A 56,304-nucleotide genomic window follows, 5' to 3' on the forward strand; every position below is an offset into this window, starting at 1 on the left:
CGCTTCGCGCTGATCTACTGTTCCTCCGGCTTTGGCTTACCCGTCAGATCGAGCGGCTGCTCGCCGTGCAGCCGTGCACATGTGCCATCACCTGGCTGAGGTCGCGCATGTCGACCAGCGGCCGCAAACCGGGCATTCCCGAAATGCTCGATTTCCGGCCGGTCGGGATTATCGGTGTCACGGCCGGTGTTGCGCGGGATTTTCATCGTTCCGCTTCCTCGGCCCGTCGCACGGCCTCATTGACCTTGGCGCGGTCGCTCCAGTCTTCATGCGGCAAAGACGTCACAGCGTGGTGGACATCGGCGGGAATGGTCAGGTCGCTATCTAGCGGCTTGTTCGCCCACCGCCAAAAGCGGTCAAAGGCATCCATCAGGAAAACGCCTCCTTCACGCGGTCGATTGAGTGATGCGTTCGGTTCTTGACCTTCACCCAATCGGGCGAACGTCCGCCCCGATAACGGCTATCGGCGCGCTTGGACACAAGCCCCTCAAGCCCCATTAGGCATGCATGCCTGAACAAGTCGGGGCCGACCTCGCCCTGCTCAAAGTCGCTCAGGAAGATACCATCCACTCGCCGGAGGAGGAGCCTGGCCAAGTTGGCTTTCCGCATGCTTAGAGGCAGATCCCGAATATCGTCGCCGTCGCTCACCAGCATGTCGAACGCATAGAACTGAACCTCCTCATCGTGCTGTCGTGAGTGCAAGCCGTTGAAGTCGGATCTACCATCGACCCCGAGCAGCACGGCTTCACCGTCGATCACAAAGGAGCTCTGGCGATTTCTCAGCGCGGCTTCGACGATGAGAGGAAAGCGGTGGCTCCAGTCGTACCCGTTGCGGGTGAACAGCCGAACGCGCTTGCCTTGACGTTGAACAATTAGCCGATATCCGTCGTGCTTGATCTCGTGGAGCCATTCCGGCCGGTTGGGAACCTTCGTCCCGCGTGTCGGAATGCAAGGATCGAACGCAGACGTACGCATGCGGGATAAATAGGCAACCGCAGCCGAAATGCGAGTCTGAGGACGCTCAACACCTGACCGTCGGCAAGTCCTGCCCGCCCTGGCGCAGATCGAAATCGAACAAGTGGGGACCGATCTGCACCCTCAGCCGCTTCCCATTCTTTAGCTTTTTCCAGGCATCGGCATGGTCCGCAACCCACGGATAGATCGATGCGCCGTCGCCGCCGAACGTCGCAAAGCGCGGCACCACCGGGCCGTCATCGAACCGGTAACTAATCCCGACCGATTGCTGTCCGAAGCCAACGCGCCCTGGCCATGTAAGACGGGGCTGCGGCTCCCCGTTCAGACAGCCCATTAGCAAAGTAGCGCCCTGATCCGTGACGCGAGCCCATGTCAGCGTCTTGTCGGTCAACCGGTCCTTTTCGGTCGTGACCGTCCACGCGGTTGCGGGCGTGACAATTAGCACCAGGCAAAGGGCGAGCAGGCGGGGCAAGGTAAGTTTCTCGTGCAATACGTGCTTCGGTGAAGTGCAATTATAAATTGACAACGTATGAAAGTCACGCAGGGGCTCGGTTAGACCAGCCGAAGGGTCAACTGACGTCGATCGCGATCCTCGTGCCGTTCGACAAAATCAGAAATCGTAGAAGGAAGCTCGCACATCTGCAGATCGCAGCGCCGGCGCAGCTCGCGGGCAACGTCTTCGGAAACATCTTCCGACCAGCGCTCGGCGGTGTTGAAAGCGACGACGCGGATTGGATTGCTGTACTGGCCGGACATCTCGAATGACCGTTTCGAGATCGGTGGCCTCGTAATCGGCTTCGGGCCAGGCGCGGCCTAATCGACCGAAATCATCTGCCACCAAGTAGACCGTCTCGTCGTTTTCATTCGGGATGATCGACGGCGTCCAACTAGATCTACGCATAATGAACTCCACGCAATGCGGAATTGATTTATCTGGCCTGAGTCGTTCCGGCGGGAAGATCAGGAACCGGCCCCACATCATGACTCTTTGCTGCGCCAATGGAAGGTATTGCAGGATGGCAACGGCAAAGAAGCAATCAAGATCGGGCGGGCGGGGCTACGAGGGTACATCGAGGCGACTGTCCCATACAGCGAGCTCCTCCGGCATCGCGCCCTATAGTATGGTCGCCTTGCGAGTTCATCTTCCACGAGAAACGATCAAGAGAGGGAGGTAACTATGCGATTTATGAAAACAATCGTGATGGTCGCTATTCTAAGCGGAACGACGCTCGTCACAACAGACGCCTTTTCCCAGGCGACAGCGCCTTCTCAGGCGACAGCGCCTTCTGAGTCGACAGCGACTCCTGTGGCCCGTTTGAAGGTTGGAACAGTAGTAACAGGCGACATTCAGTCGGCCACGATTATCGACAAGAGTGACAACAGCTTTTCCTTCAAGATTGCGAGCCAGAATGGTCGTCCGCCGATAATTGTCGTGGTTAATGGAGTAAAGCCCGATCAGGAATTTAGTGTTCGAGACGGATGGAACGCGATCAATGGCGCCCTCAAAGCAATCGGTTTCAAGGGGGACCCCGTCGGCCCGAAAGCGTGCACCCAAACCAATATTACTATAGTCCAGACAACCCAAGGACCCGGCACCGTGCTCGTGCAATGCACCGTTGAGTAGGGCTGATATAGCAGGGTGTTGAAAAACTGGGCGTGTCGCAAAGTTTTCGGCGTTTACCCTGCGTTGAGCCAAGATCGCGGCGGCGCGGGAAGGTGCGCCAAGACGATCGTGGTCATCGTGCTCAACTGGAGCAAAGCTTGGCGGACTTACGTGATCTAGCGTGAGGCCACCAGCGGTCACGTCATCTGGGTGCCACCAGGGACGTGACCGCAAGCCTAGCCCACTGAATTCCTGTCGTCCAAATTAACATCGCGCAACCTTTTCCGGGGCCGGTGCTCGCGGACTCTTGGCCCCAACCGCCCGATCAGGCGATCAGTTCGGCACCCGCCGGAGTAAGGTCACGAAGGTCCCGGATTCGTGCATCGTCAGCCAGCCGCGCTCGATAGCGAGATTAAGGCCAGCACGGTATTCCGCCGGCGAGCCCTTGTCGTTGAACAGGAAGGGGCCGTTGATCTTCTCGATGTAGATCCGGCCGTCCTGGATGGGCTCGAATGCCTGCGCATGTTCTAACAGGCGCCGCGCGGCTTTGTCAGGGTCGGCATAGGGGCTGGCGGTGGCGTATTTCATGCGGCGGCCTTGTCTTCCTTGTCAGCGCCTCGAGCGACGATCCTAATAGCGTCGTTGGGCAACGGACGTTGCAGCGCCTTGGCCTCATCCCACGGAGCGCGCAGCCAGACGTCGCGCTCCTCTTCTGTCTGTAGAATGACCGGCATGGCCTTCGGGTGGATCGGTTCGACGACGGCATTCGGCGTGGTGGTGAGAAAGCCGTAGACGTTATGTGGGCCGGGGATCGGCTTCGATTTCGTTCCGCGGTCGCCCCTGAACTCGGTCCAGATGCCGGCGAAGGACGTGAGCGGCCGGTCATCGCTGTGAGCGAACCAGACGACATCCTTCTTTCCCGTCTCGGGGTTCGGCTCTGGCGCGTATTCGGCGAAGCTATTGAATGGCACAAGGCAACGGCTCTCCGGCTTCAGCCAACCGCGCCAGTGCGGCGAAGAGGTGTTGCGGATGTTGGTCACCGCCGGTCCGCCGGTCCGCGGCGGAGGCGGCATGCCCCAGCGCATCAGGACGAGCTCGCGCTCGGCGCCGACGTTACGAACGACGGGAGCGGGATAATCCGGAAACACGCCAGGCATCGGCGGCAAATTGCCGACGTAGCGATTGATGACGCGAAACAGCGCCCGGATGGCTTCTTGGTTGGTGGTGATCGAATAGAGGTTGCACATGCTCGGGGCTCGCTTGGTCACCATGTCGATGGTGGAAGGCTTGCGCAACCCGGCGAATTGGGACCCAAGTCGGTTAACCCCCAATATCTAGCGGCTTGCCATTTTGTTCATGTTTTGTACTATTCTCGCCCTCATGAAAAGCGATCGTGAATTAGAAATCCTGTTCAGGCGGCTTCGTCTTTACGGCGAGCTCGGGCGCCGGGCTGAGGGGCTCATTCGCATGATCCAGAGGGAATTGAAGGAGCGCTATGGGCCTAGATCACGTCCGTTCCGAAATCGAGCATATGCGCGTCCAGGTCGGAAGGCAGCGTAAGGAGATTCTGCAGCTTCAACGAGCCGGGATATCGACTGCATCGGCTGAGCTTTTGCTGCAGCGGATGTTGGCGAAGATCGAGGGTCTTTGTGACGAGCGGGATCGGCTCAAGAAGGAATTGGGCGGCCCGACGAAAGGGCGCGTGCTTGGCGGCCGGAGTTGGTGATGCGCGAACAATTGAAATGGTATGACGAGAAGGCTGACAACTCCGCCTGGATCAACGCCCTTGCCGAGGTGCGTCAGCGGGCAACGCGAGAGGGCTACTGCTACCAACACGTCCAGGCGATCACTGTTGCGATCGATCAGTACGCAGAGAAGGCGCTTGGCAACCGCGATTTCTTCCTGAACAAGCCCTACGGCGTGGGTTGATTGCGTCGCAACGGATGCAAGGCTATGGCGCGCCGGCTCAGCCCTCCCCGACCACGGCACGTGTTGCGTCGATTGTATCCGACTTCCAACCAACCGAGACCACGCGCTGATCAGGTAGCGCGCGGACCGTAAATCGCAGGGTAAGGATATGCGGGCGTGAACAAAAATCGATCACGAATGACGTCGCCGTTGTCGTCGATCAGCTTGCGCGCGATGTCCGGCAACTCAGCGCTCGCCCGCGCATAGTCGTCCAGATCGATCGGCTTTTTGCCAGCTGGTGGCGGAGCGTTTAAGCGAATGAGTTGATCTCGTCCGATCAACAAACCGGCTTGGCCGTCTGCATTCTGGCTTTGTAAATGCATGGCCGACGACATGATGTCGTACCAGTCGAAGATGCCGCCATGAAGCAATTGCCCTGCGGTGAACTGAATTTCGGCGTCTCCTGTTCCCAATGACAAGATATGGACCTGTCGCCGTTGAAGCTGATAGCAAACGAGCGCGTCCACCAACCCGATCATCACGGGGTTGTTTGCCCAGACGCCGCCATCGGCGAACACGCGCTGGCCGTTTTGATAGACGGGAAAAAACGTGGGCGCGGCGGCCGTTGCCATCGCCACGGCCACCATGTCTTCTTTCCAGTCTCTCTTGTAGTCCTTGTGATGGGGCGTCTTGAAGACATTCACCTCGGTGTAGCCGTCAAAAGACGGAATGCATAAGCGCCGCTCAGCATTCCCCAATTTCAACGTGCCAAAGACTTGCTTGAGCGGTGCTTCGAGCCTTGCGGCATCGTATCTGTGATGCTGGACAGCCTGCACAGCGCGCCAAACTGATCGCAGTTTGAACAGGTTAAAGCGCGCAGGCGGGAAGATTGCGGGCCCGTGTTCAACGTAGAGATCAAGGATGGTCTTGGCCGTCTTTCCAATCGATAATCCCAACGCGATAATGCCGCCGGTCGATGTACCGGCGATCAAGTCGAAATAGTCGCCGATGCAGCGTCCGCCCAAATAGCGGCTTTCCAGTTCGCTCAGCATCGTCGCGGGCAAGATCCCGCGAATGCCGCCACCGTCGATCGACAGAATGCGGAATGGCCTGTCCTGGGGCCATGGCAGAGGATCGCGAAGCCCCTGCAAAATTCCGCTAGATCGGCGTGGGGGCTGGCTCAAGGCGCTTTTCTTCGCTTTGCGAGTTGACGTGGCGACCGCCGCCCAGCCACCTCTTCGTCACCAACCATCCTTCGTAGAAATAGAGCCACTGCGCGGCCCAGTGTACCGTCGTGTGGGCGATGAGGTCATTTACATCCCACTCGCGAAGGGTCGGGCTGAACAGGCACAGATACGGCAAGGTCGGCTCGGCCTTGTTCACGTATGCATGAGGGATTGGCCCCTCCTCATAATCAGGATGGCGCTCGAGCAGCGGCTTCAGCACCTGCACGCGGGGCTGTGCGTCGTGAAGCGATATGTTCTCGAGAACCATGGGAGTCCGGTGCTTCACGCGAACAAGATGTTCGCGCTTATCAGGCGCCAAGATGCCGTGCCACTCGACGAACGATGCGCCCCTCTCGATGACCTTGAAGCCAGGCCAGCGCTCGGCCATGGCTTCGATCTGTTGATCGATAGTCGTCACTCCGACAACTCGCCTCCGCCTTCGCGCGTTGCCGCTCGGGCTGCGGTGCTTGCGCTCCCCGCCACGGCGGCGGCTGCCGCGCCGAGCACCTTGCCGGTGCTGCCAAGATGCAGTCGGTTAGCATTCATCTCGCGCAGCCGGGCATCAAGGGTACTCTCGATCGCGTAGGCAGCCGCGGTCTCGCCGAACAGGCGCTTCAGGAGCTCTTGCTGCTCTGCAAGGCTGAGATTTTCATTGCGCAGCTTGTAGAGTTCAACGATCAGGCGGCGGAGATCGCCATCGTACAGATCCTGCGCGGACTTATTCTCGGGCCAGCGGTCGGTGAACTCGTCAGGCGGGTAGGCAGGGTTGAAGACCTGCACTGTGCCGCGCGGCCCGTAAGTCTCTTTCAAACGACCGCGGATATGGGTCGCGATAGCGACGACTTCGTCGAGGAGGCTGGCATGGACGGGGCCGGCGTCAAGCGCCATCGCGTTGAGCGCGATCGCTGGCGGCTTTCGCCCTGTCCGGCTTGGCGCGCGCCACGCGATGTCCCTGTTGCGCTTAAGCAGTTGCAATGCGACGACGCGCGGCGATTTCTCCTCGAGAGGTTCATGGTCCGGCATCGGCTGGGTCTCGGCCTTCTCGACGATCTTGCCCTCGACCAAGAGACGACGGCCTTTGAACAGGTCATGGAACGCCGGATCGAAATCGACGTGGTCGTTGAAGTATTTCGCGAAGCCCCATGGGTTCACGGGCTTATGGCGAGACTCGCCGGTCTCCCGCTTATAGTGAAACAGGTTACCGGCACGCTCCGGCCCCTGGATGCGTGCGATCGGCATCAAATCGACGGTCGTCCCGTCGCCGTATTCCACAGTCACGCAGCGGCTGTTTTGCGTAACCTTGCCGTGGTAGCGGCTGCCTTCTTCGCCGTTGATTGCCAAGAACAGCAGGTTGAGAATGTCTTTCGGCGGCGAGTTGGCCGGAATGTCCAGCTCCATTACGACATCGACATCGTGCTGGTCCTTGGCCACGCGCGAAGCGATGGCGGTGCCGGTCGCGAAGCTGCCACTGGGGTAGCACTCGATCACCTTGTTTTCGAGGGGGCTTCCCTCGCGGTCAACATGTTGGCAGAGGGAGCGGAAATTCGTCTCGGCGATCTCGTGCTTGGTCTTGGTCAACTGAATGCGGCGGGCGACGTCCATTAGCAGAGCGTCGTAGTCGGCAAGCTTGGGCCACGGCCCCGTATAGGCAACGTTCACTTGAAAACTCCCTGGTTGATGGGGACCGTGTTCAAACTTTGTTCCAACTAGGGATCGCCAGGAGTTCCAGCAAGATTGGTGAAAAGAGATTCTTTTTCACGCAAGATATTGACAATGCGAAAGGCTGCCTGACCAGTAATAGGTGATTCTCGCGATAGTCGTAAGGGGACACTATGCACGTCATCGCGGCAGCGAAGAACTCCAGGGCCGCTGTAGCAGGTCTGTCGGCGCTCCAGAACGCCCGATGAACGGGAGGGATCAGTTCGGGAGTTTTTCCGGGACTCTTCGCCGCCAACCTCCGGTTTTTGCGAGTTTTTGATCGGTTTCCGTTCCCGGCGGCATTTGGATGACTGCCCGGCAACCGACTGAAACTACGAGTCATTTACGACATAATGCGGCATTGGCCGAGGGGCGCGCTAAAGTTCTGAAAACTCGGATGTACCAGCGCTTCCGGCGCGACCGTCAGCACGATCAGGGCGGCGACCGCGAGCGTGCGAAACGTAATCGCGCGGCGATCGACCATGACCGCGATCAGCACCACGGCCGTCATGAAGAACGATCTCTGCGTCGCGACCTCGGCGCCCGACAGCAGCAAATAGAACGCAGCGGCAACCAGGGCTGCCGCCGCCGACCACTTCTTGATAGGCTGGCCGACCGTGAGCACCGGAAACAGCGCCAATAGCGCCCGGACCGCGAAAAACACGACGCCGGCGACGACGGCCATGTGATAGCCGGAGATCGACAGCACATGGCCGAGGCCGGAGACGAACATCGCATCGTTCACCGGCGGCGAAATCGCGTCGCGCCGTCCGGTCAACAGCGCGGTCGCAATCGCGCGCTTGTCGCCTTCCAGCGTGGTCCTGATCCGCGCATCGATCGTATCGCGCAGGCCTTGCATCACGGCCGAATAGCGCAGGCGGAGCCCGCCGCCCGCGGCTGGCGGCTCGGCAGTCTTGATCGCGCCCATCACGAAGCCGGAGGCGCCGATGCCGGCGAAAAACATGTCGCGGCTGAAATCGTAGCTGCCCGGTCGCACTGGCGCGAGCGGCGGCAACAGCCGCGCCTTCAACTCGACGAAGCTGCCGACCGGCGGGGCCGTGCCCTTCCTTACCGAGAGCCGCACGCGCTCCAGCTTCGTCGTTCCGCGCGCGCTTTCCATGGTGACGACGCGAAGGACAAAACGGTCGGTGCGCTCACGAATGTCGCGCGTCTCGACAAAACCCGTCAGCGACACCGAAAACATCGGCCGCGCCAGCACGCCATGCGCACTCCGCGCGGTCTTCCAGGTCGCGACCGCAAAGCCCGCGGCGACGGCTGCGATCATCACCGCGGCGGGAAAGAATTTCTGCCGCCGCAACAGCACCGCCACTGCGCACAGCGCGATCGCCACAATGGCAGCCAATGCCAGCACCGGCTCATGATCGGCGGCGAAGTAGAACGCAATGCCGGTACCGAATGCGACGGGTACCCACGGCAGCAGACGCCCGGCGCCGGCTTCGGCGCGCGCCCATATACGCAAGGTCTCGATCAGTGGAGGCCAGAACGCGGGACGCGATGGCAAGAGGCCGCCGACCGGTGCCGCAATGCGCGGCGGCCAGGTGCCCGCATAGCCCCGTTTTCGGCCCGACGTGTCGCCCTGCTCCGCCACCCGAGCCTACATCTTACGATCTCGTGGAGACCGCAAGACTACCGGACGCTGTATTCAGCGCGCTAGCGGAACGGAAGCAGAAACCTGAAGAAATGCACGCCGGCTGGGGTTACAGTCGAGCGCTATGAATTGAACCGGAATCAGGACAAAGAAGCGACATGAAGCTTGCGGCCAGCCTATTATTTGCGGTGATCTTGATCACCTCTCACGCCAATGCCGCCACTCCGGAGCAATGCCGCTTCATCGAGGCGAGGGCCGCGCGCGAAGCCTGTTATCAGCGTCAAGAGATCGAGCGTGTGGCCCGGCAGAAGGCGAACCAGGCCGGGCAGGCCGAGCAGCAAAAGCCCTACGAGCCCATGACGGCGGAGGACGCCCAGCTCGCAAAGTCCCTGCGCAGTATTTGCCGGGGTTGCTAGGCGGCCGGCGTCACGTTCCAATCCCGCCAGCCCACCGCCCGGAAAGCGCTCTTGCAAGTGCGCCGCAGCAGGATGCACACTGTGTGCGCGGGATCAGGTGTCAACGTCTACGGTTCTCAGCTCGACTGGAATTCACGGTCGCGCTCAGAATGAGAGGAGCATGACGCCATGCGAGAAACCGAAATCCACGACTATGCGCGGCAGTTGCTGGAAGCGCATGGCCCCAAGGCCATTGCGGAAGCGGCCCAGAACGCCATCGAACTCGAGGCAAAAGGCGAGGCCGAACTGGCCAGAACCTGGCGGCATATCGAAGACGCGATGAAGATGATGCGTGGTCCCCACCAAAGCTGAGGCTGCTGGCGCGGCAACGCAGAACATGGGCCAGGAGCCGTCGCAAGTCGCTTCGCCACGGCTGAATGGCATCGCAACGTCCAAGATGCGGCTCTCCAGGAGTTGAAGCCATGTTTCCGAAGTGTGCGACAGCCGAAGATCTGGTGAAGGCGATCAAAGACGAGAAGGTGCAGATGATCGATCTGCGCTTTACCGACTTGCCCGGAGTGTGGCAGCATTTTTCCGTCCCGCCGAGTGCAGCCACTATCGATGCTCTCAGCGAAGGCATTGGATTCGATGGCTCATCCATCCGCGGATTTCAGGAAATTCAGGAAAGCGACATGCTGGTCGTGCCGGACCCGGCCACGGCCTTTCTCGACCCGTATTCCCCTGCGTCGACCCTGGTCCTGATCTGCAACATCAGGGACCCCGTGACCGGTCAACCCTATAGCCGTGACGCCCGTTACATCGCCCAGAAGGCCGAAACCAACCTGAAGGGCACCGGCCTCGCCGATACGAGTTATTTCGGCCCGGAGGCGGAGTTCTTTGTGTTCGACGAGGTGCGCTACGGACAGGGCATCAATCATGCCTTCCACGAAATCGATTCCAGTGAAGGGAGCTGGAATACCGGCGCAGAGGAAGAGCCGAATCTGGGCCACAAGCCGCGCCCCAAGGAAGGATATTTTCCCGTTCCCCCGACCGACAGCATGCAGGCTCTCCGCACCGAAATGGTGCTGACGATGGAACAGCTAGGCATCCAGATCGAAGCCCATCACCATGAAGTTGCGACCGGCGGCCAGAACGAGATCGACATGCGCTTCACTACGCTCACGCGCATGGCGGACAATCTGATGATCTACAAATACGTGGTGAAGAACACCGCCCGCGAGCACGGCAAGACCGCGACGTTCATGCCGAAGCCGCTGTTCGAGGACAACGCCTCGGGAATGCACGTTCACCAGTCCCTGTGGAAGGGCGAGACCAATCTGTTCTACGACAAGAGCGACTATGCCGAGTTGAGTCAGCTCGGCCGCTTCTACATCGGCGGCCTGTTGACCCACGCCTGGGCGTTGTGTGCGCTTTGCGCCCCCACCACGAACTCCTATCGGCGTCTGGTGCCCGGCTATGAGGCTCCGATCAATCTGGTCTATTCCCAGCGCAATCGCTCAGCCTGCTGCCGGATTCCGATGTATTCGCCGAACCCGCGGGCAAAGCGGGTTGAATTTCGCTCGCCGGATCCCTCCTGCAATCCCTATCTGGCCTTTGCCGCGATGCTGATGGCCGGTCTCGACGGCATCACCAGCCGGATCGATCCAGGCAGCCCGATCGACAAGAACCTTTATGACCTGCCGCCCGCCGAGGCGAAGAACGTGAGGTCGACACCAGGGTCGCTGGATCAGGCGCTTGACGCGCTCGAGCGCGATCACGCTTTCCTGCTCCGCAACGACGTGTTCACCGGCGACGTGATCGAGACCTGGCTCGATTACAAGCGGAAGAAAGAGGTCGATCCAATCCGGCTGCGCCCTCATCCATATGAGTTCCATTTGTATTACGACATCTAGAACGGCATGACGCAGGGACCCGCGTCCTGACGCGCAACCGGCCTACAGCTCAATCAGCGGCGTCTTCGACGAGACGTGATGGCTGACGATTTTCCAGTCGCCGTCTTCGCGGACGATCACCCAGGTAATCTTCACCACCAGCGGCTCGGCATCTTTCTCGATAGTGAAGGACGCTGTGCCCGCGACGTTGATCAGGTCGGGGGTCGCCTGCGCGGTGTTGACATCGGTGAATTGGACCGATGGCGACTTCCATTGCGGCAGCCCTTCGAAATAGGCCTTAACGCCGTCATTGCCGCGATAGAAGTTCGGGTTCGAGCCGAAGAAGAACGCGTTCTTCGAATAAAGCGACGCGAGAGCCTTGGCATCCAGCCCGCTGAAAGCCTTCGTCCATTTTCCCATGATGCCGGCGACGATATCTTCGGCCGCAATCCGTTCGGATGACGCCATCGATTGACCTCACCCCTTCCCGCCGACTTCCTTCGCAAACGTATCGCGCAGGCCGATGGTGCGGTTGAATACGGGCTTGCCCGGCGCGGAATCCTTGTCGCGCACGAAATAGCCCTGCCGCTCGAACTGCATCACCTCGCCCGAATTGTCTGAGGCGACCGATGGCTCGATCCGCGCGTCAGGCAACACCTCCAGTGATTCCGGATTGAGGTCGGCGGCGAAATTGGCAGCACTAGGGCTGGGGTTTGAGAAGAGCTGGTTATAGAGTCGGATTTCCGCCGGCACCGAATCCTTGGCCGACAGCCAGTGCATGGTGGCCTTGACCTTGCGGCCGTCAGGGGCGTTGCCGCCCTTGGTCGCGGGATCATAGGTGCAGCGCAGTTCGACCACTTCGCCTGCGTCATTCTTGATGACGTCGGTGCATTTGATGAAATAGGCGTAGCGGAGCCGCACCTCGTTGCCCGGCGACAGGCGAAAGAATTTTTTGGGCGGGTTCTCCATGAAATCGTCGCGCTCGATATAGAGCTCGCGGCCGAACGAGATTTTGCGCGTGCCCGCGGCCGGATCGTCGGGATGGTTGATGGCCTCGAGCTCCTCCGTCTGCCCTTCCGGATAATTCTCGACCACGACTTTCAGCGGCCGCAGTACCGCCATCCGCCGCTGCGCCGTCTTGTTGAGGTGCTCGCGAATGCAAAATTCCAGCATGCCGACATCGACCACGCTGTTGGCTTTCGCCACCCCGATGCGCCTGACGAATTCGCGCACCGCGGCCGGCGGCACGCCGCGCCGTTTCAATCCGGCGATCGTCGGCATGCGCGGATCGTCCCAGCCCGACACATGACCGTCGCGCACGAGCTGCGTCAGCACGCGCTTCGACAGCAGCGTATAGGTCAGGTTGAGACGAGCGAATTCGTACTGGCGCGGCTTTGACGGCACCGGCAGCTTGTCCAGCAACCAATCATAGAGCGGCCGGTGGTCCTCGAATTCCAGCGTGCAAATCGAATGCGTGATGCCTTCGATGGCGTCAGACTGGCCGTGGGCGTAGTCGTAACTCGGGTAGATCGACCATTTGGTGCCGGTGCGCGGATGCTCGGCATGAAGGATACGGTAGAGCACGGGATCGCGCAGGTTGATGTTGCCCGCGGCCATATCGATCTTGGCACGCAGCACGCGGCTGCCGTTCGGAAATTCGCCGGCCTTCATGCGGCGGAAGAGGTCGAGGTTTTCCTCCACGGTGCGGTCACGAAACGGCGAGTTCTTGCCGGGTTCCGTCAGCGTGCCGCGGTTGATACGGATTTCCTCCTGCGACTGGTCGTCGACATAAGCATAGCCCGCCTTGATCAGGCCCTCCGCCCAGTCATACAGACGATCGAAATAGTCGGAGGCGTAGTAGAGATCGGTTCCCCAGTCGTAGCCGAGCCAATGCACGTCGGCCTGGATGGAATCGATATATTCCTGCTCTTCCTTGGTCGGGTTGGTGTCGTCGAAGCGCAGATGACACTTGCCTCCGAACTCCTGCGCGATGCCGAAATTGAGGGCAATCGACTTGGCATGGCCGATATGCAGGTAGCCGTTCGGCTCCGGCGGAAATCGGGTCACGATCCGGCTGTGCTTATCGGAAGAGAGATCGGCCTGGACGATGTCGCGGATGAAATCGCGCCCCGCCTCTGCCGTTACCGGTTCTGTGGTCATCCTGAGTTCCTGTTAGGGATTGGCGAACCTTCTGCCAAATTCGCCCCTGTGAGCCAAGCCCACTTTGCCACCGGCCCGGGCTTTAGTTATGTACCGTTCCTGCTATACACCACCGCCGTTCACCGCTCACGCGCTTGGTAATGTCTGATTCCGTCGTCACACGCTTCGCCCCTTCGCCCACCGGCTTCCTCCATATTGGAGGCGCCCGGACTGCGCTGTTCAACTGGCTCTATGCCAAGAAGCGCGGCGGCAAGATGCTGCTGCGGATCGAGGACACCGACCGCGAGCGTTCGACGGAAGCCGCCATTGCCGCCATTCTCGATGGGCTGAAATGGCTCGAGCTCGATTGGGACGGCGATGTCATCCATCAGTTCAGCCGCGCCGCCCGTCATCGCGAAGTGGCCGAGCAACTGCTCGCCAGCGGCCAGGCGTACCGTTGCTACGCCACCGCGGAGGAGCTGACCGCGATGCGCGAGAAGGCGCGCGCGGAGGGCCGCACCCGCCTCTATGACGGGATGTGGCGGGATCGTGATCCGGGAGAAGCGCCCGCCGGCATGAAGCCGACCATTCGCCTGAAGGCTCCACAGACTGGCGAGACCGTGATCGAGGATCAGGTGCAGGGCCGCGTGGTCTGGCAGAACGAAAACCTCGATGACCTCGTGCTGCTGCGTGGCGACGGCAATCCGACCTACATGCTGGCAGTCGTGGTCGACGACCACGACATGGGCGTGACCCATGTCATCCGCGGCGACGACCATCTGATCAATGCCGCACGCCAGAAGCAGATCTATGATGCGCTCGGATGGGACATCCCGAACATGTCCCATATTCCGCTGATCCACGGGCCCGATGGTTCAAAACTGTCGAAGCGCCATGGCGCGCTCGGTGTCGATGCCTACCGCGCCATGGGATATCTGCCGGCGGCGCTGCGCAATTACCTGGTCCGGCTCGGCTGGAGCCATGGCGACCAGGAGATTTTCTCGACGCAAGAAATGATCGATGCGTTCGACCTGCCCGCGATCGGGCGGTCTGCTGCACGCTTCGATTTCGCCAAGCTGGAAAACCTCAACGGCCACTACATCCGCCACTCCGATGACGGCGCGCTGGTGGCCCAGTTCGAGAGCGTCGTGGACTATGTCCCAGAAGGCGCCGAACTGAAACCGAAGCTCAACGCCACCACCCGCGCACAATTGCTGCGGGCGATGCCGAGCCTGAAGGAGCGCGCCAAGACCCTGATCGAGCTGATCTCGGGCGCCTACTTCATCTTTGCCGACCGTCCGCTCCAGATCGAGCCGAAGGCCTTGGCTCTGCTGACGCCGGAAACCCGGGCGCTGATCGGCCAGCTCCGCACCGCGCTGGAAACAGTGACCGACTGGCGCGCCGAAACCACCGAATCCGCCATGCGGAATTTCGCGGAGCAGAACAACCTCAAGCTCGGCGCCGTCGCCCAGCCGCTCCGTGTGGCGCTGACCGGGCGGACGACTTCGCCCGGCATTTTCGATGTTTTGGCAGTCCTGGGACGCGAGGAATGCCTGGGTCGGCTAGCTGATCAGGCGGCCGGCTGAAGCCCCTACCTTATGCGGGTTTCCGGCCATCTTGCAGTGCACATGGCAATAAGCTAACCCATTTGCCGCCGCTTCCAGACAAGCCGGCCTCCTTGCTTGTGCCCCGGAAAATGGCACCAGGGTCAGGCGCGGTTTTCGCAACGATTTCATCGGGGACTTCACGATGGACGCAAAATCCAGCAAGACTGCAACGCTCACGGTAGGCAACAAGACCTACGATTTCCCGATCCTCAGCGGCACGGTAGGGCCAGATGTCATCGACATCGCCAAGCTCTACGCCCAGGCCGGGATGTTCACGTACGACCCCGGCTTCACCTCCACCGGAAGCTGCCAGTCGAAGATCACCTATATCGACGGCGACGCCGGCGTGCTGGAATACCGCGGCTACCCGATCGAGCAACTCGCCGAACAGGGCGATTTCCTAGAGACCTGCTACCTCCTGCTCTACGGGGAACTTCCGACCAAGGCCCAGAAGCAGGATTTCGACCACCGCGTGATCCATCACACCATGGTTCACGAGCAGATGGCCCGCTTCTTCCAGGGTTTTCGCCGCGACGCCCATCCGATGGCGATCATGGTCGCTGCCGTCGGTGCGTTGGCCGCGTTCTATCACGATAGCACCGATATCAACGATCCGAAGCAGCGCATGATCGCGTCGATGCGGATGATCGCGAAGGTGCCGACGCTGGCCGCGATGGCGTATAAATACACCGTCGGCCAGCCCTTCATGTATCCGAAGAACACCCTCTCTTTTGCCGAGAACTTCCTGCACATGTGCTTCGCGGTGCCGTGCGAGGACTACAAGATCAATCCGGTGCTGGCTGACGCGCTCGACAAGATCTTCATCCTGCACGCCGACCACGAACAGAACGCCTCGACCTCGACCGTGCGCATCGCCGGCTCGTCCGGCGCCAACCCGTTCGCCTGCATCGCCGCTGGCATCGCCTGCCTGTGGGGCCCGGCGCATGGTGGCGCCAACGAAGCGGCGCTGGCGATGCTCGCGGAGATCGGCTCGGTCGACAAGATTCCGGAATTCATCGCGAAGGTGAAGGACAAGAACAGCGAAGTCCGCCTGATGGGCTTTGGCCACCGCGTCTACAAGAACTACGACCCGCGCGCCAAGATCATGCAGAAGATGTGTCACGCCGTGCTGGCCGAGACCGGCCATGGCGATGACCCGATGCTGAAGGTGGCGCTGGAATTGGAAAAGATCGCACTCAACGATCAGTACTTCATCGACCGCAAGCTCTACCCGAACGTCGACTTCTATTCAGGCATCACGCTGAAGGCGATGGGCTTCCCGACCTCGATGTTCACCGTGCTGTTCGCGGTCGCCCGCACCGTCGGCTGGATCAGCCAGTGGAGCGAGATGATCGAGGACCCGCACCAGAAGATCGGCCGTCCGCGCCAGCTCTATACCGGCGTCGCCCGCCGCGATTACGTGGCGATGGACAAGCGGAAGTAAGCGGCGTCGCTTAGGACAATTCGGAAAGCCGGATGCGATCACCGCGTCCGGCTTTTTTGTGTTTTCAATCCTACCCCTGCCGCGTCTTGTGCATCGTCGCCAATACGATGTCCGCGGCGCGCACGCTGGGCGGCTGGTTGCCGGTCGACATGATGCCGTCGATTTTGCCAAAAGCTTCGAGTTGCTTTCGACGCAGCTCGCTGTCGCCCAACATCTCGCGCAGCGCGGCTGCGAGCTTTTCCGGCGTACAGTTCTCCTGCAGGAATTCGGGTACGACATTCTCACCGATCACGAGATTGGCCAAGATCACCGAGTTTACCTTGATCGCCCGCCGCAAGATCCAGGCTTCCACAGCGCCGGTCCGGTAGGCCGTCACCATCGGCACGCCAGCCAGCGCCAGCTCCAATGTCACGGTGCCGGATTTGGCGAGCGCTGCGTGCGCGATCCGGAATGCCGCCCGCTTCTCCTGCTCGCCGATCACGACCTGGGGCTGCACAGGCCAGCCCTTCACCGCGTCCACGACCGCCTCCTGCAGGTGCGGCATGGTCGGCAGCACCAGTTCGAACGGCGTGCCCTGCTCCTGCAGCAGTCCCACCGTCTGGCCGAATACCGCCATGTGGTGACGAATTTCGCTGCGGCGGCTTCCCGGCAGCACCAACAGCACCGGCGGCGATTCCGCCCGTCGCCTGCTCTCATCGGCGTTCGGCCGCAGCGAGGCCAGTTGCTCGGTCAGGGGATGACCGACATAGGTGCAGGGAGGGCCGTGCAGCCTGCGATAGGCCTCCGGCTCGAACGGGAGCAGCGCCAGCACATGATCGACATATTTCAGCATCGCGCGCGCCCGACCGGGTCGCCACGCCCATACCGAGGGCGACACATAATCGACGATCGGAATCTTGGGATCCTTGGCGCGCACACGCCTGGCGACGCGATGGGTAAAGTCGGGACTATCGATGATGACGAGAATATCGGGCGATGCCTCCGTCACCACGATAGCCGTTTCCTTGATCAGCCCGAGGATCTTCGGTAATTCCTTGACGACTGCGGCCAGCCCGATGATCGAGAGTTCTTCAATCGGAAACAGCGACTCCAGACCTTCGCGTGCCATTGCGCGGCCGCCGACGCCCTCGAACTGTACCGCATCGCCAAGGCGCTGGCGCAGCACCTTCATCAAGCTGGCGCCGAGGCGATCGCCGGATTCTTCCGTCGCGATCAGAAATATCCTCCGCTCCATCCCGGCGGTCGCGCGAGGCGGCGTCACGCGGGCAAGCCCTGGATGAACAAGCCGGCGCTATCGGCGACCTCGATCATGGCTTGCGAGTCCGCGGCAATGGTGTGGCCGGCGATCACGGCAATGCCGGCGAGCCCGGCGCTAGCTGCGCCTTCGACGGTTTTTGCGCCCACGGCCGGCAGGTCGAAGCGCAAATCCTGCCCACTCTTCGGCGCCTTCACCAGCACACCGCGGCCGGATTTGGCGCGAATGCGCCCCGCCTCTCGCAGCCTGGCCACGCGCGCCAGCAGTCCGTCAGTACCCTCGATATCCTCCACCGCGACCACGTGCCCGTCGATCACGACCACGGCCTGGCCGATGTCGAACGGACCGAGCGCGCCGAGCACCTCCCGCCCCTTGGCAATATCGGCGGCGGCCGCGGCATCCGGCATGGCGCGGGCAATTTGCCCCGCTGGCATCAGAACGTCGGGAGCAACATCCCTGATGCCGACCATCCGGAAACCGTCCTGTTCGAGGATGCGGCCGATCCCCGACAACAGGTGATCGTCGCCGCCGCGAAACGCCGCCCAGACGCGGCCGAGGACGCGGATCGTTCCCCAGTCCAGCCTGATCTCCGACAGCGCAGGCCGCAGCAGCGTACCTATGAAGATCAGGTCGCGGCAGCCCTCGCTGCGGAACAGCTTTGTGGCGCGGCCGAGTTGTCCGACCGAGATCCAGTGATGGCGGAAGCGACTGACGCGATCCGGATCGCAGGCGCCGCGCAGCGCAAACAGCACTGGCGCCAATCCCTGCGCGGCAAGCGAATCCGCCACCGCGAACGGCATCGCGCCGCCGCCTGCGATGACGCCGACGGGCGATGAAATGCCGGAAGCCGCTGAGATCATGGCTGCGGCGATCCCGTCATCAAGGCTTGTTGCCGTCGCCGGCGGGAAGGCAGAGCGGACGAAGTTTACCGTCGCCGATGAAGGCGAGGATTTCGGCAATCGCCGGATCCTCTCCTGACATCGGCTGCACCGCATTCAGCCGCTCGGCAAAAATGCCGGGCCCGTGAAACAGCTTTTGGTAGAACGAGCGCACCTTGGCGAGCCGCTCCCTGGTGAACTTGCGGCGCTTCATGCCGATGATGTTCAGCCCTTCGAGACTGGCATACTGTCCATTGGCGAGACCGAACGGAATGATGTCGCCGCGGACGCCGCAGACGCCACCGACCATTACCTGCGGCCCGATCCGCGTGAACTGATGCACGGCAGACAGCCCGCCGATGTAGACGAAATCGCCAATCTCGCAATGACCGCCCAGCGTCGCAGACGTCGCGAAGATAACGTCGCTCCCCACAACGCAATCATGGCCGACGTGGCTGTTGTTCATGAAGTAACCGCGTGCGCCCACCCGCGTGAGGCCGCCGCCCTTCTTCGTTCCGATATTCATCGTTACGCCTTCGCGGATGGTGCATCCCTCGCCGACCTCGAGCCGGGTCGGTTCACCGCGATAGCTGAGGTCCTGCGGCGGGCCTCCCAATGCGGCAAATGGGTAAATAACACAGCCATCGGCGATGGTCGTATGCCCCGCCACGTTCACATGCGCGATCAACTTGCAGTTCGCGCCGATGGTGACGTTCGGCCCGATGATGCAATAGGGACCGACTGTCGTCCCCTCGCCGATCACAGCGCCATCCTCAACCCGCGCGGTTGGATCGATCGTACCCATCAAGCAGCCCAGCCCATCGATTGCGCGCGAATATCTCGCGTTTTCCGGTGGTTAGCGCGGCATTTCAATGCTGTCTAGTGACGTATGATTACGTCATGTGTCGGGCGCGCAAGGCCTGCAACATCCATCCGCTGCCGCCGTTTCCACACCCGAAGGCCGAGACGACGAGCCGTCGCTACGTCATGCTGCCGGGCAGGAAGCAACGGATCGTAATCCCAAGCGCGTCCTTCATCGGCCACACCATGGTTCGGCCGGCGCGATTGGGCTCGGTAATGACCGCATCGTCGGGGACGTCGATCCATTGGCCCTCGAGCCGTACGCGGTAATGGCCGTCCTTGGATTCCCAATCGACATCGGCGACAGCAGAACCGTCAGCGTCGGAGCAACATGGCCCCTTTCCGCTCCTGAGGCTATCGAACCACGACTTGAGCGGGGATTTGGCGTAGCGACCGTCATCGCGGGCCGCGGCATGTCCGCCGAGAACAATAGCTGCGCCTAGTGCAACACCGACCCAGAGAAACTTCATGCGGCCATCCGGCAACAGATTCCCCACAGCATCTATAAAGCTGCTGGCCGGCTGAAGTTCCTTCAACACGTCACAATTTGGCTGGACCGATCGCCCCAAGGTTGATGCACGGTCGAACGGTATCCTGCTGGAGCGTTTTCCAGCGAAAGCCTGCCCTGGACTTAGTCCAGGGTGGACACCGGTTCTCGCGTCAAGAAAACGCGTCAAAACAAGAATCTAGAGCCCGGTTCTGATTCAATCAGAACCGAAAAGGCTCTAGCCGCCGGTCTGAGCAATCCATTCGCCAGGTTGCACGCGCGCGACCAGGACGGCTGGGCTCGAGCCACCGGTCTTGTAGACGCGCGCCTCGCCCTCGCGGAGATCGCCAAATTGCTTTCCGAAGGCATCGGCGACGTTGGTCTTGTGTGTCACCACCACATTATTGACGCCGGCTTTCAGAGGAGCATTGACGAGATCGCGGACGGCGCGCCCAATTTTGGCGTTCTTGCCGTCGGGGTTCGCCATCGCCGACGCACTGCCGGCGCCGCTGTCGGTCAGGGCATCGACGGGAGAGACGTCCTTGCCGCTGAGCAGCTTGCCGGTCTCGACCGCGCGGTTCAGCTGGCTCGTGTAGACCTCGCCGATTGGTATGCCAAGTTTCGCGAGTGCAGCTCCAAGCTCGCGCGCCAGGGTGCGGCCCTTCTCGCTCAGTTGGCGCTGTGCACTCATATCGTCGAATTTGAAGGGGTAAATGTCCTTCTGGCTATCGTCGGTGGCGCCGTGTCGAAACACGATGACGTAGCCGCCACCCTTGAGAGAGGCGACAAGACTATTGAGATCCGCCGCGTAACCTTGCGGCGGCATCAGCAGAAAAATGACCAAACACGAAATGATGGACGCAAGCTTCTTCAAGGACGCCTCCGCTAAAAAACGTGGACCCAAGCCAGGTCTAATCAAGCAAATTTCGTCAATCGACCTCGAAAATGGGTCCACAACCAAGGATTGAACAAAGACGTCAGAAGACGTCAGTTGTGTGACGGGTAAATTCAATCCGGCTCAATCCGTCAGCATCGCGCCGACGTCGGCTTCCGCGACCACGGCACCATTTACCTTGGCGTCGCCGTGAAACCACCACATCGCCTTGCGGCGGCCGATCGAGCGCATGTGGTACTCGATGGTGTCGCCGGGCATCACCGGCTTGCGGAATTTGCACTTGTCGATGGTGAGGAAATAAACCGCGCGCGGCTTTTCGGTGCCCTCGACCGACTTGATGCCGATCACGCCGGCGGTCTGCGCCATGGCCTCGATCATCATCACGCCGGGATAGACCGGACGTTCGGGGAAATGGCCGAGAAAAGGCGGCTCGTTGAAGGTAACGTTCTTGATGCCGATACCGCTGTAATCGGTCCGGATCTTGATCACCCGATCGATCAGCAGCATTGGATAACGGTGCGGGAGCGTCTTGAGGATCTCGTTGATATCCACGAGCTCAAACCTGACCGGTGCCTCCTCCATCACTCGCGCCCTTCGCCTTTCGGATCGACTGTGCCACCATGCGCCAGCCGCTCCACTGCAACAATCTCCCTGAACCACTGCTTGGTCGGTTTGGCAAAATGGCCACCCCAGCGGCCATTGGGTGGGATATCGTCCTTGACTGCGCTCATCGCCGTCACCTGCGCGCCATCGCCGATCTTGAGGTGGTTGTTGATGCCCACCTTGGCGCCCAGCGCGACGTTGTCACCGATGGTCAGGCTGCCTGCGAGCCCGATCTGGGCCGCGAGCAGGCAGTGCCTGCCGATGGTTACATTGTGGCCGATCTGGACCTGATTGTCGATTTTGGTGCCCTCACCGATTACCGTATCCCGGAGGCTGCCGCGGTCGATGCAGGTGCCAGCGCCAATCTCGACGTCGTTCTGGATCACGACGCGGCCGGTCTGGGGTACCTTGAGGTGACCCTCGGGGCCGAAGAAGATGAAGCCATAGCCGTCCTGGCCGATGCTGCAGGCGGGATGGATCAGCACGTTGTTGCCTATCAGGGCGAACTGGATCGCGCTGCGCGCGCCTACATTGCAGTCCCGGCCGATCTTGACGTCTGCGCCGATTACCGCGCCGGCACCGATTACGGTGCCAGTGCCGATCTCGACCCGCGGGCCGATCACGGCGAGCGGATCGACGATGACGCCGTCCTCGAGATGGGCGGACGGGTCGATGATCGCCGATGGCGCGATGCCGTCATTGTCGAACCAGGATTGCGGGCGGAGCGCATCGGCGTGCCACTCGCGCGCCAGCTTCACGAAGGCGCGGAACGGCTGGGCCGCCCGCAGCACTGCCACATGGGCGGGCACCTGGGCCTCGAAACGCGGGCTGACCAGGCAAGCGCCGGCTTTGGTCGCCTTGAGCTGATCGACGTATTTGAGATTGTCGAAGAACGCCAGATGCATCGGACCGGCTTCGTCGAGCGAAGCGAGGCCCCTGATCACATCACCGTCTCGCGCAGGGTCGACCAATACCGCTCCCGTCAACGCGGCCAGCTCGGCCAGCGTTGAGGAAGGAGGTTGCTTGAAGAATATCGGCTGCGCCATTTCACCCGTCGCAGTCCGGCCGCTATTCACACCAGAGAGCCGGCTTCGAAGACGCGAAGCCGAACCCTCCTTTTATTCCTTGGTGTACTCGTCACGTGGACCTTAGTCCATTTCGCTTCAAGACACCTCAGAACGATGTGCCGCCGCCAAACTTGAATTCCTGCACGCGGTCAAACTGGCCCTTCGTAAGCGGAACCGCATAGTCGAAGCGCAGCGGACCGAAGGGCGAGGCCCAGATCAAGCCGACACCCACCGAGGTGCGAACGACGTTGCCGCTGTCGAACTGCAGTCCCGTACAAGTTCCGGCACTGGCTGGAGTCGTCGCCGTCGCCTGCGTCGGCGGAACGCAGCCAGGCACATTGACCTCGCCCGTTGCCGCCCATGACGTCGGACCCTTGTAGTCGAACAGTCCGCCGGCGTCGGCATAGACCGAGCCCTTGAGCCCAACTTCCTTCGGCAGGAACCAGAACGGCATCTGCAATTCGAACGACGCGCCCCAGTACTTGGTGCCGCCGAGCGCGTCACGCGTGCCGAACGGGTTCAAATCGCGCGGACCGATACCATTCGGCGCAAAACCGCGCACCAGGTTCGGGCCCATCTGGAAGTGATCCAGCATGCGCAGTTCGCTGCCCCCGAACTGGTTGAGAATACCGCCCTGGAGATGGATCAGGCCGACGATATCGGCGACCAGCGGGGTGTAGTACTTCGCGTCGATTGCCGACTTGATGTAGCTCACGTCGCCGCCGACACCGGCGAAGTCCTGCTTCCAATCGATCAGCAAGCCGTCGGTCGGGTTCTTGTTGTTGTCCAGCGTGTTGTAGTTCAGCGAATAGCCAACCGACGAGGTCAACGTCTTGCCGCTTTGCAGTTCCCTGCGGACCGGCAGCGAGGCTTCACCGTCGAAGTAGCACCACAGACCCTGACCGGAGGGGTCTGTGGCGGGCGCTGGCAACCCAGCCGGCCCGCCGACGGAATTCACAAATGCCGGCGTCGGATTGAACGCGAGCAGAGAGTTCGAGGGATTGTTGTTACAGTTCGCGAGCGCGTTCGGCAGCGAGATTTCCTGCTGGTAGATCGAGTAGCGCAATTGCAGCGCGAGATCTTCGCGCAGGGTGAAGCCGAGCCGCGGGCTGAAGCCCAGCGTCTTGGTGCCGTACGCGATGTAGCTGTTGGCGAGCTGTTCACGATAGAACAGGTCGAGACCAAGCGCGACGCGGTAGTCAAACAGATAGGGATCGACGAACGACAGCGAGCCGCCGCGCGCGTACTGGCCGTAGGTCACGGCAGCCTTCGCATACAGGCCGCGGCCGAGGAAGTTGCGCTCGGAGATGCTGACTTCGGCCAGCGCACCATCCGTGGTCGAATAGCCGCCCGACACCGAGAAGTCGCCCGTCGATTTTTCTTCGAGATCGACGATCAGGATCACGCGATCGGTCGACGAGCCGGGCTCGGTCAGAATCTTCACGCTCTTGAAGAAGTCGAGGTTCTTCAGCCGGCGCTCGGCGCGATCGACCAGGGCGCGGTTGTAGGCATCGCCTTCGGACAGGTCGAACTCGCGGCGGATCACGTAGTCGCGGGTACGGGTGTTGCCGCGAACGTTGATGCGCTCGATATAGGTTCGCGGGCCTTCGTCGACGGCGAACACGATCGAAACGGTGTGCTGCTCGAAATTGCGATCGCCGCGCGGACGCACTACCGCAAAGGCGTAGCCGCGCCGTGAAGCCTCGATCTGCATTTCCTCGACGGATTTCTCCAGCGCCTCGGCATTGTAAACCGAGCCGACGCTGACGCGCGAGAAGCTGCGCATCGAGGCGGCATCGAGGGTCGGGATCGAGGTCTGGAAATCGACGGAGGCAACGCGATATTGCTGCCCCTCATCGATCTTGAAGGTGACGAGGAAGCCCTTCTTCTCGGGGTCATACTCGGTCAGCGCGGCGACCACCTGCACGTCGGCGTAACCGTTCTTGAGGTAGAAGCGACGAATCAGATCGCGGTCGGCCTCGACCCGGTCGGGATCGTAGACGTCGGCGCCGCCGAGGAAGCTCAGAAGGTTCGATTCGCGCGTCTTGATGACGTCCTTCAGACGATAGGACGAATAGGCGACGTTGCCGATGAATTCGATCGACTTGACGCCGGTCTTGGTGCCTTCAGTGATCGTGAAGATCAGGTCGACGCGGTTGTTCGGCTGCTCGATGATTTCCGGGGTGACGCGCACGTCATAGCGGCCGGAGCGCCGGTAGATTTCGGCGATGCGCTGGGCGTCCGACTGAACCATCGGGCGCGAGAAAGTACCGCGCGGCTTGGACTGGATTTCAGCCGAAAGCTGCTCGTCCTTGACTTTCTTGTTGCCTTCGAAGGCGATGCGCCCGATCACGGCGTTTTCGACGACCGTCACGACCAGCCGGCCGCCGACCTGGTTGATTCGCACGTCCTGGAACAGGCCGGTCTCGATCAGCGCTTTCAGGCCATCGTCGATCTGGGCTTGGCCGAGGCGACCGCCGGGGCCTGGCTTGAAATAGGAGCGGATGGTCTCGACCTCGACACGCCGGTTCCCTTCAACGACGATCGACGCCGCGGTCTGAGCCGCAGCCGGCACAGACACCAACGCGCCCCCCATCGGCGCGGCCACCATGATCAGAGCGGCCAGCAGACCCCCCCGCACTCGCATTCCCAACATCATGCGCAACGCGCCCTCGTCATTGCACTGCCGGCTCGTACCCCTACGAACCGGCAGAATCCCAAAGTTGCATTGCTTGTAGCCAATTTCGACAGGGGGGCAAACCAGACATCGCGATGCGATTCCAATTTCATTCCAAGACGTTGCCAAAGGGCAACGTCATAAAAAAGCCGCTTCTACGACCTCCCGAACAGCCCCTTCAGCCAGGGCACCTGATGGAAGTCGTTATAGAAGGCGAAGACCATCAACATCAGGACCAAAACCAGCCCGACTCGGAACCCGTATTCCTGGGATTTTTCCGACAATGGACGCCCGCGGAGCACCTCGGCCGTGTAGAACATAAGGTGACCGCCATCGAGCAAGGGCACCGGGAACAAATTCAATAGCCCGATCGAAATGGACAGCACCGCCGCCAGATGCAGCAGCGGAATGATTCCCAAGGTAGCCACCTGCCCCGAAATCTGCGCGATCCGAATCGGCCCGCCGATCTGGTCCGCGCTCGCCCGGCCGGTAAAAATGTTGCCGATATAGGCGAGCGTCTGCTCGATGACGAACCAGGTTTCCTTGATTCCGAGCCAGAATGCAGTCGCCGGATCGACCTTCTCGGTGGTGACCTCGCCCGGCGAGGTCGCACGGGTAATGCCGAGAATTCCGAGCCGCTGGGTATTTCCGAACGGATCCTTCACCTCGCGCAGTTCCGGCGTGCCCTTCAATTCAAGCGTGGAATCACCCCGCTTGACGGTGAAGGTCATGGTCTCGCCGGCGCGAACGCTCACAAAGCGTTGCATGTCCGAGAAACTGCCGATCTTCTTGCCGTCGATGGCGGTGACGACATCGCCGACCTGAAAGCCCGCCCGCTCGGCGGCGCTGCTGGCTTCGATCTTGTCGACGCGTGCCGTCGTGCTCGGCTTGCCGAAGAAAGTGAAGAGACAGGTGAAAATGACGATCGCCAGAATGAAATTCGCGATCGGACCGGCGGCCACGATGGCTGCGCGCGCGCCGACTTTCTTGTGATGGAAACTGCCGGCGCGCTCTTCCTCGCTCATGCGGGCAAGCGATTCGGCCGATGCGGGCGTCGAGGCTTCCGATTCGTCGCCGAAGAACTTCACATAACCGCCGAGCGGGATCGCGGAGATCTTCCAGCGCGTGCCGTGACGGTCGTTGAAGCCGGCAAGCTCCGGCCCGAACCCGAGCGAGAACGTCAACACCTTCACGCCCGCCCAGCGGGCGACCAGGAAGTGGCCGAGTTCATGGAAGAACACGACGATGGTCAGAACGAACAAAAAGGGAATGATGTAGCCGATGAGCCCGTGGCCCAACGTACTGAAACTGCTTAGAAAAAACTCTGACATCAGGTTCCCCTCGACAAGAGCCGATGGCTCCGTCCCCAACCCTCTAGGATGCCTTTAAGGCAATTTGAGGCAATAGGGAGGCGGCTCGATTTCGCGCGTTATGGTCAACGGAGATCGCGTCGTCCGCCGAGCTCAAAGGCGCAAGGTTCCCGGCACGAATCCAATCGTTGATAGTAGCTTCGACGAGGCGCGCGATCGACCCGAATTTGATCTTTCCGGCGATGAACGCCGCCACCGCCACCTCATTGGCGGCGTTAAATACCGTGGTCGCGCCACGTCCCGTACGTAACGCTTCGTAGGCCAGCCGCAAGCCCGGGAACCGCTCGAAGTCCGGCGCCTCGAACGTGAGCTGGCCGATTTTTGCGAGGTCCAGCCTGGCCGACGGGCCAACGATTCGATCGGGCCATCCAAGGCAGTGCGCGATCGGGATGCGCATGTCGGGCGCACCGAGCTGCGCAACCACAGAGCGATCGGAGAATTCGACCATGCCGTGGATGATCGACTGCGGATGCACGAGGACGTCGATCTCGTCAGCCGAAAGCGCGAACAGATAGGAGGCTTCGATGACTTCGAGACCCTTGTTCATCATCGAGGCCGAATCAATGGTGATCTTCTGGCCCATGCTCCAGTTCGGATGCTTCAAGGCCTGTTCAAGCGTCGCCTGCTCGATGTCGGCCGGCGTCCAGGTGCGAAACGGGCCACCGGATGCGGTGATGATCACGCGGACCAATTCCTCGCGGTTGCCGGAAGAGAGCGCCTGAAACAGCGCGTTGTGTTCGGAATCCGCCGGGAGGATGCAGGCGCCGGCCTTCGCCGCGCGCTGCATGAAGAAATCGCCGGCACACACCAGGCATTCCTTGTTCGCCAATGCGACGGCGGCGCCGCGGTCGACCGCAGCGAGCGCCGGCTTCAGCCCGGCCGCGCCGCTCACCGCCGCCATCACCCAGTCGGCGGGACGCGCGGCTGCCTCGATGATCGCGCTTTCGCCGGCGCCGCATTCGATGTTCGTGCCTGCCAACGCATCCTTCAGTTCGCCAAGGCGCGCGGGGTCGGCGATCGCAGCGAATCGTACGCCGAATTCCTTCGCTAGCCTGGCCAGCGCTTCGACATTGGAATTCGCGGTCAGCGCCTCGACCTGATAGCGGTCGCGCGCACCGCGCAGCAGATCCATGGTGCTGTCGCCGATGGAGCCGGTGGCGCCCAGCACCGTGACGGTGCGCGCATCCGCCAAAGCGGCCTTGTTATTACGCAATGGAACTGCGCTCATCGTTTCACCAAACCATAAGACCGCGACCGACGCCATCAGCGCCGCCCCGCAGAAAGCCGAAAAGTGCCGCCACGACAACGGCTGCGACAAACCCGTCCAGGCGGTCCATTAGTCCGCCATGGCCGGGAATGATGTGACTTGAGTCCTTTACGCCAAAACGGCGCTTCACGGCGGATTCGAAGAGGTCGCCGAGCTGCGAAACCACCGAGAGGGCCGCCGAAAGCAACAATAACGGTCCCATCTTACCAAGACCGAAGGCGGCAAACCCGCCTGCCACGGCCAGACTGGCGGCAAAACCGCCGACGGCGCCGGCCCAGGTCTTCTTCGGGCTGACGCGCGGCCACAGTTTCGGCCCGCCAATACCGCGGCCCGCGAAATAGCCGCCACTATCGGTCACCCACACAATCAGCAGCACGAACATCAGGGCGGCAAAGCCCTTTACAGAATCCAGACGCACCAGCACCGAAGCAATCTCGGCCGCCGCCGCGTACAGAAATCCGGCCGCCGCCCAGTTTCGCCGCTCCGGCGCGATCGCAACCACCGCGACAAAGCCGATGCCGAGCACGATCAGGGCGGCATCGAGCCGGCCGATCGCAAAGCAAACCCCGCCGAGCGCAAGCGCGGCCACGCCCGGGACGATCACACGCGTTGCCCCGGCGAGGCCCACGATCGCGAGCCATTCGGCGAAAAGGCCGATGGCCGCCAGCGTCACCAGCGCGGCCCACAGCCAGCCGCCCGCATAGGCGATGGCGACCGCAAGCGGGATCAGCACCGCGGCGGCGGCGATACGCATCACGAGATTGCGTGAATCGGGCGCGCTTGCTGCCGCCGGCGAGGGCTCGGAGTCGGTCACGATCCGGTTTTCGCAACCAGACCGCCGAAGCGGCGTTCCCGTCTGGCATATTCGGCAATGGCGCTTTCGAGCGCGGCCTTGTCGAAATCCGGCCAATGGATCGGCACGAACACAAGTTCGCTATAGGCCGCCTGCCACATCAAGAAGTTCGATAGCCGCTGTTCGCCGCTGGTGCGGATGATCAGGTCGGGATCGGGAATGTCAGGTGCATCGAGATAGCGGCCGAGCGTATCGGCATCGATCGAGGCGGGATCGCGCTTGCCCTCCGCGACTTCACGCGCCAGCCGTTGGGCAGCGCCGGCAATTTCCTGGCGCGATCCGTAATTGAACGCGACTACGAGATTGAGCTTCGTGTTGCCTCTCGTCAGTTCCTCGGCCTCGTTCAAGAGCGTGCAGATATCGGGCTCCAGCCCCTCTCGTTCGCCGATCACGCGCACGCGCACGCCGTCGCCGTGCAGCGTCGCCAAATCGTTGCGGATGAAGCGGCGGAGCAAGCCGAAGAGATCGCCGATTTCGGTCGCCGGCCGCGACCAGTTTTCGGAGCTGAACGAAAAGATCGTCAGATAGAGCACGCCGAGTTCATGGGCGGCGCGAACGACGCGGCGCAGCGCATCGACGCCGCGGCGGTGGCCTTCGGCGCGCGGCAAGCCGCGCGCTGCCGCCCAGCGCCCATTTCCGTCCATGATGATCGCCACATGCAACGGGACGGAGCGATCCGGTCCTTCCGTGGCGGGGGCGGCGGCGTTCGGCATTATCTGAATTCCAGGGCCAGTCTCAACTCGTGAACCTTGTCATCAAACGGTGAGGATTTCCTTTTCCTTCGCCGCCAGCAACTGATCGATTTCCGCAATCGTACTATCGGTCGCCTTCTGCACGTCATGGGCCAAGCGCTCCTGATCGTCTTCGGAGATCTCGTGATTCTTCTCGAGCTTCTTGACGATATCCAGGCCGTCGCGACGGACGTGGCGAACAGCAACCTTGGCGGCTTCGGCGTATTTATGCGCGACCTTCACCAGTTCCTTGCGCCGTTCCTCGTTAAGCTCGGGAATCCGCAGGCGTAGCACCTGCCCTTCGGTCGCGGGTGAGAGGCCGAGATTGGAATCGACGATCGCCTTCTCCACGGCTTTCACCATCGACTTGTCCCACACCTGGACGGAAAGCAGCCGCGGCTCGGGCACGCTGACGGTGGCGAGCTGGTTGAGCGGCATGTGCGAGCCGTAGGCCTCGACCTGCACCGGCTCCAGCATGGACGCTGCCGCGCGGCCGGTTCGCAGGCCACCGAGCTCGTGCTTGAGCGCATGGGTGGCGCCTTGCATGCGGCGCTTCAATTCGTTGATGTCAAAACCGGGCGTGGGCATAACGCTCTCCCCTCCTTGGAAACCAGCCGCTGGCGTCTTGAAGCCGCGGTTCGAAACTGCAACCGGCATATTTAGCCGGCAACCACCGTGCCGTGGCCGGTCCCGCGCAGGATCGCGCCGATCGAACCCGGCTCGGCGATCGAGAATACGATGATAGGCAGTGACGTCTCGCGGGCAAGCGCGAAAGCAGTCGCGTCCATCACCTTGTAGTCGCCGGCGATCGCCTGCGAATGCGTCAGCCGATCAAAACGCTTGGCGGACGGGTCCTTTTTGGGGTCGGCGCTGTAAACGCCGTCGACATTGGTGGCTTTGAGCACCGCCTGCGCCCCGATCTCGGCCGCTCGCAACACCGCCGTGGTATCGGTGGTGAAGAATGGATTGCCGGTTCCGCCGCCAAGCAGGACGATTCGTCCATCCGCGAGATATTTGTGCGCTGCACTGCGGGTGAACAGTTCGGAAATCTCGGGCATCACAAAAGCCGACAGGGTCCGCGCCGGCGCCCCCTTGCGCTCGATGGCGGCTTCCAGCGCCAGGCAGTTCATCATAGTGGCGAGCATGCCCATGGTGTCGCCGGTCGGGCGCGAAACGCCGCGCGAGGACACTTCCACACCGCGAACGATGTTGCCGCCGCCGATCACGACGGCCACCTCGACGCCGAGCTTGTGGGCCGCGATCAGGTCGTCGGCGATGCGGTCAACGGTTGGCTGGTCGATGCCGAAGAAATGGCTACCTGCGAGATACTCGCCTGAGAGCTTGATCACGACGCGACGATAGACCGGCTCAGCCATTGCTTACGCTTCCCTCTCCCGCGCAGGCGACTTCCGGCGCATTTGCGCCGGAAGACTGTGACCGCAGCGGTTACTTCTTGCCGCTGGCCGCCGCGACTTCGGCTGCGAAATCGGATTCCTGCTTCTCGACTCCCTCGCCGAGCATATATCGCACAAAGCCAGCAATCTTCACAGGCGCGCCGATCTTGCCTTCGGCTTCCTTCAGGGCTTGCGCGACGGACTTGCCCTTTTCGTCGTGGATGAACGCCTGCTCCAACAGGCAGACTTCCTTGTAATAGGTCTTCAGGCCCGACTCGACGATCTTCTCGATCACGTTTTCCGGCTTGCCCTGCTGACGATACTTGTCGGCCAGCACGTCCTTTTCGCGCTTCACGATCTCGGGGTCGAGGCCGGACGGATCCAGCGCCTGCGGATTGGTCGCAGCCACATGCATCGCAAGCTGACGTCCGAGATGCGCGAGTTCATCGGTCTTGCCGGTGGATTCAAGCGCGACCAGCACGCCCATCTTGCCGGCGCCATCGATCACGGCGCCATGGATGTAGCTCGACACCACGCCCTTGCCGACCTCGAGCGAAGCAGCACGGCGCAGCGTCATGTTCTCGCCGATGGTGGCGATCGCGTCCGAAATCGCGGTTTCGACGGTGACGCTGCCGACCTTCGCCGCCTTGATCTTCTCGACGTCGGCGCCGACGTCGAGCGCGACCTGCGCGATCATCTTGACGAGGCCCTGGAACTGCTCATTGCGGGCGACGAAATCCGTCTCGGAATTGACTTCGACCACGACGCCCTTGGCGCCCGAGGTGACCGCGCCGATCAGGCCTTCGGCCGCGACGCGGCCGGCCTTCTTGGCGGCCTTCGAGAGGCCCTTCTTGCGCAGCCAGTCCTGGGCCGCCTGCATGTCGCCGTTGGTTTCGGTGAGCGCTGCCTTGCAGTCCATCATGCCTGCGCCGGTCGACTCGCGCAGTTCCTTGACCATCGCCGCAGTGATTGCCGCCACCTGTGCCGCCTTTGTGTCTGCCATCGTCGAATATCCTTCTTGCCTGTGAGCTGCGGGCGCGGCGCGCGCTTGCACCGTGCCGTCGTCAGCTACAGGGAATGCCGTATCTGGGGAGCAGGACCGGTGGCCGGAAGACCCGGCCACGCGGCGAACCAATTATTCCGCTTCCGCGGTCAGCGTCTTGGCCTGGGCGACCCAGGCATCGGCCCGGCTCGGAAGACCAACTTCTTCACCGATCTTGTGCGCAGTGTCGTGGTCGAGTTCGGCAAGCTGCCAGTAATGGAAGATGCCGAGGTCGTTGAGCTTCTTCTCGATCGTACCCGACACGCCGGTGAGCTTCTTGAGGTTGTCGGCAGTGCCGCGCGGACCGGCCAGTCCCTGGAAGCCGGTCGGCTGGGGCACTACCGGAACTTCCTCGCGGACCGGCTGAACGGCGGCGCCGATGTCGATGCCGGAGTCGCCCTGCGCTCGCGAAATGCCGTCGATGGCGGCGCGCGCCATCAGGTCGCAATACAGCGAAATGGCGCGGCCGGCGTCGTCATTGCCCGGCACCACATAGGTGATGCCCTTCGGGTCGGAGTTGGTGTCGACGATCGCTGCAACGGGAATGTTGAGCCGCTGCGCTTCCTGGATCGCGATGTCTTCCTTGTTGGTGTCGATCACGAAGATCATGTCGGGAAGACCGCCCATGTCCTTGATACCGCCGAGCGAGCGGTCGAGCTTGTCGCGCTCGCGCTGCAGCGTCAGCCGCTCCTTCTTGGTGTAGGAGTTGGCCTCGCCGGACGACAGCACCTCATCGAGGTGACGCAGGCGCTTGATCGAGCCCGAAATCGTCTTCCAGTTGGTCAGCGTGCCGCCGAGCCAGCGCGAATTGACGAAATACTGCGCCGAGCGCTTGGCCGCCTCGGCAACGCCGTCCTGCGCCTGGCGCTTGGTGCCGACGAACAGGATGCGGCCGCCCTTGGCAACCGTGTCGGAAACCGCCTGCAGCGCGCGATGCAGCATCGGCACGGTCTGGGCGAGATCGATGATGTGGATGTTGTTGCGGGCACCGAAAATGTAATCCGCCATCTTCGGATTCCAGCGGTGCGATTGGTGACCAAAGTGGACGCCAGCTTCGAGGAGCTGACGCATAGAGAAATCGGGTAGCGCCATAGTAATAGTTCTCCGGTTGGTTCCTCCGGAAACGTGTGAGCAAACGAGCCTGACTGGCCCGGTTGCCACCGGACGGCCTTGAGAGCCATGTTTCCGTGTGAGATGGCGCGCTATATAGCCGGATTCCAGCCGGAAGCAAGGAAATACGGCCGGTTTTTCGGTCTTCCAGATCAGCGTTTTAGGGCCGCTCCGGCCAGACCCGGGGGATCTGGCCGGCTAACAATCAGCATCGCCCCGGCAGGCACCCCCTGGCCGCGGCCGCCGGAGCCGGCGCCGCACGCGGTGCAGCCATCGGCGGCGGTGCGGCCATACGCGCGGGTGGCGGGGGTGGCGCGGCCATCCTTGGTGGAGGCGGCGGCGGCGCGGCCATCCGCGGCGGTGGGGCCGGCGGCGCGGCCATCCGTGGCGGCGGCGATGGCGGCGCGGCCATCCGCGGCGGCGGCGATGGCGGCGCGGCCATCCGCGGCGGCGGGGCCGGCGGCGCAGCCATCCTGGGTGGAGGCGACGGTGCGGCCATCCTCGCCGGTGGAGGCGGCGCGGCCATTCTGGGCGGGGGCGATGCCGGAGCTACTCGCGCTGCCGGCGGTGGTGGGGGCCTTGCCACATTCGCCGCAGACGGTGGCGGGCCGCGCCGCAGCTCAGGTTGCAATTGAGGTTTTGGCGCAACCGCCGCAGCCGGCCTTGATGGCGCGGCGGCACTGGGTGGCGGCGCTACCGCGGGCTGCCGGCCTGCCGGAGCCGAGGGAGCCGTCGCGCCGATGGCCGGCCGCGCACCGACAGCGCCGGGTGCAGTGGGCGCCGCTGTTCCCGGGCGCAACGCACCCGGCGCTGGCCTTGCGTTCGGATTGACGGCGGCACTTGGGGGCGCGGCTGGCGCGCCCCTGGCGCCCGGAGCCGGCAGGGCGTTGGTCCTCGGCACGGGCTGTGTCGGCGGCAGCGCGGCTGGTGCGTTCGCCGGCTGCACCGCGCCCGGCCGTCCGGTCTGCCCGGCCGGAGCGCCGGGCAAACCGGTCCTCACGGCAGGATTGATCGCGGCGCTTGGCGGCACCGGCGCTCTGCCCTGCTGGATCAGGGTGGCCCGCTGCGCCACGGCAGGCGGCAGCGTCGGTGTGGCGCCACCGACCTGGGCCGGCGCAACCCTCGCCGCCGCGGAGCCGGGACGTCCCCTGTCGCCAATTCCCGCCGCGGGCAAAGCGGGCTGCGGCGGCCTGTTGATGACGTTGTTGATCACGGACCGGTTGTGGATGTTGGCAAATATGATGTTGTTCGGCGGCGGCGCGACATAGCGCGGCGGCCTCACATAGACCGGTATCGGCACAAAGATCGGCTGCGGCAGGATGAACAGCCCGATCGGCGGCGGTGGCGGCTCCAGCACCACGAAATCGTCCGGCGGCGGCGGCAGGTAGTAGACCGGCGCCGGTGGCGGGGGCACGAAGTCGAACTCGGGATCGCTGAAGGCCAGCACCGGACGATCGACATAGATGAACTCTTCCGGCGGCGGCGGCGGCACGTCGTAGTCGATAACGTCAAATGTCGGCGGCGGCTCGAGCGGCGCGGTGAGAATGGCAAGACGGCGGCGCGCATCGGCAGCATGAGGTCCGCGCGGGTAGCGTTGCAGATACGACCAATAGGCATTCGGGGTATCCGCGCGGTAGGTGCGGCGCCAGGTGATCGCTTCGCGCCGCGCCGCCACGATCGCCCTCACCCGCTTTGCCATGGGATCGTCGGGATAGGCAGCGAGGAAATCCTCATAGGCCGGCAGCGTGTCGCGCTCCAGCGCCGCGGCGTAAGCGTCCTGCGCGCCGAGATCACGGATCGGTTTGCTGCGGATGGCGGCGACCTGATCCGGCGGCGCCGGGGCGGGCGCATCCGGTGCGCGCTCGAAGAACGTAAAGGCCGCGTCGACCTTCTGGCTGTCCCAGGGCACTTGCGCGCCCTTGCTGACGTCGTTGACGCGAAGCCGTAGGCGATTGAAGACCTCCGGCAGCGGCAATCCACCGGTCCGGATCATCTCGGCCAGCGATTGGGCGTAGATGCCGTACGGTCCCTGCTCGGCAGGCGCTACCGTCCCGGGCGCCGCGTTGAACGCGATCAGCATATGCGGATCAGCCTCGACCAGAGCGAGACCGCTTGCGATCTGTCCCTCGACGAACGGCTGCTGCCGCGCCGCGTCCAGCACGACGATTGCGGCCTTCAACTGGAGCGAAGCGAGTTGGCGGATGTAGTCGCCGGTCCGCAACGCCTCGGTCGGAACATCGGTATCCCGGTTGATCGCGGAATCGACCGGCACGAAATAGTTCTCGCCGGCCAATTGCAGCCCATAACCGGCCAGATAGACCATCGCGACCGTGTCCGGCCCCGAGCTTTCGGCCTTCTGAATGAAGTCGCGGAAACTCTTACGCAGCGTGTCGCCCTCGAGGTCGCGGGCGCCGATCACGTCGAATCCCGCTGCCTGCAAGGTCTGGGCGATCAGGCCGGCATCGTTGGCCGCGGTTGCCAGCGGCGATTTCGCATAGGCGGCATTGCCGACCACCAGCGCGATGCGCTTTTCCTGCTGTTGCGCAACAGCGGAGCTCAAATGACCGGCCAGTCCGGACATCGCGACGAGACACACCGAGAGGATCGACAAACTTCTTGCTACCCGCATGGGATCCCACCCTGTCTCCGCCCCGCCGTATATGTGACGCGCCTTAAGCTGAACCTTTCTTGAACAAATGCGCTCTCAGCAAGGCATGCTGCAAGTCAAATCGAGCCCTGGACTCCTGCGCCGCCCGGTTCCGGCACGGAGATTCGCATTGTCGCGGCCGCCCGGCGGGCGTATCCTTTCACCCTAATCGTGTTCGCCCGCATCGTGAGGCGACTGCGCGAGTTCCTCCCGGTGTGCGGAATGCCCATGCAATGGAGGAAATCGTCATGACCGTCGCCCCAACCCTGCAGAAATTCCTGGATCAAAGCGTCACCTACGACGTGATCCCTCATGCCCCCACGAAGTCATCGACGCGCACAGCAGAAGCCTGCCACGTGCCGGGCGATGCGCTGGCCAAGGCCGTCGTGCTGCGCCGTGACGGCGGATACATGATGGCCGTTCTTCCGGCCTCCCATCACCTGCATCTGTCGACCCTGAAAAGTCAGCTCGGCCACAAGGTCGACCTGGCGAGCGAAAAAGAGATCGCCGAGCTGTTTGTCGACTGCGACATTGGAGCGATCCCGCCGGTTGGCGAGTGCTATGGGCTCGACGTCATCGTCGACGACAGCATCGACGCGCGACGGGATATCTACATGGAGGCCGGCGATCACGAGACGCTGATCCGCATGGACGGCGAGCAATTCGCGCGACTTAACGCCAAGGCCTGGCGCGGCCACTTCAGCACGCACGATTGAGGCCGCTCGATCATGCCGGCGCCCGCGTCGATTTCGACGCGGGCTGTACTCGTTAGCGCGAGGGCTGCCGCGCGTCAGTGATGGGCGGAAACGCTCTTCACGCATCCGGCCAGCAAATCATTGGGCGCCGAACGGCTGACGTCGCCGAGGCTGATCATGCCGACCATTCGCTTGCTCTTATTGATCACCGGCAACCTGCGGACCTGCAGCGTCTCCATGTGATGGACGGCCTTGGCAAGGTCATCGTCCTCCCGGCAGCAATGGATGCCTTCGGTCATCACGTCGCGCGCCTGCGCACGGCTGGGGTCGAACTTGCCGTCCGCAAGCCCTTTGCAGACGATGTCGCGATCGGTGACCATCCCGACCAAGTGGTCGTCCTCTCCGATCGGAATGCAGCCGATGTCATGTTCTCGCATCAGCTTCGCGATTTCGGTGATAGGCGTATCGGGGTTGACCCAATCGACGCCCTTGTGCATCGCGTCTTTGACTTTCATGGCGGACCTCCGTAACTGCGATTTCAGGTAGTACTCCCGTGATGCAGCACAGTTCCCCCTCGATTCGATTATATGACGGTTCGGGTAGATCGGCATCGAAAAAGGCAATGACAACTTCTTGAATTCGCGAAACGCATCGTTGCGCGGGTTGAAGTACCCCGCGCAACGCCGTCGCCCAACTCAGAAGCATGTCAGAAGAAGCCGAGCTTCTTCGGGCTGTAGCTGACCAAAAGGTTCTGGTCTGCTGGTAGTGGTCCAGCATCATCTTGTGGGTCTCGCGGCCAACACCCGATTGCTTGTAACCGCCGAACGCGGCATGCGCCGGATAGGCGTGATAGCAATTGGTCCGGACATAGCGATTGATCTGGATCCAACGAGGGCGACCTTGATCTATCTGGCATCAAGCTGCCGTGGGCCGTGGCCATCACGGCGATGATGCTGACACAAATTGGCAGTATATCGTCTCTGCCAAGCGCTATCCGCGCCGCTCCGGCCCGCCTACAGCGTCTGCACGTCCACCACACCGGCAACCGCCTTGATCGCACCGGCGATCTGCGGCGAGACCTTGAAGCGGCCCGGCAGCTTCATCTCCACCTCGGTCTGCAGATCGAGCATGATGACGAGCGAGACGTCGCCATCGGCGCCGCCCGATGGCGCGGGCGCAGGCTTCGCCGGCAGGCCCTTGGCTGAACCGTTTAGCGCGGATGCTTCCGGCATGTTGAGCCGTCGCGCAATGGAATCCAGCGGCTTGGTGTCGCGAACGAAAATCCGCAGGCCCTTTTGGGTTTTGGCCGCGGCGTCATCCAGCGGCTCGGCATGCAGCACCCGCGCGCGCACGTCTTCGCCCTGCAACTCGGCGCCGAGCTGCAGCAATACGGCCGCTCCCGGCTCCAGCACGTCGCGGTATTGCGCCAGGCCTTCGGAAAACAGTACGGCCTCGAAATGTCCGGTCGGGTCCGACAGTCCCATGATGCCCATCTTGTTGCCGGTCTTGGTGCGGCGCTCCATGCGCGACACCACGGTGGCTGCAACTCTGCCCGCCGTCGCACCGGTCTTCACGGCACGCGAGAATTCCGCCCAGGACTGCACCCGCAGCCGCTTCAACACGGTGGCGTAGTCGTCCAGCGGATGGCCGGACAGGAAGAAGCCGACGGCATCGTATTCGCGGCGGAGTTTTTCGGCCGGCAACCAGGGCTCGATCTGCGGCAGCATGATGGTCGGTGCGTCGGCAGCATTGCCGAACATGTCGTTCTGGCCGATCGTCGCCGCTTCATGGCTGCGCTGACAGGCGGCGAGAATTGCGTCCGCCCCGGCAAAGACACGGGCCCGGTTCGACTCGAGCGTATCGAATGCGCCGGCCGCGGCGAGGCTTTCGATGATGCGCTTGTTGATCGCGCGCGGATTGACGCGGGCGGCGAAGTCCGCAAGCGAGGTGAAGGCGCCCTTCTTGCGCTCCTCCACGATCTGCTCAACCGCCTGCAGACCTACGCCCTTCAGCGCCGCCAGCGCATAATAGATGGTTTTCTCGCCGACCTCGAAGGTGGCGCCCGAGCGGTTGATGTTCGGTGCCTCGACCTTGATGCCGAGCCGCTGCGCCTCGGAGCGAAATTCCGAGAGCTTGTCGGTGTTGTTGAATTCGAGCGTCATCGACGCCGCCAAGAACTCCACCGGGTAATGCGCCTTCATGTAGGCGGTGTGGTAGGACACCAGCGCGTAAGCCGCGGCGTGGCTCTTGTTGAAGCCGTAGTCGGCGAACTTGGCGAGCAGTTCGAAAATCGTGTCCGCCTGCCCTTTCGGCACGCCGTTCTTGACCGCGCCGGCAACGAAGATCGCGCGCTGCTTCTCCATCTCGGCACGGATCTTCTTGCCCATCGCGCGGCGCAAGAGGTCGGCGTCGCCGAGCGAATAGCCGGCCATCACCTGCGCGATCTGCATCACCTGTTCCTGGTAGATGATGACGCCGAACGTCTCTTTCAGGATCGGCTCCAGGATCGGATGCAGATATTCCGGCTCCTCGTCGCCGTGCTTGCGCGCGCAATAGGTCGGGATGTTTGCCATCGGACCCGGGCGATAGAGCGCCACCAGCGCGATGATGTCCTCGAAACGGTCGGGGCGCATGTCGATCAGCGCGCGCCGCATGCCCTGGCTTTCCACCTGGAACACGCCGACCACATCGCCGCGCGCCAGCATCTGGTAACTCGGCGCATCGTCGATCGGCAGCGTCGCCAGATCGACATGGATGTTGCGCTGTTTGAGCAGTTTCACCGCGACGTCGAGCACAGTCAGCGTCTTCAGGCCGAGGAAGTCGAACTTCACGAGCCCGGCCGGCTCGACCCATTTCATGTTAAACTGGGTCACCGGCATGTCGGATTTGGGATCGCGATAGAGCGGCACCAGTTCGCTTAATGGTCGGTCGCCGATCACGATGCCGGCAGCGTGGGTCGAGGCGTGGCGTGTCAATCCTTCGAGGCGCTGGGCGATATCAAAGGCGCGCGCGACCACCGGGTCCTCGTCGCGGAACGCCTGCAGCTTGGGTTCACCCTCGATCGCCTGCGCCAGCGTCACCGGCGCGGCAGGATTTTGCGGCACCAGTTTTGTCAGTTTGTCGACCTGGCCGTAGGGCATCTGCAGCACGCGGCCGACGTCGCGCAGCACTCCGCGCGCCTGCAGCGTTCCGAAGGTGATGATCTGCGCCACCTGATCGCGGCCGTAGCGCTGCTGCACGTAATCGATCACCTCGCCGCGGCGGTCCTGGCAGAAGTCGATGTCGAAGTCCGGCATCGAGACGCGTTCGGGGTTGAGGAAGCGCTCGAACAGCAGCCCAAAGCGAATGGGATCGAGGTCGGTGATGGTGAGCGCGTACGCGACCAGCGAGCCGGCGCCGGAGCCGCGGCCCGGACCGACCGGAATGTCGTGGGCCTTGGCCCATTTGATGAAGTCCGAGACGATCAGAAAGTAGCCCGCATAGTTCATGCGGTTGATGACGTCGATCTCGAAGGCGAGACGCTTCTGGTATTCCTCTTCCGTCGCGCCGGGCGACAGGCCATGAACCTGGAGACGCCGTGCGAGCCCCGCCTCGGCCTGACGCTTCAGCTCCGCGGCTTCTTCGGTTGCCGCGTCGGAGCCCGAATCGGCACCGACGGTGAAACGCGGCAGGATCGGTTTTCTCGTCTTTGGCCGGAACGAGCAACGCTCGGCGATCTCGATCGTGGAGGCCAGCGCTTCCGGAATGTCGGCAAACAGCACCGCCATTTCGGCGCGGGTCTTGAAGCGGTGATCGGGGGTGAGCTGCTCGCGGTCGGTCTCGGCGATCAGCTTGCCGCCGGCGATGCACAACAACGCATCATGGGCTTCATAGTCGTCGTTCGACGCGAAATATGGCTCGTTGGTCGCGACCAGCGGCAGGCCCTTGGCGTAAGCGAGATCGATCAAGCCGGCCTCGACGCGACGCTCCTTGTCGACGCCGTGACGCTGCAATTCGACATAGAGGCGATCGCCGAACAGGCCCGCCAGCCGGTCGATACGCGCGGCTGCAAGCGCCGTGTGATCGGCGTTGAGCGCCAGCGAAATCGGGCCATCGGGACCGCCGGTCAGCGCGATCAAATCCTCGGCATCGCCCTCCAGCCATTCGAGCTTGATGTGCGGGGATTGATGGACCGGCGTTTCCAGGAACGCCCGCGAGTTCAGCCGCATCAGGCTGCGGTAACCGCGCTCGCGCGCCGCCAGCAGTACGATTCGCGACGGCGTGGCGGCCAGCGAATTGCGCGCGTTGGGATCCTGGTCGCCGAAATCGACGGCGAGTTCGCAACCGACAATCGGCTGGATGCCGTAGCCCGCCATCTTGTCGGAGAATTCCAGCGCTCCGAACATGTTGTCGGTGTCGGTCAGCGCCAGCGCCGGCTGGCGATCGGCTTTCGCCAGTTCACCAAGCTTGGCGATCTTGATGGAGCCCTTCAGCAGCGAATAGGCCGAATGAACGTGGAGATGAACGAATCCGGCACTGGACATGGTCGCTTAACAGGCTCTCGCATCATGGTGAGGAGCGATCATCGGCCGCTGGGTGCGCGCCGACTCGCCGCCGCAATGGTGATGCCTTGGCTGGACGGAGTCCACGCGGAACGCCGCTTGCGCGCCCGCCATCCGGCTTTTCCCCAGCCCACCCCGCAAGCCGAATCGGGCCGGGTCTCCGCCGCGCCTCAAAGCTGCGGAATCACCTGCGCCCAGACCGCGATCATCCCGACAAACAGCGTAATCGACGCCAGTGCTGCCGCCTCTTCCACGAACATCCGCAACATGATCCGACTCCCACGGTCAAAGAACATATGAGGAACATTGTTCCTTTTTTGTTCTGGGAGTCAAGACCCGTCTCATGGCGCATCTTACGACCATTCCGGCTTGGTTAACCGGCCAGCCGCCCACAACGAAAAAGCCCCGGGACAGCGCCCCGGGGCTTCGTTGTTTCGCAGCGAGCGCGAGATCAGTACCTGGCGACGCCCGGAGCGCCGAACTTGTAGTTCAGGCGGGCGGTGACAAGATCAACGTCCTGACTGATACGGTCGGTGCCGACGAAGCCGCCGCCCGGCGCGGTGAAGGTGTAGGTACGGTCCTGCATGAACAGGTGATTGTACTCGACGCCGATCGACCAGTTCGGCGCGAAGGCGTATTCGAGGCCGGCGCCGATCGTGCCGCCCCAGCGGGTGTCGTCGCCGGTGACGCCAATGGTCGCGCCTGCAAGGTTGGAGATGCGGTAGCTATTCGAGGTCACAGCAGCACCGCCCTTGACGTAGAGCAGGACGTTGTTGACGGCATAACCAACCTGACCGGTGAACAGGCCGAACGCATCGACGTTCGTGTGGTTGCGAGTAGCGAACACCTGGCTCAAGTTGCTGCCCGAGAAGTCGGCCCAGTTGCCCTGGGCTTCAACGCCGAACACCCAGGTGCCAGCCTGCCAGCGATAGCCGACCTGACCACCGACCGTTCCGCCAGTCGCATCATGGGAGCCCTCGGGGCCGACCAGACCAGAAGGCGGAACCGAATCCCACTCGTTGCGGCTCGAACCCCAGCCGCCGTTCGCACCGATGTAAAACCCGGTCCAATCATACACAGCAGCGACCATCGGGGGCGCCTTGGTGTAAGGGCGCGCAGCGAGATCAGCAGCAACAGCCGGCGCAGCCGCGCCGAGCGCGATCAGACTGGCCGTAACAAGCAAAACCTTCTTCATTCTTTATTCCCGTTCCTTTTTGACAGCCCCCAAGGCCGCGGCATGCTCATAGCATTGTTGGCTCGAATTGCTGTAACCTCGCAGCAACAGCCCACACCAAATGGCCTCAGTGTGAACGCAAGTTAATGTTGTCTTGCAGGCGTTTTTCGAAACTTTACGCCGGAGCTCGCTGCAAACAGTTCACATTTAATTTTACGGAGGTATTGCAGGGCGGATTGGCTTGACCGGATTGCAGAGCTGCGGCTTGTGTCGATCAGAATGAAACGCGAAGTGCCGATGCGCCACGAGGGAGATTCGAAATGCGTAGAGCGATTCTAGCCGTGCTGACCGCGATCGGATTGGCAGCTATCGGTGCTGCGCCTGCCGAAGCGGTCGGCACTCGATATCCGTTCTGCCTTCAGGGAGACGAATATCCGGCGCTGAGCTACTGCACCTTCACGAGCTACGAACAGTGCCAGGCGACTGCATCGGGACGCTTCCTCACCTGCATCGCCAATCCATATTATATTGGCGAGAGCGAACCGCCGCCCGCCGCCTATCGCCCGCTGCCCGGCCGCGCGCTGCCCCCCGCTCCCGGTTACGGCAGGTACTGAGCAGCGGCACCTTTCGCCGCCGAGACACGCGAGCCTCCGGGCGTCCGCACCTACAGCGCGTGAACGTGATTTGACGCCGGACTGCGTCGAATGTCTGCTGGCCGTCAGCACACGCGGACCGATGCAATTCCCAAGGAGATTCTGATGCGAGTTCTATCTCTGGCAATTTTGGCAGTCGGAGCGGCGGCACCGGCGCAGGCACAGACTTACGATCCCCGCTATCCGGTTTGCCTGCATGTTTATAACAGGGGGATCAACTACTACGAATGTGCCTATACCTCCCTGCCTCAATGCAACATGTCGGCGTCCGGCCGCCCGGCGCAATGCGAGATCAATCCGTATTTCGCACATGCATCTCAAGAACCGTCGGCACGCCGCGACAAGCGCTACCGCAACGGCTACTGAACGCTAGCCCTTGCAACGCGCGAACGTGATTTGACGCTGGAGTGTCTCGAATGTCTGCTGGCCGTCTGCACATTAGGACCGATCGCACGTCTCAAGGGAGATTCTGATGCGCATTCCCGTTTTTGCGATCCTCGCGATTGCAATGATCTCCGCTTCGGCGCCGGCTCGGGCGCAGACCTACGGCTCCGACTATCCGGTCTGCCTGCGTGTCTACGGCCCGGCCACCTACTACGAGTGCCGCTACACGTCGCTGGCGCAATGTAATCTGTCCGCCTCGGGGCGCGCGGCACAATGCGTGCCCAATCCCTACGCGTCGAACGCCTATCAGGATCGGCCGGTGCGCAAGCGCGGCGTTTACTGAACGCCGCTATTCCATTTCGACGACCCGGCCATCGACCAGCGACACCCGCCGGTCCATGCGGCCGGCCAACTCCATGTTGTGGGTGGCGATCAGCATCGCGACCTGCGTCGCCTTCACAAGTTGCATCAGCGCCTTGAAGACGTGATCGGCGGTATGCGGATCGAGATTTCCGGTCGGCTCGTCGGCGAGTAGCGCCCGGGGCGCATTGGCGACCGCGCGCGCGATGGCGACGCGCTGCTGCTCGCCGCCGGACAGTTCGGCCGGTCGGTGCGAGATGCGATCGCCGAGTCCGAGATAGGCCAAGATCTCCTGCGAGCGCTTGATCGTCTCGGAGCGTTTGAGGCCGCGAATCATCTGCGGCAGCATGACGTTTTCGAGCGCGGTGAATTCCGGCAACAGCCGATGCGATTGATACACGAAGCCGATATCGGAGCGCCGGATCTGGGTGCGGTCGATATCTGATAGTTGCGAGGTCGGCGTGCCCGCGACATAGACCTCACCCTCGTCGGGGCTTTCGAGCAGGCCCGCGATGTGCAGCAGCGTCGACTTGCCCGACCCCGACGGCGCCACCAGCGCCACCGACTGTCCCGCCCACAGCGCAAGCTTGGCGCCGTTGAGGATGGTCAGCGTCGCCTCGCCCTGTCGGTACTCGCGTTTTATCTCGTGGAGATAGATAACGGGTACATCTTCCGCCTCCTCGGCCATCGCGCCCTCACTCATAACGGAGCGCGTCGACAGGATCGAGGCGGGCGGCGCGCCAGGACGGATAGAGTGTCGCCAGGAACGACAGCGTCAGCGCCATGATCACCACCGCAGTGGTCTCGCCGAAATCGATCTCGGCCGGCAGCCGGGAGAGGAAATAGAGTTCCGGCGAGAATAATTCGGTGTTGGTCATCCAGGACAGGAACTGCCGGATCGATTCGATATTCAGGCAGATCAGCATGCCGACGAAAAATCCGGTCAGCGTGCCGACCACACCGATCGCAGCGCCCGTGATCAGGAATATCCGCATGATCGAGCCCTGCGAGGCCCCCATGGTGCGCAGGATGGCGATGTCCTGGCCCTTGTCCTTGACCAGCATGATCAGGCCCGAAACGATGTTGAGCGCGGCAACCAGCACGATCATGGTCAGGATCAAAAACATCACGTTGCGCTCGACCTGAAGCGCGTTGAAGAAGGTCGAGTTGCGCTGCCGCCAGTCGACCAGGAATACCGGCCGCCCGGCAGCCTCCGTCACGCTCTTGCGGAACGCATCGATTCGATCGGGATTGCTGGTGAATACCTCGATCGCGGTGACATCGTCCTTGCGGTTGAAATAGGCCTGCGACTCCGGCAGCGGCATGAACACGAAGCTTGCGTCATATTCCGACATGCCAATCTCGAACACAGCCGCGACCTTGTAAGGCTTGATGCGCGGCGTCGTGCCCATCGGGGTCACCGCGCCCTTGGGCGCAACCAGCGTGATGGTGTCGCCGGCATGCAGCGACAATTGATCGGCGAGCCGGCGTCCGATGATGACGCCCTGCCCCTCATCAAATCCCTCCATCGTGCCTTGCCTGATGTTCTTGGCGATCGAGGTGAGGTTGTTCAGGTCCGCAGAGCGCATGCCGCGTACCAGCACACCGGCAGCATTAAAGGCCGAGGACGCCAGCGCCTGGCCATCCACGACCGGCGCGGCAAGGCGGATGCCGTCGACCAGGCTGACGCGCTCGGCGACGTCCTTCCAGTCGGTCAGCGGCGATTCCAGCGGCTGCACCAACAGGTGGCCGTTGAGGCCGAGGATCTTGTCCAGCAGTTCCTTGCGAAATCCGTTCATGACGGCCATCACGATGATCAGCGTGGCGACACCAAGCATGATGCCGAGGAACGAAAAGCCGGCGATGACGGAAATGAAGCCTTCCTTGCGACGCGCCCGCAGGTAACGCCCGGACAGCAGCCATTCGAAGGGCGCAAAAGGCGGAGTTCGGGCTGTCTCGTTCATGGTCTCATCCATTACTCGATAATCCCATGATTCGGGCCAAATGTGGCCGTATTGGCCAACATATCAGCCGCGGTGGATATCTTATCCCGCGATCTTCGCCACCACTTCCGCCGGGCTGAGATTCTCGCGCGCCCCATCGCTGCGCCGCTTGATCTCGAGCTTGCCCTCGGCGAGGCCCTTCGGCCCGACCAGAATCTGCCAGGGGATGCCGATCAGGTCGGCGGCCGCGAATTTCGCGCCGGCGCGCTGGTCGGTATCGTCATAGAGCACGTCGACGCCCTTGGCCTGAAGCTCGCGATAAAGCTTCTCGCAGGCGCCATCGACGGCAGCGTCCCCCTGCTTCAGGTTCAAGATCACGGCAGTGAACGGTGCCACGGCCTCCGGCCATTTGATGCCGGCATCGTCGTGGCAGGCCTCGATGATGGCGCCGACCAGCCGCGAGACCCCGACGCCGTAGGAACCGCCATGGGTCGGCACGTCGACGCCGTCAGGGCCGGCGACCAGTGCCTTCATCGCATCGGAATATTTGGTGCCGAAATAGAAGATCTGACCGACCTCGATGCCGCGCGTGTTGACGCGCTTATCGGCCGGCACTTCGCGCTCGTAACGAACGGCATCGTGGACGTCCTCGGTTGCGGCATAGACCGACGTCCATTGCTTGATGATCGGGGTGAGATCGCCGTCGTAATCGACGTCGTCGGGCGGGATCGGCAGGTTCAGCACGTCGCTGTTGCAGAACACGCCGGACTCACCGGTTTCCGCGAGCACGATGAATTCATGGCTGAGATCGCCGCCGATCGGCCCGGTCTCGGCGCGCATCGGGATCGCCTTCAATCCCATTCGCGCGAAGGTGCGCAGGTAAGCGACGAACATCCGGTTATAGGAACGGCGCGCTGCCGCCTCGTCGATATCGAAGGAGTACGCATCCTTCATCAGGAACTCGCGGCCGCGCATCACGCCGAAACGCGGGCGCTGCTCGTCGCGGAACTTCCACTGGATGTGGTAGAGATTGAGCGGCAGGTTTCTGTAGGATTTGACGTAGGCGCGAAAGATCTCGGTGATCATTTCCTCATTGGTCGGCCCATACAGCAATTCGCGCTTGTGGCGGTCGCTGATGCGCAGCATCTCCGGGCCGTAGGCGTCGTAGCGTCCGCTCTCGCGCCAGAGGTCGGCGAGCTGCAGCGTCGGCATCAACAGTTCCAGGGCGCCGGCGCGGTCCTGTTCCTCGCGGACGATCTGCTCGATCTTCTTCAGCACCCGGAAGCCCAGCGGCAGCCAAGCGTAAATGCCTGCAGCCTCCTGCCGCATCATGCCCGCGCGCAGCATCAGCCGATGCGAGACGATCTCCGCCTCTTTCGGATTCTCTTTCAGGATGGGTAGAAAAAACCGCGACAACCGCATGGGACAACTCGAGGAATCAGTGGGCTACCGGAAGACGTGCAGTGAAACCGGATCGGCTGCGAAAACACAAGGCCGGAAGCCGCGAAAAAGCCGCTGAAAACGCGGATTTGTGGGTCGTTCTGGCAGGGTTTCGTAGGATGGGTGGAGCGAAGCGATACCCATCGCCTTCGCCGTTGCAGGCATTGATGGGTATCGCTTCTCTCTACCCATCCTACAAATTGCTCGCTGCCTATTTCTTCATGCCGGAATGATCGTGCTTCATTTCGCCGCCCGCCGGCCCCCGCGCGCCGACGCCCTGCACGTCGAGCGACAACGTCACCTTTCCCGCCTTCTCGAATTCGAGGGTGACCGGCACCTTGTCGCCTTGCCTGAAGGGCTGCTTGAGATCCATCAGCATCAGATGATAGCCGCCCGGCGCGAGCTTGACGGCCTTGCCCGGCTCGATCGGCAGGCCCTTGTCGAGCGGCCGCATCGTCATGACGCCGTTGTTCATCGCCATCTCGTGAATTTCGACCTTGCCGATGTTATCGCCCGAGCCGCCAACAAGCTTGTCCGGCGCGCTGCCCTTGTTTTCGACGGTGAGATAGCCGCCGGCGATTTTTGCGCCGCTCGGTGTAGCGCGGCTCCAGGCTTGCTTGATGACGAGGTCTCCGGCCTTGACCTCCTGCGCGTGCGTGGGCGTACCCAGAAGAGCAAACAGGGTGGCGAAGGCGAACAATGGCAAGACAGGTTTCATCGGATGTCTTTCGATTTATGAAGTATGGCCGACACACAACGGACGGCCGCGGGCCGCCGTTGCATTAACGTGAGAATGCAACGTTCATGTTCACAATAGCGGGATTGCGTCCTTATTTCTTCGCGGCCTTTTGCTGAATCAACCATTTTTCGAGGTCCGGCATTTCCGCCGAACCTTCGATCGTGGTCACGGTTCCATCCCGTCCAATCAGGAGCGTGCGCGGGATATCCCCCTGCCAGGCAGGATCGATCTCGAACCGGAGGCGTTCGACGAAGCCGTCACTGAAAATCCAGTTCTCCGCCGATTCCAGCCCGGCCTTCTCCAGCATCGCGCGCGTTGGGCCGGGCAGATTCGGAACGAGATCGGCGCTGACCATCACGACGTCGATCTCGGAATGGTCCTTCATGAATTGTCCGAGCAGCGGCAATTCGACCTTGCAAGGACCGCAGGTGACGCCCCAGAAATGCACCAGCGTCGGGCGCCCGGCATGCGAACGCAGCACGTCCTGCCAGCTTCCCCGCACGAATGGCTTGAGCGTGAACTCGGACGACGTCTCGGCGCCAGGCGCTCCGCCCAGACAGGCAACGAGGAATATGACGGCGAGCAGAAAGCGTTTCATGATCCATCTCCGATCGGTAGAAGGCGATATCCGTCGGCCTTGGTCATCCACGAAAGGTAGACCTTCTGCCCGTCACTGACCAGCAACGGGTGGTCGGATGTATCCGTCGTCGTAGCGATCGCGACCGGCGTTGACCAGCTCTTGCCCTCATCATGCGAGACAATCGCGTTGACCGCGGTCTTCTCGCCGTCGAACTCCTTCCAGACCATGGTAGTGCCACGCGGGCCGGCAAGAACGTAGGGCCGCGTAGGATTGCGATCGGCGCGGCCGAGCGGAAGCGGATCGGAAAACGTACGTCCCTCGTCTTGCGAGCGGGCATAGAACAGCCCCTTGCGCACCTTGCCGTTGGTGTACCACGTCACGTGGTAAGTGCCGGCGGGCGAGATCGAAAGACTTGGCCCATGATGCGGGCACGCGGCAATCTGCCAATCGTCACGGCTGACGCGGCGAGCCTCGCCCGGCGTCTCCGGGTCGGCGAACGTCATGATCGCGTGATCGCGCACACCGCCGTCGAAGATGTTCCTGAACACCACCACCGGACGGCCGGCGCCTGCGAACGCCAAGCCGAGCCGGCAGCATTCGCAGGTATTGTCGGCTGCGAGGTGCGTCTCGGAATAGGTCGCGCCGCCGTCCTTTGATGAGGCAAAGAACAGCCCTGCCCCTTCATATTTCCTGCCCTCCTCACGCGCAGGCAAGCGGTTGCGCTTGTCGATCCAGGCCGCAAACACCGAACCGTCAGCATCGAGGCCGAGTGCGACAAAGCGCTGGCTCTCGTTGCTTGGGGTAATCGGCCGCAGCTCAGCAAAGCTCTGGCCGCCATCGGTCGACCTCGTGGTCAGCACCTGACCATTGAACGCCTTGTCCCGGAAGCGCGAAAACGCCAATGCGATGCCGCCGTTCTTGTCGATGACGATCTGCGGACGCGCATCCGGACCCCAATCGAGGTTGAGCTTTTCTTTTGTCACCTGAACCGACGTCGAAAAGCTGCGCCCCTGACCCTTCGAACTCGCGACCGATATCTGGCCTCCGGCCATCCAGGCGAGCCACAGCGTTCCATCCGGCGCGAAGGCCGGCATGACCTTCGACGCGCAGCGCAACGCTGTCTCCTCGCACGCCGCTTCCGAGGCGTGCTGATGATGGCTCATTTGCGCTTGCGCTGCACTTTGGCAAAGCGAGAGGGCGAGCATCGCGAGCAGGCTCATTCGCAGCATGGCTTTACTCCTCCTGTGCTGTCCGATCATTTGAACGCCAGCTTCATGCCGGCGATGAACGCGCGCGGCGAACCGGCGTAGATCGAGCCGGTCGTGTTGGCCAATACGCCGGCGGGATTCTGGATACCATCGACCGTCACCGAGTTTGCGATGTTGTTCGCGGAAGCCACATAGGTCCGGTCGAATACGTTCCTGACTTCGACATACATGCTCAACGACTTGAAGTAATCGGACGCGAGATCGGTCTTGTAGTGAACGTTGAGATTAACCAGTTCGTAGCCGGGCGCTTTCAAGAGGTTGGCGTTGTCCATGTAGAACGAATCCTTCCACTGGACTTCGACGAACGCCCCGAGCCCTGCCAGCAGCCCCCACGTTTGCTCATAGCCAAGCCGCGCGGTGAGTTCGTTCGGCGAGATGCCGGGAATCTTGTTGCCCGCGCGATTGAAGTTGAAGGCCGCTCCACCAGCGCCGGGGCTCCTGAGAGCTTCCGTATATTCAGTGTAGTATTGATCGAGATAGGTATACGCCGCCGTGAAACGCCAGCCGGGATAGAACTTCCAGTCAGCGGCCAGTTCCACCCCGCGATGCTCCGACTTGGGCGCGTTGAAGGTGAAGCTTGCATTGGGTGCATTGGCAGGCGTTGCCTGAGTCACGAGTTCGTCCCTGAAGAACTCGTAGAAGCCCGTCACGCTAAATTTAAGCGCGCTGTTCGGCGTCCAGTCGAAGCCGAGGTCGTAGCCCAGGTTCTTTTGCGCTTTCAGTTGCGTGTTGTTGCCGGTGGTGCCCGTGGAATCGACGAAGAGGTTGCCGACCTGTGGCGTGCCATAGCCGGTGGCAACGCGTGCGCGAAGCAGCCACTCGGGGTTCAGCTTGTAAAGCAGCGCCAGTTCCGGCGCGGTGTTCTGGAATTGCCTGTCGGCAGAGACCAGTCTAGGCGTTGCTATCGGGACGTTTGGCGTGTTGTAGGCGTAGGAGGTATTGATCCCCTTCAGAAGCGTCGTTTCCCATCCGATCCCGGCGATCGCCGTCAGGTTAGGAGCCAATTTGAGTTCCTCGCGCGCGCGAACTCCGTAGTTGGTGGTGTCGCTCCAGGTATTGCTCTGCAGAAGCCCGAGCTTCGCATTGCCGCCCGGCATGACATTGCGCGTATCGCTTGACGCCGTCAGCGTGTTGTAGAACGCGCCGAAATACGTCGTCGATTCCATGCCGAGGATTTCGCCGCGCTTGGTGACGTCGCTCATGTAGTTGTAGGACGGGAAATCGCCGATCGCGCTGGTCGTACCCGTCGGTTGATTGATGTTGCGATCGTCGAACACGAACTGGTTGCGCCAGGTGGTCGTGTTGTCGAAATCGTGCTCCCACCTGCCGCCGACGATCGTGCGGCGATCCTCGCGGCCGAGGCCGGCCTGTATGGCGGTGATCGGCGTTCTCGTCCCGTTGAAGCCGTTGTTGAAGAGGGAAACCGTTCCGCAGCCGGCGATGCCGGCCATCTCGCAGCCTTGCTGGAATGGGTTTTGATAATATTGGTTGAGCGACAGCCGGATCGGCAGTTTTGTATCGAGGTTGTTGTTGATGAACTTGATGGTGAAACGGTCGTCCGGCGTGGCGTGCAGGGTGCCAAGAAAGTTGACGGTCTGGGTATTGAACCAACTGTTCTGAATAAACCCGTCGCCGCGCGCATCGCTGGCGAACAGCGAATACTCGAAATTGCCGACCTTCTTGCCTGCGGCGAGATAGTTATTGAGATAGCCGAAGCTGCCGCCATCGACGCCGTATTCGCTCCCGTCGATTGTACGCCCCGGGCGGGTGCGGAAGTTGAGCGCGCCGCCGGTGGCATAGTTGCCAAAGAGCGCTGACGACGGGCCCCGAATGACATCGATCGCGCCATAGGCCTTGGGATCGATCAGGTCGCTGCGAGAAAGCCCGTCCGGCTGCGTGACCGGAAAGCCGTCGTCAAAGATCACGAGATTGCGGATGGCAAAACCGTTTCGGGCGTTGGAACCGCGGATCGAGATGCCAATATCGCGCGGCCCGTTGCCCTGCTTCACCGAGATACCTGGGCTCTCGCGCAGCACGTCGGCCACGGAGAACGACGGCCGGTTGTCGAACTGGCTACGATCGATGGTCGTCTCGGTCTGGCCATTCGGCGCCTGGTAAAGCAGCGCGCGCGCCACGCTCGGGGTAATGCCCGCGGTTAGCGACGCGGAAGGCGCGGGGTTGGCCGAAGGCGGCCTCGCCCGCGTCCGGGCGGACGCGCGAACGGCCGGCTTTCGGGCCGCAGGTCTGGCGGTCGCGGCGCGCGGCGCATCGACGGTCACCGCCGGCAACGCCGTCTGGGCGGTCGCGGGCGACGGCGTAAGGGACAGCGCACTGCCAAGCACAAGCAGGCTCGCGCTTCCCAAAACACGAGGGGGATACATAAGACATTCCTGACGCCAGCGCTCTGGCTGGCTTGCTCAACTGAACGAACTGGCACGGCCGCGGCCGCACCATTTGACGAAGGTCAAGTGAGGTCAGGATATGGAGGGAGGCGCACGCGCCTGCGCGTGGCTGCCGGCGCGAGCGTTTGTCAGCCGGAAAGCAAAGTCGAACCAGGCCACCTGCTCGGCAACCCGATCGACGTCGATCGCCGCAGTCTCCGGCACGGCGACCGGCGCACCGGTCTGCAGCACGTTGCAAACCGAACAGCATCCGTCATGGGCGCGGTGGCCGGTCTGGTCGGCCTGCCCGGCACCGGGCCCTCCATCGCCGTGGCAGATCACGGCACCGGCGAGCGGATCGGAGGCCGCGATGCTCGCCGCCCAGCATGCGCCGATCGGTGCAAAAATCTGCACCACCAGAGCAATCAGGACGATTGGCAGGAAATTCTTCAGCCGCCGGCGCATCGCAAACCCATCCGCTTCAGACCTTAATCACCACTGGAGTCCGAAGTCGAGATCAAGTTCCCGGAACTATGTTGCAGCTTCAAGGAAAGATGCTGGCGAAAAACGATGCGTTTTGCATCATTTAGAGGGCGCCTTACCTAGATACCAAGCCTCGGGCGAATTGCAGCTAAATCCACAACTGTGAGTAGCATATTCCCAATCATTTCGCAGAGTGCTGGAATTTTGAACAAACGTTGCCGAAAATGGTGACAAGACGAAAAAGATGGTCTACCAATTCGGGCTCAGGCTTGCCGACAGGCAAAGCTTGGTGGTCCAAGTCTCGGGAGGAGCCCTGACGCGCACAAGCAGCGTCGCCTCGACAATCAAGAGCAAATCTCACTTTTCGGGGAAATTAAGGGTCGACACAATTTTTGAGCAGGGCTTGGTGCCCTGCTCTTTTTTTCGTTACGATCGCCAACGACAATGACGGCATCGTCAAATCCGATCGAGCGAAGTTTTGGACTGGCCGCCGAGCGCTGCGAAGATCTGACGCCGCTGGTCTATCGCCGCCTGTTCGAGACGCATCCCGAAGCGCGGACGATGTTTCGGACCGAGGGCAGCGAACTCGTCAAGGGCTCGATGCTGGCCCTGACAATCGACGCGATTCTGGATTTTGCCGGCCAACGCACCGGCCATTTCCGTCTGATCACATCGGAAGCTTCCTCGCACGACGCCCGCGCGCGATCAGCAAAAGTGGAAGCCGGTTTTGCGTCCGATCGCGCGCTATTCTCTTGAATCGGCGCATGATCCTGTCGCCAAACCGCGCACACTTTGGCGGATCATGCGCTGGCACGCCGCGCGAACTATTCGTCACGTTCTTCGGGATCATCGCGCAGACGCTGCGCGACATCATCGCGGCCGACTGGTCCGACGAAATCGATGCGGCGTGGCAAGAACTGCTCGGCGAGATCGAGGGCCTCGTTGCAGCGCAGTGTGAAAATAACCAGCCCTAGCTACGGCCGATCGGCACGTCCTAGTGGCAGGCGCTTGAGCCATCCGGTGGCGCAAACGCGCCGAGTGTGAAAGACTGCCTCGATCCGCGGTGCGTGCAATCGACGCCGACGGCCATAACAAACGACAAGCGAGGGAGCAAACGATGTCCGGAACTGACAAAACGGCAACGACCAGGCGCGACCTTCTTCAGGCCGCCGGCGCGGCTGGCGCAGCCACCGCCCTGCTCGGGGGACTGGGTATTAATCCAGCGCTTGCGGCGGCCGCACGTTCAGAGAAACCGTTGAAGGCTGCGTTCTCCAATGCAGGCCTGCAGGCGACCTGGTGCGCCCAGGGCAAGCAGGCGGCGGAATGGTGGGGCAAGCTGTTCAACGTCGAAGTCACCTGGTTCGACGGCCAGCTCGACGCGGTCAAGCAACGCGCGGCGATCGATAACATGGCGTCGCAAAAATGGGATTTCGTCGCCATCCAGGCATTCGGCATCGGCACGCTGACCCAGCCCGTGCAGAAGATGATCGATGCCGGCATTCCCGTGATCGACATGGACACGCTGATCGCCCCGCTCGATCAGATCAAGGTTCATTCGTTCCTGGCACCCGACAATGAGTTCATGGGCGCTTCGGTGACCCAGGCGCTGTGCAACGCCATGGGCGGCAAGGGCAAGATCATCATGACGCAGGGCGCGCTCGGCCATACCGGCGCGCAGGGCCGCGCCAAGGGCTTTAACACGGTGGTGAAGCAATTTCCGAACATCGAGGTGCTGGACACGCAACCCGCGGATTGGGACGTCTCGAAGACGGCGCGGCTGTGGGAGACCTATCTGACAAAGTACCCGCAGATCGACGCGGCCTTCTTCCACAATGACGACATGGCGCTGGCCGCCTACAACATCATGAAGGCGCGCAACCGCACCAACATCCTGATCGGCGGCGTCGACGCCATGCCGCCGGCGATCCAGGCGGTGAGCGAAGGTCGCATGTTCGCGACCGTCCGCAATCCCTCCTGCCGCATCCATGGCGGCGCCATTATTGCCGGCGTCGCCGCGGTAACCGCGGGCGAGAAGAGCGGACAGGGTATTCCAAAGCACGTCATCACCGACGGCCCGGTAGTGACAAAGGCCAATGCCGCCGGCATGCAATGGATGCAGGACCATTTCCTGATCTGAGCCAGCATGCCCGCGGGACTTAAGCCCATCCTCGAACTGCAAGAGATCACGAAGGCCTTCGGCGGCGTCGAAGCCCTTCGTGGTGTCGATTTTGCGCTTTCTCCCGGCGAGATCCATGGTCTCGTCGGCGAGAACGGCGCGGGCAAAAGCACGCTGATGAAGATCATCGCCGGCGTGCATGCCGATTTTTCCGGCCGCTTCATCCTGGACGGCCGGGAGACCCGCTTCCGCTCGGTGCGCGACGCGCATGCGGCGGGTATCGCCATGGTGCATCAGGAGCTGAGCGTGGCGCCCGATCTGTCGGTTGCCGAGAACGTGTTTCTCGGCAACCAGCCGACCAACCGCTTTGGCTTCGTGCAATGGCGGCGCATGGCGCGCGAGGCCGGCGAGCAGCTCAAACGTTTCGGCATCGACGTCGATCCGATGTCGCGGCTCGGCGACCTTCCGATCGGCCTGCAGCAACTGATCGAGATCGCCCGCGTGCTGTTCTCGGGGGCCCGCATCATCATTCTCGACGAGCCGACCTCGGCGCTGTCGCCGCCGGAAGTGGAGCGCCTGTTCGCGACCCTGAAGCGGCTGCGGGACGAAGGCACAAGCATTGTCTTCATCTCGCATTTCATCGAGGATATCCTGCGCGTCTCCAACGTCGTAACGGTGTTCCGCAACGGCAGGAAGGTCGCCGAGACGAGGGCCGCCGATACCAACAAGCCGGCGCTGATCGAGGCCATGATCGGCCATGGCCGCGAGGCGCTGGAGGAGACCTACACGCATGACATCATGCTGCCGCCGCCCGCCGAGAGGCCGGTCGTGCTGAACGCAAGCGGGCTGTCGCTCGCTCGCAGCCTGCGCGACGTTTCGTTCGACGTCCGCGCTGGCGAAGTGCTTGGCATCTACGGCTTTATGGGATGCGGGCAGCTCGAACTGGCGCGGATCCTGTTCGGCAAGCTCAAACCCGACCAGGGCTCGCTGGCGATCGCCGGCGAACAAAAAGCCTTCCGCAGCACGGCCGGCGCGCGCCGCGCCGGCATCGCCTTTGTGCCCGAGAGCCGGCGCGACATGCTGTTCCACCAGGAGCCAGTCTACAAGAACATCTCGATCAGCGTCCTCGACCGCATTTCATCCCTGCTGCTGAAGCCCTCGCGCGAACGCAAGATCGCCGCGCGCCAGGTCGACCAGTTGCGGATCCGACCCGCCGCGGTCGAACTCGATCTCGGCATGCTCTCGGGCGGCAATCAGCAGAAGGTCGCGCTGGCGAAGTGGTTGAGCTATCCGCCGCGGCTATTGGTGCTGTGCGAACCGACCCGCGGCATGGATGTTGGCGCCAAGAACGACGTCATCCACATCGTCAGGGATTTGCGCGCCAAGGGGCTCGCCGTCATCGTGCTCTCCACCGAGCCGGAGACGGTGCTGTCGCTTGCCGACCGCATCATCGTGCTCAAGCGCGGCGCGGTGGTGCGCGAATTTTCCAACGAACGGATCAGCAAGGACCGCCTGCTCGAAGCGGCGTGAGGAGACCGACATGACTTCAGGTGAAAGCGTGACAGTCCCCGCTCCAGATCGCAAACGCCCGCACCGGCTCGCCGTGATGCTGCGCTCCCAGATGCGCAATATCGCGCCCTTCCTGACACTGATCTGCCTGTTCGGCTTCTTCGCCGCCGCCAGTCCGTCGTTTGCGACGCTCGACAATCTCGGCAACATCCTGACCCAGATTTCGGTCACCGGCATCATCGCCGTCGGCCTCACCTTCGTGATTCTCTGCGCCGAAATCGACCTCTCGATCGCCGCCATCGCCAACGTCACCGGCATTGCAGTCGCCTATTTCACGCTGCAGGAATCCTACGTCAACATTGCCAACGTGCCGATGCCCGGATGGGCTGCTATCCTCTTGGCGCT

Annotated in this window: 55 protein-coding genes and 3 pseudogenes (1 of these 58 only partly in view); 16 read left to right on the forward strand and 42 right to left on the reverse strand. The window is 62.2% G+C overall.

Features of this window, described 5'->3' with window-relative positions:
• Positions 1–14: 14 nt before the first annotated feature.
• The 5 genes from KJQ96_RS16215 to KJQ96_RS40235 all read right to left on the reverse strand — a co-directional run bounded on the left by KJQ96_RS16215 (position 15) and on the right by KJQ96_RS40235 (position 1,731).
• Positions 15–206 carry a hypothetical protein gene (locus tag KJQ96_RS16215; RefSeq protein ID WP_213287602.1) on the reverse strand — a complete coding sequence of 64 codons (192 nt, stop codon included), beginning with the start codon at positions 204–206 and terminating at the stop codon, positions 15–17.
• Positions 203–370, reverse strand: coding sequence for a hypothetical protein (locus KJQ96_RS16220; RefSeq protein ID WP_213287603.1), 168 nt, complete (start codon positions 368–370; stop codon positions 203–205). The genes KJQ96_RS16215 and KJQ96_RS16220 overlap by 4 nt, the downstream gene beginning before the upstream one ends.
• Positions 370–975, reverse strand: a complete 606-nt coding sequence (locus KJQ96_RS16225) for an RNA ligase family protein (protein ID WP_213287604.1) — start codon at positions 973–975, stop codon at positions 370–372. The genes KJQ96_RS16220 and KJQ96_RS16225 overlap by 1 nt, the downstream gene beginning before the upstream one ends.
• 46 nt (positions 976–1,021) lie before the next feature.
• Positions 1,022–1,447, reverse strand: a complete 426-nt coding sequence (locus KJQ96_RS16230) for a hypothetical protein (RefSeq protein WP_213287605.1) — start codon at positions 1,445–1,447, stop codon at positions 1,022–1,024.
• Positions 1,448–1,527: 80 nt separating this feature from the next.
• The gene (locus KJQ96_RS40235) at positions 1,528–1,731 is read right to left on the reverse strand and encodes a hypothetical protein (RefSeq protein WP_249734107.1); all 204 of its coding nucleotides are present in this window, start codon (positions 1,729–1,731) and stop codon (positions 1,528–1,530) included.
• A gap of 421 nt (positions 1,732–2,152) precedes the next feature.
• Between KJQ96_RS40235 and KJQ96_RS16240 the strand changes: the two genes are divergently transcribed.
• Positions 2,153–2,599 (forward strand): hypothetical protein, encoded by a 447-nt coding sequence (locus KJQ96_RS16240; protein WP_213287606.1) that lies wholly within the window; start codon positions 2,153–2,155, stop codon positions 2,597–2,599.
• A gap of 312 nt (positions 2,600–2,911) precedes the next feature.
• On the opposite strand, the gene KJQ96_RS16245 is transcribed toward KJQ96_RS16240, so the two are convergent.
• A complete protein-coding gene (locus tag KJQ96_RS16245) occupies positions 2,912–3,166 on the reverse strand; it encodes a hypothetical protein (RefSeq protein WP_213287607.1) in 255 nt (84 codons plus the stop codon).
• Positions 3,163–3,825: an SOS response-associated peptidase gene (locus KJQ96_RS16250; RefSeq protein WP_213287608.1), complete on the reverse strand. Its 663-nt coding sequence runs from the start codon at positions 3,823–3,825 to the stop codon at positions 3,163–3,165. The genes KJQ96_RS16245 and KJQ96_RS16250 overlap by 4 nt, the downstream gene beginning before the upstream one ends.
• Positions 3,826–4,303: 478 nt before the next feature.
• On the opposite strand from KJQ96_RS16250, the gene KJQ96_RS16255 reads away from it, so the two are divergent.
• Entirely contained in the window at positions 4,304–4,507 is a 204-nt protein-coding gene (locus KJQ96_RS16255; protein ID WP_213287609.1) for a hypothetical protein, read from the forward strand.
• Positions 4,508–4,617: 110 nt separating this feature from the next.
• Here the strand turns inward: KJQ96_RS16255 and KJQ96_RS16260 are convergent, their stop codons facing one another.
• The 4 genes and pseudogenes from KJQ96_RS16260 to KJQ96_RS16275 form a co-directional block, all read right to left on the reverse strand.
• Positions 4,618–5,670, reverse strand: coding sequence for a CBASS cGAMP-activated phospholipase (locus KJQ96_RS16260; RefSeq protein ID WP_213287610.1), 1,053 nt, complete (start codon positions 5,668–5,670; stop codon positions 4,618–4,620).
• Positions 5,645–6,130, reverse strand: a complete 486-nt coding sequence (locus KJQ96_RS16265; RefSeq protein ID WP_213287611.1) for a hypothetical protein — start codon at positions 6,128–6,130, stop codon at positions 5,645–5,647. Before KJQ96_RS16265 ends, KJQ96_RS16260 begins: the two co-directional genes overlap by 26 nt.
• Entirely contained in the window at positions 6,127–7,371 is a 1,245-nt protein-coding gene (locus KJQ96_RS16270; RefSeq protein ID WP_213287612.1) for a nucleotidyltransferase, read from the reverse strand. The genes KJQ96_RS16265 and KJQ96_RS16270 overlap by 4 nt, the downstream gene beginning before the upstream one ends.
• A 403-nt stretch (positions 7,372–7,774) precedes the next feature.
• Positions 7,775–9,019: pseudogene (locus KJQ96_RS16275) on the reverse strand (ComEC/Rec2 family competence protein); the annotation flags it as partial.
• Between the two features lie 158 nt (positions 9,020–9,177).
• Here KJQ96_RS16275 and KJQ96_RS16280 point away from each other — a divergent pair.
• The 3 genes from KJQ96_RS16280 (at position 9,178) to glnA (ending at position 11,327) form a co-directional block, all read left to right on the forward strand.
• On the forward strand, positions 9,178–9,435 hold the full coding sequence (locus KJQ96_RS16280) for a hypothetical protein (protein ID WP_213287613.1): 258 nt from the start codon (positions 9,178–9,180) through the stop codon (positions 9,433–9,435).
• Positions 9,436–9,603: 168 nt separating this feature from the next.
• Positions 9,604–9,786, forward strand: a complete 183-nt coding sequence (locus KJQ96_RS16285; protein ID WP_213287614.1) for a hypothetical protein — start codon at positions 9,604–9,606, stop codon at positions 9,784–9,786.
• Between the two features lie 110 nt (positions 9,787–9,896).
• A complete protein-coding gene (gene glnA, locus KJQ96_RS16290; protein ID WP_213287615.1) occupies positions 9,897–11,327 on the forward strand; it encodes a type I glutamate--ammonia ligase in 1,431 nt (476 codons plus the stop codon).
• 42 nt (positions 11,328–11,369) lie between these two features.
• Here glnA and KJQ96_RS16295 read toward each other — a convergent pair whose 3' ends face one another.
• Both KJQ96_RS16295 and KJQ96_RS16300 read right to left on the reverse strand, forming a co-directional pair.
• Entirely contained in the window at positions 11,370–11,774 is a 405-nt protein-coding gene (locus KJQ96_RS16295; RefSeq protein WP_213287616.1) for a nuclear transport factor 2 family protein, read from the reverse strand.
• Positions 11,775–11,783: 9 nt separating this feature from the next.
• Positions 11,784–13,466 carry a glutamine--tRNA ligase/YqeY domain fusion protein gene (locus tag KJQ96_RS16300; protein ID WP_213287617.1) on the reverse strand — a complete coding sequence of 561 codons (1,683 nt, stop codon included), beginning with the start codon at positions 13,464–13,466 and terminating at the stop codon, positions 11,784–11,786.
• Between the two features lie 140 nt (positions 13,467–13,606).
• On the opposite strand from KJQ96_RS16300, the gene gltX reads away from it, so the two are divergent.
• Positions 13,607–15,031 carry a glutamate--tRNA ligase gene (gltX, locus tag KJQ96_RS16305; RefSeq protein ID WP_213287618.1) on the forward strand — a complete coding sequence of 475 codons (1,425 nt, stop codon included), beginning with the start codon at positions 13,607–13,609 and terminating at the stop codon, positions 15,029–15,031.
• A 163-nt stretch (positions 15,032–15,194) separates the two neighbouring features.
• The gene (gene gltA / locus KJQ96_RS16310; protein ID WP_057843046.1) at positions 15,195–16,496 is read left to right on the forward strand and encodes a citrate synthase; all 1,302 of its coding nucleotides are present in this window, start codon (positions 15,195–15,197) and stop codon (positions 16,494–16,496) included.
• 70 nt (positions 16,497–16,566) lie between these two features.
• On the opposite strand, the gene lpxB is transcribed toward gltA, so the two are convergent.
• From lpxB to KJQ96_RS16395, 17 genes are all read right to left on the reverse strand, one after another.
• The gene (gene lpxB, locus KJQ96_RS16315) at positions 16,567–17,730 is read right to left on the reverse strand and encodes a lipid-A-disaccharide synthase (protein WP_213287673.1); all 1,164 of its coding nucleotides are present in this window, start codon (positions 17,728–17,730) and stop codon (positions 16,567–16,569) included.
• Between the two features lie 23 nt (positions 17,731–17,753).
• Entirely contained in the window at positions 17,754–18,611 is an 858-nt protein-coding gene (locus KJQ96_RS16320; protein ID WP_213287619.1) for an LpxI family protein, read from the reverse strand.
• Between the two features lie 19 nt (positions 18,612–18,630).
• Positions 18,631–19,434, reverse strand: a complete 804-nt coding sequence (lpxA, locus tag KJQ96_RS16325) for an acyl-ACP--UDP-N-acetylglucosamine O-acyltransferase (RefSeq protein ID WP_213287620.1) — start codon at positions 19,432–19,434, stop codon at positions 18,631–18,633.
• Positions 19,435–19,609: 175 nt separating this feature from the next.
• Positions 19,610–19,960, reverse strand: a complete 351-nt coding sequence (locus KJQ96_RS16330; RefSeq protein WP_213287621.1) for a hypothetical protein — start codon at positions 19,958–19,960, stop codon at positions 19,610–19,612.
• 255 nt (positions 19,961–20,215) lie between these two features.
• Complete coding sequence (locus KJQ96_RS16335) at positions 20,216–20,851, reverse strand: histidine phosphatase family protein (RefSeq protein WP_309142425.1); 636 nt, start codon at positions 20,849–20,851, stop codon at positions 20,216–20,218.
• 144 nt (positions 20,852–20,995) lie between these two features.
• The gene (gene fabZ / locus KJQ96_RS16340; protein WP_028345839.1) at positions 20,996–21,454 is read right to left on the reverse strand and encodes a 3-hydroxyacyl-ACP dehydratase FabZ; all 459 of its coding nucleotides are present in this window, start codon (positions 21,452–21,454) and stop codon (positions 20,996–20,998) included.
• Positions 21,454–22,521: a UDP-3-O-(3-hydroxymyristoyl)glucosamine N-acyltransferase gene (gene lpxD, locus KJQ96_RS16345; RefSeq protein WP_213287622.1), complete on the reverse strand. Its 1,068-nt coding sequence runs from the start codon at positions 22,519–22,521 to the stop codon at positions 21,454–21,456. Before lpxD ends, fabZ begins: the two co-directional genes overlap by 1 nt.
• Positions 22,522–22,648: 127 nt before the next feature.
• The gene (gene bamA / locus KJQ96_RS16350; protein WP_213287675.1) at positions 22,649–25,201 is read right to left on the reverse strand and encodes an outer membrane protein assembly factor BamA; all 2,553 of its coding nucleotides are present in this window, start codon (positions 25,199–25,201) and stop codon (positions 22,649–22,651) included.
• A gap of 173 nt (positions 25,202–25,374) precedes the next feature.
• Complete coding sequence (gene rseP / locus KJQ96_RS16355) at positions 25,375–26,550, reverse strand: RIP metalloprotease RseP (RefSeq protein ID WP_213287623.1); 1,176 nt, start codon at positions 26,548–26,550, stop codon at positions 25,375–25,377.
• A 43-nt stretch (positions 26,551–26,593) separates the two neighbouring features.
• The gene (gene dxr, locus KJQ96_RS16360) at positions 26,594–27,817 is read right to left on the reverse strand and encodes a 1-deoxy-D-xylulose-5-phosphate reductoisomerase (RefSeq protein ID WP_213287624.1); all 1,224 of its coding nucleotides are present in this window, start codon (positions 27,815–27,817) and stop codon (positions 26,594–26,596) included.
• Positions 27,818–27,821: 4 nt separating this feature from the next.
• On the reverse strand, positions 27,822–28,610 hold the full coding sequence (locus KJQ96_RS16365; protein WP_213287676.1) for a phosphatidate cytidylyltransferase: 789 nt from the start codon (positions 28,608–28,610) through the stop codon (positions 27,822–27,824).
• Between the two features lie 56 nt (positions 28,611–28,666).
• The gene (locus KJQ96_RS16370; RefSeq protein ID WP_213287625.1) at positions 28,667–29,422 is read right to left on the reverse strand and encodes an isoprenyl transferase; all 756 of its coding nucleotides are present in this window, start codon (positions 29,420–29,422) and stop codon (positions 28,667–28,669) included.
• Positions 29,423–29,464: 42 nt separating this feature from the next.
• Positions 29,465–30,028 (reverse strand): ribosome recycling factor, encoded by a 564-nt coding sequence (frr, locus tag KJQ96_RS16375; protein WP_028345832.1) that lies wholly within the window; start codon positions 30,026–30,028, stop codon positions 29,465–29,467.
• 71 nt (positions 30,029–30,099) lie between these two features.
• Positions 30,100–30,816, reverse strand: coding sequence for a UMP kinase (pyrH, locus tag KJQ96_RS16380; RefSeq protein ID WP_065747184.1), 717 nt, complete (start codon positions 30,814–30,816; stop codon positions 30,100–30,102).
• A 70-nt stretch (positions 30,817–30,886) separates the two neighbouring features.
• Positions 30,887–31,813 (reverse strand): translation elongation factor Ts, encoded by a 927-nt coding sequence (tsf, locus tag KJQ96_RS16385; RefSeq protein WP_213287677.1) that lies wholly within the window; start codon positions 31,811–31,813, stop codon positions 30,887–30,889.
• 156 nt (positions 31,814–31,969) lie between these two features.
• Positions 31,970–32,968, reverse strand: coding sequence for a 30S ribosomal protein S2 (locus KJQ96_RS16390; protein WP_028345829.1), 999 nt, complete (start codon positions 32,966–32,968; stop codon positions 31,970–31,972).
• 223 nt (positions 32,969–33,191) lie between these two features.
• Complete coding sequence (locus tag KJQ96_RS16395; RefSeq protein ID WP_213287626.1) at positions 33,192–35,615, reverse strand: caspase domain-containing protein; 2,424 nt, start codon at positions 35,613–35,615, stop codon at positions 33,192–33,194.
• A gap of 251 nt (positions 35,616–35,866) precedes the next feature.
• On the opposite strand from KJQ96_RS16395, the gene KJQ96_RS16400 reads away from it, so the two are divergent.
• On the forward strand, positions 35,867–36,349 hold the full coding sequence (locus tag KJQ96_RS16400) for an aminoacyl-tRNA deacylase (protein ID WP_375293173.1): 483 nt from the start codon (positions 35,867–35,869) through the stop codon (positions 36,347–36,349).
• 74 nt (positions 36,350–36,423) lie between these two features.
• Here the strand turns inward: KJQ96_RS16400 and KJQ96_RS16405 are convergent, their stop codons facing one another.
• The 4 genes and pseudogenes from KJQ96_RS16405 to KJQ96_RS16420 form a co-directional block, all read right to left on the reverse strand.
• On the reverse strand, positions 36,424–36,843 hold the full coding sequence (locus tag KJQ96_RS16405; RefSeq protein ID WP_213287627.1) for a CBS domain-containing protein: 420 nt from the start codon (positions 36,841–36,843) through the stop codon (positions 36,424–36,426).
• A 191-nt stretch (positions 36,844–37,034) separates the two neighbouring features.
• Positions 37,035–37,219: pseudogene (locus tag KJQ96_RS16410) on the reverse strand (aldehyde dehydrogenase family protein); the annotation flags it as partial.
• 122 nt (positions 37,220–37,341) lie between these two features.
• Complete coding sequence (gene dnaE, locus KJQ96_RS16415; RefSeq protein ID WP_213287628.1) at positions 37,342–40,851, reverse strand: DNA polymerase III subunit alpha; 3,510 nt, start codon at positions 40,849–40,851, stop codon at positions 37,342–37,344.
• Between the two features lie 469 nt (positions 40,852–41,320).
• Positions 41,321–42,064, reverse strand: a complete 744-nt coding sequence (locus KJQ96_RS16420) for an outer membrane protein (protein ID WP_057844310.1) — start codon at positions 42,062–42,064, stop codon at positions 41,321–41,323.
• Positions 42,065–42,363: 299 nt separating this feature from the next.
• On the opposite strand from KJQ96_RS16420, the gene KJQ96_RS16425 reads away from it, so the two are divergent.
• The 3 genes from KJQ96_RS16425 (at position 42,364) to KJQ96_RS16435 (ending at position 43,423) form a co-directional block, all read left to right on the forward strand.
• The gene (locus tag KJQ96_RS16425) at positions 42,364–42,657 is read left to right on the forward strand and encodes a DUF3551 domain-containing protein (RefSeq protein WP_213287629.1); all 294 of its coding nucleotides are present in this window, start codon (positions 42,364–42,366) and stop codon (positions 42,655–42,657) included.
• A 144-nt stretch (positions 42,658–42,801) separates the two neighbouring features.
• Complete coding sequence (locus KJQ96_RS16430; protein ID WP_213287630.1) at positions 42,802–43,062, forward strand: DUF3551 domain-containing protein; 261 nt, start codon at positions 42,802–42,804, stop codon at positions 43,060–43,062.
• A gap of 106 nt (positions 43,063–43,168) precedes the next feature.
• Positions 43,169–43,423 (forward strand): DUF3551 domain-containing protein, encoded by a 255-nt coding sequence (locus tag KJQ96_RS16435; RefSeq protein ID WP_213287631.1) that lies wholly within the window; start codon positions 43,169–43,171, stop codon positions 43,421–43,423.
• Between the two features lie 6 nt (positions 43,424–43,429).
• Here KJQ96_RS16435 and KJQ96_RS16440 read toward each other — a convergent pair whose 3' ends face one another.
• From KJQ96_RS16440 to KJQ96_RS16475, 8 genes are all read right to left on the reverse strand, one after another.
• Entirely contained in the window at positions 43,430–44,128 is a 699-nt protein-coding gene (locus KJQ96_RS16440; protein ID WP_213287632.1) for an ABC transporter ATP-binding protein, read from the reverse strand.
• 7 nt (positions 44,129–44,135) lie between these two features.
• Positions 44,136–45,416 (reverse strand): lipoprotein-releasing ABC transporter permease subunit, encoded by a 1,281-nt coding sequence (locus KJQ96_RS16445; protein WP_213287633.1) that lies wholly within the window; start codon positions 45,414–45,416, stop codon positions 44,136–44,138.
• A gap of 69 nt (positions 45,417–45,485) precedes the next feature.
• Positions 45,486–46,805 (reverse strand): proline--tRNA ligase, encoded by a 1,320-nt coding sequence (gene proS / locus KJQ96_RS16450; protein WP_213287634.1) that lies wholly within the window; start codon positions 46,803–46,805, stop codon positions 45,486–45,488.
• Between the two features lie 229 nt (positions 46,806–47,034).
• Positions 47,035–47,541 (reverse strand): copper chaperone PCu(A)C, encoded by a 507-nt coding sequence (locus tag KJQ96_RS16455; RefSeq protein WP_213287635.1) that lies wholly within the window; start codon positions 47,539–47,541, stop codon positions 47,035–47,037.
• A 112-nt stretch (positions 47,542–47,653) separates the two neighbouring features.
• A complete protein-coding gene (locus tag KJQ96_RS16460) occupies positions 47,654–48,160 on the reverse strand; it encodes a TlpA disulfide reductase family protein (protein ID WP_213287636.1) in 507 nt (168 codons plus the stop codon).
• Positions 48,157–49,371 carry a sialidase family protein gene (locus KJQ96_RS16465; RefSeq protein WP_213287637.1) on the reverse strand — a complete coding sequence of 405 codons (1,215 nt, stop codon included), beginning with the start codon at positions 49,369–49,371 and terminating at the stop codon, positions 48,157–48,159. The genes KJQ96_RS16460 and KJQ96_RS16465 overlap by 4 nt, the downstream gene beginning before the upstream one ends.
• A gap of 26 nt (positions 49,372–49,397) precedes the next feature.
• The gene (locus tag KJQ96_RS16470; protein WP_213287638.1) at positions 49,398–51,791 is read right to left on the reverse strand and encodes a TonB-dependent receptor; all 2,394 of its coding nucleotides are present in this window, start codon (positions 51,789–51,791) and stop codon (positions 49,398–49,400) included.
• Between the two features lie 93 nt (positions 51,792–51,884).
• A complete protein-coding gene (locus KJQ96_RS16475; protein ID WP_213287639.1) occupies positions 51,885–52,256 on the reverse strand; it encodes a DUF2946 domain-containing protein in 372 nt (123 codons plus the stop codon).
• A gap of 462 nt (positions 52,257–52,718) precedes the next feature.
• Here KJQ96_RS16475 and KJQ96_RS16480 point away from each other — a divergent pair.
• The 5 genes and pseudogenes from KJQ96_RS16480 to KJQ96_RS16500 all read left to right on the forward strand — a co-directional run.
• Positions 52,719–52,972, forward strand: a pseudogene (locus KJQ96_RS16480) (globin); the annotation flags it as partial.
• Positions 52,973–53,038: 66 nt separating this feature from the next.
• On the forward strand, positions 53,039–53,248 hold the full coding sequence (locus KJQ96_RS16485) for a hypothetical protein (protein WP_213287640.1): 210 nt from the start codon (positions 53,039–53,041) through the stop codon (positions 53,246–53,248).
• Positions 53,249–53,391: 143 nt separating this feature from the next.
• The gene (locus tag KJQ96_RS16490) at positions 53,392–54,411 is read left to right on the forward strand and encodes a sugar ABC transporter substrate-binding protein (protein WP_057844300.1); all 1,020 of its coding nucleotides are present in this window, start codon (positions 53,392–53,394) and stop codon (positions 54,409–54,411) included.
• 6 nt (positions 54,412–54,417) lie between these two features.
• Complete coding sequence (locus KJQ96_RS16495) at positions 54,418–55,920, forward strand: sugar ABC transporter ATP-binding protein (RefSeq protein WP_213287641.1); 1,503 nt, start codon at positions 54,418–54,420, stop codon at positions 55,918–55,920.
• A gap of 10 nt (positions 55,921–55,930) precedes the next feature.
• Positions 55,931–56,304 carry the 5' portion of an ABC transporter permease gene (locus KJQ96_RS16500; protein WP_213287642.1) on the forward strand. Its footprint extends 664 nt past the window's final position, so only the first 374 of its 1,038 coding nucleotides appear in the window; its start codon is at positions 55,931–55,933; its stop codon lies beyond the right edge, outside the window.

It is taken from the genome of Bradyrhizobium sp. sGM-13, from assembly GCF_018398875.1.
GTDB lineage: Bacteria > Pseudomonadota > Alphaproteobacteria > Rhizobiales > Xanthobacteraceae > Bradyrhizobium.

Bases quoted from the DNA above. Each gene is read 5' to 3' on its own strand.
- KJQ96_RS16215 (WP_213287602.1), bottom strand. From the start codon at position 206: ATGAAAATCCCGCGCAACACCGGCCGTGACACCGATAATCCCGACCGG.
- KJQ96_RS16220 (WP_213287603.1), bottom strand. From the start codon at position 370: ATGGATGCCTTTGACCGCTTTTGGCGGTGGGCGAACAAGCCGCTAGAT.
- KJQ96_RS16225 (WP_213287604.1), bottom strand. From the start codon at position 975: ATGCGTACGTCTGCGTTCGATCCTTGCATTCCGACACGCGGGACGAAG.
- KJQ96_RS40235 (WP_249734107.1), bottom strand. From the start codon at position 1,731: ATGTCCGGCCAGTACAGCAATCCAATCCGCGTCGTCGCTTTCAACACC.
- KJQ96_RS16240 (WP_213287606.1), top strand. From the start codon at position 2,153: ATGCGATTTATGAAAACAATCGTGATGGTCGCTATTCTAAGCGGAACG.
- KJQ96_RS16245 (WP_213287607.1), bottom strand. From the start codon at position 3,166: ATGAAATACGCCACCGCCAGCCCCTATGCCGACCCTGACAAAGCCGCG.
- KJQ96_RS16250 (WP_213287608.1), bottom strand. From the start codon at position 3,825: ATGTGCAACCTCTATTCGATCACCACCAACCAAGAAGCCATCCGGGCG.
- KJQ96_RS16255 (WP_213287609.1), top strand. From the start codon at position 4,304: ATGCGCGAACAATTGAAATGGTATGACGAGAAGGCTGACAACTCCGCC.
- KJQ96_RS16280 (WP_213287613.1), top strand. From the start codon at position 9,178: ATGAAGCTTGCGGCCAGCCTATTATTTGCGGTGATCTTGATCACCTCT.
- KJQ96_RS16285 (WP_213287614.1), top strand. From the start codon at position 9,604: ATGCGAGAAACCGAAATCCACGACTATGCGCGGCAGTTGCTGGAAGCG.
- glnA (WP_213287615.1), top strand. From the start codon at position 9,897: ATGTTTCCGAAGTGTGCGACAGCCGAAGATCTGGTGAAGGCGATCAAA.
- KJQ96_RS16295 (WP_213287616.1), bottom strand. From the start codon at position 11,774: ATGGCGTCATCCGAACGGATTGCGGCCGAAGATATCGTCGCCGGCATC.
- KJQ96_RS16300 (WP_213287617.1), bottom strand. From the start codon at position 13,466: ATGACCACAGAACCGGTAACGGCAGAGGCGGGGCGCGATTTCATCCGC.
- gltX (WP_213287618.1), top strand. From the start codon at position 13,607: ATGTCTGATTCCGTCGTCACACGCTTCGCCCCTTCGCCCACCGGCTTC.
- gltA (WP_057843046.1), top strand. From the start codon at position 15,195: ATGGACGCAAAATCCAGCAAGACTGCAACGCTCACGGTAGGCAACAAG.
- lpxB (WP_213287673.1), bottom strand. From the start codon at position 17,730: ATGGAGCGGAGGATATTTCTGATCGCGACGGAAGAATCCGGCGATCGC.
- KJQ96_RS16320 (WP_213287619.1), bottom strand. From the start codon at position 18,611: ATGATCTCAGCGGCTTCCGGCATTTCATCGCCCGTCGGCGTCATCGCA.
- lpxA (WP_213287620.1), bottom strand. From the start codon at position 19,434: ATGGGTACGATCGATCCAACCGCGCGGGTTGAGGATGGCGCTGTGATC.
- KJQ96_RS16330 (WP_213287621.1), bottom strand. From the start codon at position 19,960: ATGAAGTTTCTCTGGGTCGGTGTTGCACTAGGCGCAGCTATTGTTCTC.
- fabZ (WP_028345839.1), bottom strand. From the start codon at position 21,454: ATGGAGGAGGCACCGGTCAGGTTTGAGCTCGTGGATATCAACGAGATC.
- lpxD (WP_213287622.1), bottom strand. From the start codon at position 22,521: ATGGCGCAGCCGATATTCTTCAAGCAACCTCCTTCCTCAACGCTGGCC.
- bamA (WP_213287675.1), bottom strand. From the start codon at position 25,201: ATGATGTTGGGAATGCGAGTGCGGGGGGGTCTGCTGGCCGCTCTGATC.
- rseP (WP_213287623.1), bottom strand. From the start codon at position 26,550: ATGTCAGAGTTTTTTCTAAGCAGTTTCAGTACGTTGGGCCACGGGCTC.
- dxr (WP_213287624.1), bottom strand. From the start codon at position 27,817: ATGAGCGCAGTTCCATTGCGTAATAACAAGGCCGCTTTGGCGGATGCG.
- KJQ96_RS16365 (WP_213287676.1), bottom strand. From the start codon at position 28,610: ATGCGTATCGCCGCCGCCGCGGTGCTGATCCCGCTTGCGGTCGCCATC.
- KJQ96_RS16370 (WP_213287625.1), bottom strand. From the start codon at position 29,422: ATGCCGAACGCCGCCGCCCCCGCCACGGAAGGACCGGATCGCTCCGTC.
- frr (WP_028345832.1), bottom strand. From the start codon at position 30,028: ATGCCCACGCCCGGTTTTGACATCAACGAATTGAAGCGCCGCATGCAA.
- pyrH (WP_065747184.1), bottom strand. From the start codon at position 30,816: ATGGCTGAGCCGGTCTATCGTCGCGTCGTGATCAAGCTCTCAGGCGAG.
- KJQ96_RS16390 (WP_028345829.1), bottom strand. From the start codon at position 32,968: ATGGCGCTACCCGATTTCTCTATGCGTCAGCTCCTCGAAGCTGGCGTC.
- KJQ96_RS16395 (WP_213287626.1), bottom strand. From the start codon at position 35,615: ATGCGGGTAGCAAGAAGTTTGTCGATCCTCTCGGTGTGTCTCGTCGCG.
- KJQ96_RS16400 (WP_375293173.1), top strand. From the start codon at position 35,867: ATGGAGGAAATCGTCATGACCGTCGCCCCAACCCTGCAGAAATTCCTG.
- KJQ96_RS16405 (WP_213287627.1), bottom strand. From the start codon at position 36,843: ATGAAAGTCAAAGACGCGATGCACAAGGGCGTCGATTGGGTCAACCCC.
- dnaE (WP_213287628.1), bottom strand. From the start codon at position 40,851: ATGTCCAGTGCCGGATTCGTTCATCTCCACGTTCATTCGGCCTATTCG.
- KJQ96_RS16420 (WP_057844310.1), bottom strand. From the start codon at position 42,064: ATGAAGAAGGTTTTGCTTGTTACGGCCAGTCTGATCGCGCTCGGCGCG.
- KJQ96_RS16425 (WP_213287629.1), top strand. From the start codon at position 42,364: ATGCGTAGAGCGATTCTAGCCGTGCTGACCGCGATCGGATTGGCAGCT.
- KJQ96_RS16430 (WP_213287630.1), top strand. From the start codon at position 42,802: ATGCGAGTTCTATCTCTGGCAATTTTGGCAGTCGGAGCGGCGGCACCG.
- KJQ96_RS16435 (WP_213287631.1), top strand. From the start codon at position 43,169: ATGCGCATTCCCGTTTTTGCGATCCTCGCGATTGCAATGATCTCCGCT.
- KJQ96_RS16440 (WP_213287632.1), bottom strand. From the start codon at position 44,128: ATGGCCGAGGAGGCGGAAGATGTACCCGTTATCTATCTCCACGAGATA.
- KJQ96_RS16445 (WP_213287633.1), bottom strand. From the start codon at position 45,416: ATGGATGAGACCATGAACGAGACAGCCCGAACTCCGCCTTTTGCGCCC.
- proS (WP_213287634.1), bottom strand. From the start codon at position 46,805: ATGCGGTTGTCGCGGTTTTTTCTACCCATCCTGAAAGAGAATCCGAAA.
- KJQ96_RS16455 (WP_213287635.1), bottom strand. From the start codon at position 47,541: ATGAAACCTGTCTTGCCATTGTTCGCCTTCGCCACCCTGTTTGCTCTT.
- KJQ96_RS16460 (WP_213287636.1), bottom strand. From the start codon at position 48,160: ATGAAACGCTTTCTGCTCGCCGTCATATTCCTCGTTGCCTGTCTGGGC.
- KJQ96_RS16465 (WP_213287637.1), bottom strand. From the start codon at position 49,371: ATGCTGCGAATGAGCCTGCTCGCGATGCTCGCCCTCTCGCTTTGCCAA.
- KJQ96_RS16470 (WP_213287638.1), bottom strand. From the start codon at position 51,791: ATGTATCCCCCTCGTGTTTTGGGAAGCGCGAGCCTGCTTGTGCTTGGC.
- KJQ96_RS16475 (WP_213287639.1), bottom strand. From the start codon at position 52,256: ATGCGCCGGCGGCTGAAGAATTTCCTGCCAATCGTCCTGATTGCTCTG.
- KJQ96_RS16485 (WP_213287640.1), top strand. From the start codon at position 53,039: ATGATCCTGTCGCCAAACCGCGCACACTTTGGCGGATCATGCGCTGGC.
- KJQ96_RS16490 (WP_057844300.1), top strand. From the start codon at position 53,392: ATGTCCGGAACTGACAAAACGGCAACGACCAGGCGCGACCTTCTTCAG.
- KJQ96_RS16495 (WP_213287641.1), top strand. From the start codon at position 54,418: ATGCCCGCGGGACTTAAGCCCATCCTCGAACTGCAAGAGATCACGAAG.